This is a genomic window from Agrobacterium deltaense RV3 (assembly GCF_900013505.1).
Classification (GTDB): Bacteria; Pseudomonadota; Alphaproteobacteria; order Rhizobiales; family Rhizobiaceae; genus Agrobacterium; species Agrobacterium leguminum.
Genome location: NZ_LT009745.1, coordinates 718227 through 774222 on the forward strand (window position 1 = coordinate 718227; position 55996 = coordinate 774222).

Below are 55996 nucleotides of genomic sequence, written 5' to 3' on the forward strand. Positions count from 1 at the left end.
CTACGGTAGAGATATTCGGAGAGCTAGCCCCTCATCCGACCCTTCGGGCCACCTTCTCCCCGGCGGGGAGAAGAAACAAGCAGCAAAGCCGAGCGACAGATGACTGCCTTGGTTTAGAAGCACGCTTCCAACAGGCTCGCTGTGGTCCTCGGGCTTTGGGCAACTTCGCGGGAGGTCGTCATGTCTGAACCATCAAACGGCAATTTCGCGCCGGTCGATCCCATCAAGGTGGGCTTGAAAGGCTGCTGCCCGCGTTGCGGCAACGGACGGCTGTTCGACGGCTTTCTGACCATAAAACCCGCCTGCAGCGCCTGCGGACTGGATTACGGTTTTGCCGATGCGGGCGATGGCCCGGCGGTTTTCGTCATGCTGATCGTCGGTTTTCTGGTCGTCGGGCTGGCGCTCTGGTTCGATCAGCGTTTTGCGCCGCCGGTCTGGGTGCATGTCATGCTGTGGTTGCCGTTTACGGTGATTGTCTCCCTCGTGCTGCTGCGCAAGCTGAAAGGGATCATGATTGCGCTGCAATACCGCAACAATGCAAGCGAAGGCAGGCTTGATCGTGAATGACGTTTCCCACATGAAGGCGGCGGAAAGGCGGGTCTGGTTCGCCGCGCCGCTGGTGCTGCTGGCGCTTGCCATTCTTCTCGGGCTCGGCACCTGGCAGGTGAAGCGTCTCTACTGGAAAGAAGCGCTGATTGCCGATATCGAGGAGCGGCGGAGCGCGAGCCCGGTGCCCCTCTCCGATATAGAGGCGATCGCGAAAAGCGGCGGCGATATCGAATACCGCACGGTCAGCCTTTCCGGCACCTTCGATCATGCCCGCGAGCGGCATTTCTTCGCCACCCATCAGGGGCAAACGGGCTATTACATCTATACGCCGCTGACACTCGCCGATGGCCGCATTCTCTTCGTCAATCGCGGCTTCGTGCCTTTCGAGATGAAGGAACCGGCCAAACGGCCTAACGGGCAGGTTGCCGGGGAGGTGACGATCACCGGGCTTTCGCGCGCGCCGCTGGTTGCAAAACCGTCCTCGCTGCTGCCTGATAACGATATCGCCAAGAACATCTTCTACTGGAAGGATCTGGCGGCCATGGCCTCCAGCGCCGATATCCCGCCCGACCGGCTGGTCCACCTCTTCGTGGATGCTGACAACGCGCCTAATCCGGGCGGCTGGCCGCAGGGTGGCGTGACGCTGATAGATTTGCCCAACAATCACCTGCAATATGCGATAACGTGGTATGGGTTGGCGGCGGCCCTTGTCATCGTCGCCGGTTTTGCCTATTTCCGGAACGGTAAGGCGCAGGGTGAATAAAGCGCAGCCCGTCCGGTAAGGCAGCTTGTCGGGCAAGGCCATGAAGCACGGCCCAAGGAGCAGGCCAAGGAGCTGGAATGAACATCGCCGTTTCCAAACCCCCTTTGACGATAAGGCTGTGCGGACCGCGCGGCTTTTGCGCGGGCGTGGACCGGGCGATCCAGATCGTCGTGCTGGCGCTGAAGGCCTATGGCGCACCCGTCTATGTCCGCCACGAAATCGTGCACAACCGTTATGTGGTGGAAGGGCTGGAAGCCAAGGGCGCGGTTTTCGTCGAGGAACTGCATGAAATTCCGGCCGAGCACCGCGAGCAGCCGGTGGTTTTCTCGGCCCACGGCGTGCCGAAATCCGTGCCGGAGGATGCGCAGGCGCGTAATCTGTTTTATCTCGATGCCACTTGCCCGCTGGTCTCCAAGGTCCACAAGCAGGCCATGCGCCACCAGCGCCTTGGCCGCCATGTGGTGCTGATTGGCCATGCCGGCCACCCCGAGGTCATCGGCACCATGGGCCAGCTTCCGGAAGGAACGGTTTCGCTGATCGAGACGGTGGAAGATGCCGGCCGTTACGAACCGGCGGACCGCGAAAATCTCGGCTTCGTCACCCAGACGACACTTTCGGTCGATGACACGGCCGGCGTCATCGCCAGGCTGCAGGAACGTTTCCCGGCCATTCAGGCGCCCGCCGCCGACAGCATCTGTTACGCAACCACCAACCGTCAGGATGCGGTGAAGCAGGCGGCCCCCGGTTGCGACCTCTTCATCGTCGTTGGCGCCCCCAATTCCTCCAATTCCAAGCGGCTTGTGGAAGTGGCGCTGCGGGCCGGTGCACAGCGCTCCGTGCTGGTGCAGCGGGCCTCGGAAATCGACTGGAATGAAATCGGCGATATTCGCACCGTCGGCCTTTCGGCCGGCGCATCCGCGCCGGAGGTCATCGTCGATGAGATCATCGAGGCCTTCAAGGCGCGTTTCGATACGACGCTCGATCTCGCCGTGACGGTCGAGGAAACGGAACATTTCCTCGTCAATCGCGAGCTACGCAGCATCGAGCTGACGACGGACGACATGGCTTTCGTGAACGGCAATGCCAATGATGCGCTGCCGCCGAAAACCGCCGCCGGCATCTGAAGCGGGATGGCGCTGAATGCGGGCGGTTTCCGTCCCACCTGCGTCATCTCCACCCGAGATTTCCACTCCATCCTTCATCAAGAGATTTGAAATTGGCAGTTTATACGGACATCACCGAAGATGATCTGAGGAATTTCCTCACGCAATATGACGTCGGCAGCCTCACCTCCTACAAGGGCATTGCCGAAGGCGTCGAAAACTCCAATTTCCTGCTGCATACCACCAAGGACCCGCTGATTCTCACGCTTTATGAAAAGCGCGTGGAGAAATCCGATCTGCCCTTCTTCCTCGGCCTCATGCAGCATCTGGCCGCCAAGGGCCTGTCCTGCCCCCTGCCGCTGCCGCGCAAGGATGGCGAGTTGCTGGGAGAGCTATCGGGCCGGCCGGCGGCGCTCATTTCCTTTCTCGAGGGCATGTGGCTGAGAAAGCCGGAAGCGAAACATTGCCGCGAAGTCGGCAAGGCGCTGGCCGCCATGCATCTGGCGGGTGAAGGCTTCGAAATTAAGCGGCCGAATGCGCTCTCCGTCGAAGGCTGGAAGGTGCTTTGGGACAAGTCCGAAGACCGCGCCGACGAGGTGGAGAAGGGCCTGAAAGACGAGATTCGCCCGGAAATCGATTATCTCGCCGCCCATTGGCCGAAAGATCTGCCGGCCGGCGTCATCCATGCGGATCTGTTCCAGGACAATGTGTTCTTCCTTGGCGATGAACTGTCCGGCCTGATCGATTTTTATTTCGCCTGCAACGACCTGCTGGCTTATGACGTGTCGATCTGCCTCAATGCCTGGTGCTTCGAAAAGGATGGCGCTTACAACGTCACCAAGGGCAAGGCGCTACTGGAGGGTTACCAGTCGGTGCGCCCGCTGAGCGAAGCGGAGCTGGAGGCGCTGCCGCTTCTGGCGCGCGGTTCCGCGTTGCGTTTCTTCCTCACCCGCCTTTATGACTGGCTGACGACGCCGGAAGGCGCGCTAGTGGTCAAGAAGGACCCGCTGGAATATCTGCGCAAGCTGCGGTTCCACCGTTCCATCGCCACTGTCGCCGAATATGGGCTGGCGGGCGAATGAAACATGTAGATATTTTCACCGATGGCGCCTGCTCCGGCAATCCCGGTCCCGGCGGCTGGGGCGCCGTGCTGCGTTACGGTGAGGTGGAGAAGGAACTCTTGGGCGGCGAGGCCGAGACCACCAATAACCGCATGGAATTGATGGCGGCGATTTCGGCGCTCAATGCGCTGAAAAGCCCCTGCGAGGTCGATCTTTATACCGACAGCGCCTATGTGAAGGACGGCATCACCAAGTGGATTTTCGGCTGGAAAAAGAAGGGCTGGAAAACCGCCGATAACAAGCCGGTCAAGAATGTTGAACTATGGCAGGCGCTGGAAGCGGCGCAACAACGCCATAAGGTTACCTTGCACTGGGTCAAGGGCCATGCCGGCCACCCGGAAAACGAACGCGCCGACGAATTGGCGCGAAAGGGCATGGAGCCCTTCAAACGGCGGTAATGGAAGCCTGCTCTATTTCGGGCCGGGCAAATCCGAGCCGGCGACCCCGTTATCGGGGGTTGTGAAAACCGAAACCCGACCTATCTTGTCGTCAAGGGGCGCTCCGGTAGCGCTCAACGGAGGAGAGAAATCCGGATGATCCTGCATTGTGTATTTCTACGCTTCAAGGCTGCAACGGCCGCTTCTGAAAAACACGCAATATTCGAGGCGATTGCCGCCCTGAAGGATGTGATACCCGGCATCATCGATGTGAAATACGGCCAGAATGTCTCACCCGAGGGGCTGAATGGCGGTTTTGTCGACGGTTTCATCGTGACGCTGGAGAGCCCCGAGGCCCGCGACGACTATCTCGCCCATCCCAAGCACATGGAAGTGGGGGAACGTCTCGTGTCGCTCACCGATGGGGGTCTCGCCGGGCTTCTGGTGTTCGATATGAATGTTTGAGTGGAGGGCGGCGGGGCCGCCCTTTATTCTGCAATGTGAATGCCTATAGCAGAATCGTATCACGAAAGGCGCCGTCACCCCGGACTTGATCCGGGGTCCAGTGCGATCAAGTCTTTGATCGCGAAAGACTCTTCCTACGGCGCAGACGCGCCGTGGCTGGATGCCGGATCAAGTCCGGCATGACGGGAAGCAGGAGCCTTTACATGCAACGAGGGACCAGGCTCGCCCTCAAAGCTGCTCGATCATCGCCGCAGCGGCCGAAACCGTCGCCTGGCCGGGGTTCTCTTCCACGTTAAGCAACTTCACCACGCCGTCTTCCACCAGCATCGAATAACGCTTGGAGCGCACGCCGAGGCCGCCGGCGGAAAGATCGGCATCGAGGCCGAGCGCCTTGGTGAAAGCCGCGTCCCAGTCGGCGAGGAAGCGGATTTTGCCCTGACCGCCGGAGGATTGCGCCCATGCGCCCATCACGTGCCAGTCATTGACGGCGACGACGGCGATATCGTCAACGCCCTTGGAAAGAATGGCGTCGCGGTTTTCGAGATAACCCGGCAGATGGTTCAGTGAGCAGGTGGGGGTGAAAGCGCCGGGGACGGCGAAGAGAACCACCTTCTTGCCGCCGAAAAGCGCGTCCGTGGTGGTTTCCACCGGGCCGTCGGCCGTCTTTTCCTTGAAAGTTGCGGAAGGCAGTTTTTCGCCGATCTTGATGGTCATGTCCGTGCTCCTATAGCCGTTCGGTTCGCGCGACTATAGAGTTTGGCAGGGAAAAGTGGAACCCGGTTTTCCCGGGCAGACAAGCGAAAACGAGGCGTCCGGATCCCGTCAGATTCAGGATGAAGCTGACAGGATCCTGAGCACGGTAATGAAATCTGCCATGTGGTTTTCGAGCTGGTTTCCAGCGCTGAAACGCTGCTCAGGGCTTCGGGAAATTCAGCATGGTTTCCATGGCCCGATCGCCGGATTTGACCAGGATAGGCCAGCTATTGCCCTGCACCTGATAGGTTTTCGGCAGGCCCTTGATGTTCATGTAGAAGGAGAGCTTGCGCTTGTCGCGCACCAGGTTCTGCGGCTCGTAATAGGCAAAGCCCGAGGGACCGGCGATGAAGATTTCGGTCTCCTTCGGCGCGTTTTCCGGAAGCTGCAATTGCACGCCGAGCATGGTCTTGTCGGGCGTGATGTGGAAATCGATCACCTTGAAATCGTCGGAGGCCGCCTCGGGCAGCGTTTCGCGCGCCTCCTCCAGCAATCGCCGCTCCTCGTGGTCGTCATCACCGGCATTGCCGCGCTCGATTGAAAACTTCGCCTCGAAGGGAATGCAGATATTCTGACACACGCCGATGAAGGCGGTGAGATCGATCTTCCCGCCTGCCGCCGGGTCCGTGGCTTTCAGCTGAAACGGAAGGCTGACGGCGTGGTCGTAGCCGATATCGGTGATGTCGCCGTTTTCGATCAGCTTCGGAACCGGATAGGCCATGGTGGTGAGCGTTACGCCGCTTGCCGGATCGGGCGTGATCTGCGGCGGTATGCCCGCTTCGCCCGGTTCGCGCCAATAGGTGATCCAGCCGTCCTTCGGCTCGATCTGCAGCACGCCGCGCACCACGCCGTCGGCATCCATGGCAAGGCTCGCCACGCGCATCTGGCCGCCTTCGCTTCTCGCCCAGTCGGTAATCTCGGCCTGGGCGGCTTCAGCGCCGCCAAGTAGGGCAGCAAATGCCGCTGCAAAACGAAAATGTGAAAATCGAAAGAATATTCTGGCGCTCATGCTTTCCGTCTAACCCAACATCGCCCGGCGGACCAGTTACGAATTCGTGCGGTTCATCATTTTCGGTTGATTGATCGGGCGCGATGCCGCATCCTGTCCTTTGTCGAAGTGCGAACGCCGTTTTCGTTAAATGACGGAATGCGGTCTGCTGGAGGCGCCGGTGAGCTTTTCAACCCTGATGGACAAACGCGAACGTGGCTTTCTCGATGGTCAGTTCCTCATCGCGATGCCGGGGCTGGACGACGGCAATTTTGCCCGTTCGGTGATCTATATCTGCGCCCATTCGGATGCCGGCGCCATGGGGTTCATCATCAACCGGCCGCAGCAGATCACCTTTACCGATATTCTGCTGCACCTGAAACTGGTGGACAGCAACGACGCCATCATGCTGCCCAACCGCACCCGCGAATTTCCGATCCAGTGCGGCGGCCCGGTGGAATCCGGCCGGGGTTTCGTGCTGCATTCGGATGATTATTTAAGCGAATCCAGCATTCCGGTCAGCGATGATATTTCGTTGACGGCAACGCTCGATATCGTCCGCGCCATTTCCAACGGCCGCGGTCCGCAAAGGGCGACCATGATGCTCGGTTATGCCGGCTGGGGTCCGGGCCAGCTGGAAAACGAGATCGCCAATAATGGCTGGCTGAATTGCCCCGCTGCGGAAGAGCTGATCTTCGACCGTGGGCTGGACAATAAATACGAGCGGGCGCTGGCGCTCATGGGCGTCGATGCGCGCATGCTTTCCACGGATGCCGGGCACGCCTGAGCCCCTGAATGTTCCGCCGGTTTTGGCTGGAACCAAATCCCGACCCTTGACGTTACTCACCCGGAAAGCCGGACAGAAAGTACGGCTCAACAAGGGAGTAGTATTATGGGTAGCACATCTGACAAGATCGCCGGTAAAGCCAATGAAGTTGCTGGCAAGGTGAAGAAGAACGTCGGCGAAGCGACGGGCAATAATGAATTGCGCGCCAAGGGTGCTGCCCAGGAAGCCAAGGGCAAGGTACAGACCAGCGTTGGCAAGGCGAAAGACGCCGTCAAGGGCGCCGTCGACCGCATGTAATGCCGTCTGACTGCCTCGCGCCTCTTTCGATGCGGCGCTTCGGAGCGCATGTGTTGACCGCACATGCGCTCTTGTCGTCTGGGATGTTCCGAAGGCGGTCGCCTGTTACGCCTTTCATATGCGCTCCGGGCTTACCCCCCTCTGTCCTGCCGGACATCTCCCCCTCAAGGGGGGAGATCGACCTGAGGCGAGGTCTCGCCCATCTCAATACTTGAGAATGGAGTGGTGGAAGAGCGTCTTGCCGATCTCCCCCCTTGAGGGGGAGATGTCCGGCAGGACAGAGGGGGTAAGCCCGGAGCGCAGGAGCGTCAATGATTTTCAGCTGTCGTCTACGGTGCATGTTGGCATCGTATGTTTCCTCCACCCACCCGATCCATCGCAAGGGTTTCATCGATGAAGCTTTTTTCCTGCGCATCCTGCGGCCAGCCGGTTCATTTCGACAATCGTTTTTGCGTTTCCTGCGGTCATCGTCTGGCCTTCGTGCCGGAGCGGCTTTCAATGGAGGCACTTTCGCCCGTGGGTGAGCCGAACTGGCAGATCGTCGCGGACCCGCAAAAACAGGTGCGGTTTTGTGCTAATGAGGTGAACGATATCTGCAATTGGTCAGTGCCAGCGCAAAGCGACAGCGCCTTCTGCCCGGCCTGCAGCCACAACCGTCTGGTGCCGGATATCGCAACCGAACAGGGCATCGCACAATGGCGCCGCATCAGCCAGGCGCAGCGGCATCTGTTCTATTCGATCCTGCGGCTTGGCTTGCCGCATCCCAACCGCGATGCCGACCCTGCCGGTGGCCTCGTCTTCGACTTTCTGGTGGATGCGGTGGCGCCCGATGGTTCCGTCATTCCCGCCATGACCGGTCACGATGAGGGCCTGATCGCCATCCGCGCCGCGGAAGCGGACGATGTCACCCGCGAGCAGGTCCGCGCCAATATGAACGAGCCCTACCGCACCATGCTTGGCCATTTCCGCCATGAGGTAGGGCACTTCATCTGGAACAAGCTGGTGCGGGATGAAAACCGCCTGCAGGCCTGCCGCGCCGTCTTCGGCGACGACAGCGAGGATTATGGCGCCGCTCTGCAACGCAATTACGAAGAGGGGCCGCGTACCGACTGGCAGGAAAGCTTCATCAGTTCCTATGCGTCCGTCCACCCCTGGGAGGATTTCGCCGAGTGTTTCGCCCATTATCTGCATATCGTCGATACGCTGGAGACCGCCCGCGCCTTCGGCGTCGCAATCGATCCTGATGGGCATGAGGAAATGGCGGCCGAGGTGACGTTTGATCCTTACAAAGCCCGCAGCGCCGCGCAGCTGGTCAAGGCGTGGATTCCGCTCAGTGTCGCCATCAATTCCATCCAGCGCAGCATGGGGGAGGCTGACCTCTATCCCTTCGTGCTGACACCGCCGGTGGTGGTGAAGATGGAATTCATTCATGACCTGCTGCATGGGAGGGTGGCGGCGGATGAGTCGCCGATGGCCGTGCAGAATGCGGTAGTGCAGTAAATGTGCGGCAGGCGGAGTGTCCTGACCAGGAGAAGCGCGGTTTTCTTCTCCCGTCATACCGGCCTTGAGCCGGTATCCAGCCAGCCCAAGTCCTTGGGCTGAAAGGAGTCTTTCCGCCGGGCAGACGCCCGTTGGCTGGATTCCGGCTCAAGGCCGGAATGACGGAGGTATCCTACCTCGCGTTCCAATACTCCGCTTACGAAGCCCGCTTCGTCGGCTGGAAACGCTCTCTCAGCAACTTCAGCGCCGCATCGCCCGAAACCGGAGTACCGAACAGGAAGCTCTGGCCGAAATGGCAGTTCATGCGCGCCAGTTCTGCTGCATCCTCGGGCGTCTCGATGCCTTCCGCCACGACCTGCATGTCGAGCGCCCGCGCCATGGCGATGACGGAGCGCAGGAGTACGTTGCGCTTGTCGCTGGTATTGGCAACCAGCGCCTTGTCGAGCTTGATCGTGTCGAAGGGGAAGCGGGTGAGATAGGCGAGCGACGAATAGCCGGTGCCGAAATCGTCCATGGCAAGGCTTAAGCCCGTTTCCTTGAGCTTTGAAAGCACCAGCCGCGCCTGCTCCGGGTTCTCCATGACGACGGATTCCGTCAGTTCCAGCTTCAGCTGCTGCGGATTGCAACGCGTGCGGGTCAGCATGCCGCGCACGTCATTGTACAATTCGTTGTTCAGCAGCTGCGCGCTGGAAATATTGACGGAAATGAAGATCGGCATCTTCTCGATGGCGTGCTGCCAGTCCATCAGATCGGTCGCCGCCCGTTCCAGCGCGAACATGCCAAGCGGCTCGATCAGGCCGGAGGCCTCCGCAATCGGAATGAACTCGCTCGGCGGAATATTGCCGCGCTTGGGGTGCTCCCACCGCATCAGCGCTTCGAACCCGGCCAGCTCGCCATCGTCGAGCTTGACGATCGGCTGGTAGGCCAGCGACAGCTCCTTGCGCTCGATGGCGCGGCGAAGGTCACTTTCCATCTGCAGCCGGTCTGTGCCCGACGTGCGGAAGGCAGGGCGGAAGGGCTCGACGCGGTTTCCGCCAGCGCGCTTGGCGCGATACATGGCGAGTTCCGCATCGCTCAAGAGTCCTGCCGCACTTTCCTGCTGGTCGATCCACGAAACGAGGCCGATGGAGGCGGTGAGGATGATTTCGCGATTGGCGAAATTGATCGGCACCATGATCGCCTTGTTCACCGCATCGGCGAAATCGGCCACACGCTGCGGATCGCGCTCCGAGGTCAGGATCAGGCCGAACTCATCGCCGCCAAGACGCGCCAGCGTATCCTGCGGTTTCAAAAGACGGCGCAGACGACGGGTCAGCGCAATGAGGATATTGTCACCGGCGGCAATGCCGAGCGTATCGTTGACCAGCTTGTAGCGGTCGATATCGATGGCCATCACGGTCGGGCGCACGCCGTCGCTGTCGGAAGACAGGTTGAGGATCGATTGCAGGCGGTCGAGGAAAACCTGCCGGTTCGGAAGCCCGGTCAGATTGTCGTTCATCGCATCCTGCAACAGCCGCTCGACAGAATTTTTCTGCTCGGTGATGTCGGTGATCGTGCCGACGCAGCGGATGATTTCGCCGTTGGAGCCGAGAACCGGGCGCGCGCGGATTTGCAGCCAGTGGAAATGACCGTCTTCGGCGCGAATACGGAATTCGTGGTTGAGGCGGCCCTTGCGATGGTCGAGCAGCACGTCGAGCGTCGCCTTGAACCGGTCGCGGTCATCAGGGTGCAGGCGCGGCAACCAGTTGCGTGCCGCACCGTGCATGGCGCCGGGTTCCAGCCCCAGCCGGTTGGAAATGTCGGGCGTGGTGACAATGCGGTCGCGCGTCACATCCCAGTCCCACACCGTATCGCCGCTGCCTGTCAAGGCCAGCGACTGGCGTTCGAGGTCGGAGAAGAGACCCTGCTGATAGGCGCTGCCGGCAAAGGCGTGCTGAATGACGGTAAAGCCGATCAGCAGCACGATCAGCACCAGCCCGCCGCCGAGCGCCGGCTGCACGATGTCGTTGTCCAGTTGCCCGGTGACCGTCAGCCAGCTGCCGAACAGCCAGACGAGAATCAGCGCCCAGGAAGGCACTAGCAAAATCGCCCGGTCATACTTGTTGAAACCGAGATAGACGATAAGCGCGATGCCCGCCGTTGCGGTGAGCGCGAAGGACACGCGCGCAATGCCGGAGGCGACCGAGGGATCGTAGATGGCGACCCCGAACAGCAGCGCCAGACCCACCACCCAGGCAAAGGTCGCATAACCCAGATGCGCATGCCATCGATTGAGATTGAGATAGGTGAACAGGAAGACCACGAAACTGGAGGCGAGCGCCACTTCCGCGCCCGCCCTCCATATTCGCTGATCGCTTGAGGTGACGGTGATGAGCTTCTCGAGGAAGCCGAAATCGACGCAGATATAGGCGAGCACCGCCCATGCGAGCGCGGCCGAGGCCGGCAGAACGGAGGTTCCCTTGACCACGAAAAGGATGGTCAGAAGCACGGCGAGCAGGCCGGCAATGCCGAGCACGATGCCGCGATAGAGCGTAAACGCGTTGATCGTGTCCTTGTAGGCCTCCGGCTCCCACAGATAAAGCTGCGGCAGCTGGGGCGTGGAAAGCTCGGCGACGAAGGTGATGACGGAGCCGGGATTGAGGGTGATGCGGAACACGTCGGCATCCGGGCTCGGCTGCCGATCGAGCGCAAAGCCTTCACTCGGCGTGATCGCCATGATGCGCTGCGAGCCGAGATCGGGCCAGAACAGCTTGGAATTCACGAGGCGGAAATGCGGGGCGACGATGACGCGCTCCAGCTGCTCTTCGGAGACGTTGGCGAGTGCGAAAACCGCCCAGTCGCCCTGATGGTCGGTGGAACTGGCGCGCACCTCGATACGGCGGCGAATGCCGTCGGGGCCGGGCGCGGTCGAGACCTGAAAGGCTTCGCCCTGGTTGGCATAGATATCGGTGGTGGCCGTCAGGTCGAGCGCCGTGTCGTCACGGGAAATCTTCACCGGCTCGAAGGCGTAGGAATAGGAAGAGAAAAGCAGGAAAAGCAGGAAAAACGGCGCAGCCAGCGCGATTGCCGTCAGACGTTTCGCAAGGCAAGGCGCAGTGTGATTGTAGGTCATGTATCGTACTTCGTTCCGCCGGAGCTTTGCTTGTCGGCAAGAAGGGAAAACATCATATGATCCCGCCATTGGCCATTGATTTTCAGATATTCCCGCAGGAGGCCTTCCCGCTGGAACCCGGCATTTTCGAGAAGCCGGATGCTTTTGAAGTTTTCCGGAATACAGGCTGCCTCGATACGGTGCAACTGAAGTCCGTTAAAGATGTATGGTATTACCAATTTTAATGCGGCAGACATATGGCCTTGGGCGGCGTGCCGCTCGCCGATCCAGTATCCGATCATGCAGCTTTGCGCCGCACCCCGGCGGATGTAACCGATGGTGATGCCGCCGACCAGCAGCGTTTCTTTCTCGAACAGCAGGAAGGAAACGGCGGTGCCGGAGGAAAATTCCTGGCCGTTGCGCACCACGCGCATGCGGAAGGCGCCTTCCGTCAGCTCGTCCGGCCGCCAGGTCGGCTCCCAGGGCTGGAGAAACTGCCGGCTTTCGGAGCGCAGCACATGCCATTGCTTGAAATCGCCGTAGCGCGGCAGTCTGAGAAGGTGATTGGCGCTGCGCAGTTCGGGCGTGTCGCTATGTCGGGAAAGAAAACGCAGCATTCACGATCCCTGTGCGGCAGACATCGCCATCCGCGAGCGGGACGGCGAAAAAGATGAGCGGTCTTCGCCTTTAAATCCCGCTCTCATATCGGTTTATCCGTTCGCCTTTATCCTTGCGGGCTGCTGCGCGGAAAGCGCCGCAGTGATGTCGGAAAGAGGCGGCAGATGTTCGAGCGGGCCAATTGCGGACAATGTCGGAACTGTATCGAAAAACAGCCGTCCCGCAAGATCGGTCAGGCGCGCGCGGGTGATGTCGCCAAGCCGCTCCATCATCTCCTCATTGGGGATGGGCCGGCCGTAAAGCATCATCTGGCGGGCCATCTGGCCGGCGCGGGCGGCCGGGCTTTCCTGGCCCATCAGCAGCTGCGCGCGGATTTGCGCCCGGGCGCGGTCGATTTCTTCCTGATGGATGGTCTGCGAGGACTTGCGAAGTTCCTCCAGAATGACGGGCACCAGTTCCGGCAGGTCGTTGCCGCCGGTGGCCGCATGCACGCCGAAGATGCCGGTGTCGGAAAAGCCCCAGTGGAATGCATAGACGGAATAGCAGAGGCCGCGATATTCGCGCACCTCCTGGAACAGGCGGGAGGACATGCCGCCGCCCAGGATATTGGCGAGAATCTGCGAGCAATAGAAATCGCGGGCGTGATAGGCCTTGCCCTCGAAGCCGAGGAGCACCTGCGCATCCATCAGGTCGCGGGTTTCGCGGATTTCGCCACCGGTATAGATTGCTTTTTCCATAACCGGTGTGGCAATGGGCAGCTGCGGCAGCGAGGCGAAACGCTCTTCCACCTGCTTCACGAAGCTTTCGTGATCGACAGCACCGGCCGCGACGACGAAAATGCGGTCCGTCGTGTAGTTGCGGGCGAGATAATGCCTGATCTGGCCTGTCGTGAAGGACTGCACGGTTTCCGGCGTGCCGAGGATCGGGCGGCCGATGGTCTGGTCGCGATAGGCGACACCGGAGAAATTGTCGAAGATCACGTCGTCGGGCGTATCGGTCGCCGCGCCGATTTCCTGCAGGATGACGTTTTTCTCCCGCTCCAGCTCGTCTTCGTCGAACAGCGATTCCGTCAGGATGTCGGCAAGGATATCGACGGCGAGGGGAACGTGGTCTTTCAGGACGCGGGCGTAGTAGGAGGTCGTTTCCGTCGATGTCGCGGCGTTAACTTCGCCGCCGACATTTTCGATTTCTTCGGCGATCTGCCGGGCAGTGCGGCGCGCCGTGCCCTTGAAAGCCATATGTTCGAGAAGATGGGCGATGCCGTGTTCGGCAGTGGTCTCGTTGCGGGAACCGGATTTGATCCACACCCCAAGAGCGACGCTTTCGAGATGCGGCATTTTTTCCGTCACAACGGTCAACCCGGACGAAAGCCGGGTCACATTTACTCTCATACTCAACGTCTTTCCGCGTCTCTATTTGCCGGCGCGTGCGTGTTTGCCGATGAAGGTTTCCACGGCTTTGAGCTCCGCATCCAGAATGTCGAAACGCTCCTCCCGGTTCATAATGTCAGCTAACCATACTGGAAGCGCAGGCTCGATTGCGCAAGCGGATTTTACAGCGGCCGGGAATTTAGCCGGGTGAGCGGTCGACAGAACCACCATCGGGCTTGACGCCTTTTCATGCTTTTCCGCCACGAAAACGCCGGTCGCCGTATGCGGGTCGATCAGGTAGCCGGTTTTCTCAAGCGTGTCGCGGATCGTTGCCGCCACGTGCTTTTCGGTGGCGCGGCCGGCGCGGAAATCGCGTTTGATGAATTTCAGCGCGTGCGGCGGAATTTCAAAGGATCCGGATTGCTTGAGGCCGTCCATCGATGCCTTTACCGCAGCGGAATCACGGCCATAGGCTTCGAACAGCAGCCGCTCGAAGTTGGATGAAATCTGGATGTCCATGGAGGGCGAGGTGGTGGGCTTGACGCCGCGCATCTCGTAACGGCCGGTCTTCAGCGTGCGCGCCAGAATGTCGTTGTCATTGGTGGCGATGACGAGCTTGTCGATCGGCAGGCCCATCTTCTTGGCGACGTAACCCGCAAAGATATCGCCGAAATTGCCGGTCGGAACGGTGAAGGAAATCTTCCGGTCGGGGCCGCCGAGCGAAAGCGACGCGGTGAAATAATAGACCACCTGCGCCATGATGCGCGCCCAGTTGATGGAGTTGACGCCGGAAAGCTTCACGCCATCGCGGAACTTCACGTCGTTGAACATCTCCTTCACCAGCGTCTGGCAATCGTCGAAATTGCCGTTGATTGCCAGCGCATGCACGTTGGAAGCGGTCGAGGTCGTCATCTGGCGCTGCTGCACCGGAGAGACCTTGCCGTTCGGGAAAAGGATGAAGATATCGGTACGCTCGCGGCCTGCAAAGGCGTCGATGGCCGCGCCGCCGGTATCGCCCGAGGTGGCGCCGACAATGGTGGCGCGTTCGCCGCGTTCGGAAAGCGTATAGTCCATCAAGCGGGCGAGAAGCTGCATCGCCACATCCTTGAAGGCGAGCGTGGTGCCGTGGAAAAGCTCGAGAACGAAGGTGTTCGGGCCGGTCTGCGTCAGCGGCACGACGGCAGGATGGCGGAAGGTCGCATAGGCGTCGTCAATCATCGCCTTGAACTTATCTGCCGGAATCTCGCCGCCGGTGAAACGGTAGAGAACCTCGAAGGCGACATCCTGATAGGACTTGCCGCGCAGGTTGCGGATTTCCTTCTTCGACATGGAAGGCCATTTGCGCGGAACGTAAAGCCCGCCGTCACGGCCAAGGCCCGCCAGAAGCGCGTCGCAAAAACCAAGCGAAGGGGCCGCACCCCTGGTCGATACATATTCCACGAGATAGTCCCTTATCCGTTACCGATGCGATCGGCGTCTTTGTCCGCAGTGTCTCACCGGAATGAGGCGATTGGCGAGCTAATGAAGGGCTTTTCTGAAAATTCAAGCAAAACCGAACATGCCAATCGATTTTTTCCGGCGTCGCTGCTATAGACCATCGCCAACCTGGGTGAAAGGTCAATAAACAGCGTCTCCGGTTCTGTTCCGGGACAATGGAGAGGGAATTAGAAGAGTGTCAGGGAATTTCTTGCGTTTGTCCGCCGCGATGTCGCTTCTCGTCGTTGTTGCAGGATGCAATTCCTCCAACCCGTCGGACTCGCTTGCCGTCAACCCGCCGGCGGCGCAGGCCGCACCGACGGCTGCCGTGGTTCAGGCCAATTGCCCGGCCGTGACGGTTCTCGATGCCAACGCCGTTCATCGCGTCTACGCCGGTGGCGCCAAGGACGATCCGCAGAAACTCGCCTATCAGGTCTCGCTGTCCGATACGACGCGTTCGTGCACCGCCAATGAATCGACGCTCACCGTAAACGTGCTGGCCCAGGGCCGCCTCGTTCCCGGCCCGATGGCCAAGCCCGGCCGCGTGACCGTGCCGATCCGCGTGACTGTGAAGGACGGCGACGGCGAGATCTACGGCGAAACCACCGCCTTTGCCGTCGATGTTCCGGCAGGCGGGGCCGGCACGCAATTCATCTTCAACAACGACCACGTCGCCATCCCCAACGGACCGGGCGGCGCACCGAAGTCGGTCAGCGTCTTCATCGGCTTCGCGGAGCAGGGCGCAAAGGCCAAGACCAAGCGCCGGTGATTTGACGGGCGAAATGTCAAAAAAACCGGAGGCTGCTCGGCAGGCTTCGGTTCTGATTGCGCGCAAAGGTCCGAATTCCGTCACCCCGGACTTGATCCGGGGTCCAGCGCGATCAAGTCATTGATCGCAAAAGACTCTTCTCACGGCGCAGACGCGCCGTGACTGGATGCCGGATCAAGTCCGGCATGACGGAGGAGAGGTCTACGACTTTCCATGCGTTTTAACCGGAGGGTTTTCCCACAGCCGTCGCCTTCTCCGCTGACGGGCGGCTACGGGAGTTTCGATACTCCTCCACAGCCTCAAAAAAAGCTGGCGGCAAAACGGCCCTCGCGGGACGCGCATTTGCCAGCTCTTCATCTGTCATTTCGGGAAAGTCGACAGCATCCCAATCCGCTTCGGTATAGCCTTGGCCGGGTACGAATTCCTTTTGCGTCTGGGATGCCACCACAGCTACCTCCTCAAAAAGCGCCTTCCCACTCCGCCATCGCCGCAATCACGGCCGGCAGGTCCTGCATGCGCGAGATCACCGTTTCGGCGCCCGCATCCGTCAGCCGGTCGGCGTGGCTCGGATAGGTGTGGGATGCGCCGGTGAAGCCGATGACGCGCATGCCGGCGGCTCTTGCGCCATGGATGCCGTGCACGGAATCCTCGACCACGACCACGCGGTCGGGGGAAACGCCGAATTGCGCCGCGCCATGCAGGAAGATGTCGGGCTTCGGCTTCACGCGGTCGGCTCCAAGGTCCTTGGCGGAATAGATATGCGGCGCGAAATAGGGCTTCAGGCCCACCTTCGTCAGCATCATGTCGAGGCGGTGGCTCGATGAGTTCGAGCAGATGCAACGCGGCGTGGTCAGGCGCGACAGGGCGAATTTCACGCCCTCGATGATTTTCACGTCGCGTTCCAGCCGCATGTCGAGCAGCTTTTCCGATTTGTCGAGCAGCGAGGCGGAGAGCGGAATGCTGGCTTCGCTTTCCACCTGCAGAAGAATGTTCTTCCAGGTCATGCCGGCGAAACGCTCGCCCATTTCCTCTACGGAGATCGGATATCCGGCTTCGGTCAAGAGGCGGGATTCCACCTGCGCCGCGATGATTTCGGAATCGACCAGAACGCCGTCACAGTCGAAAATAATGAGGTCGAAGCCGCTCATGGGCGCTCCCTGTATCGGATTTGGCTGGAAGAAAATGATGCCGGGCTTTTAGACCATGTCCGCGCCAAGCTCAACCGGCTCACCCGCAAAGGTCGGTCCCATCAGGCTCATAGCTCGGTCGGCCTGTGTAAGCGACTGTGCCGCCTCGAATATTTGGTTTGGCGTTCCTCTTTCGCGCAAAAACCGCTACACACGGTCGCGCCATATGCGTTATGGGATGTTATGCCCAAGACAGTGAAAAACACGCCCGAAGACACCATTGCCGCGCGCATCAGCCGCACGCTTGCCGACCGCATCGTTCGCGGTGAGCTGTCGCCGGGCGAAAGGTTGCGGCAGGATCACATCGCCGCCGAATTCGGCGCGTCGCATGTGCCGGTGCGCGAGGCATTCCGCCGGCTGGAAGCGCAGGGGCTTGCCGCCAGCATTCCGCGCCGGGGTGTCCGGGTGGCGGATTTCGGCCTTGACGATGTGCGCGAGGTGGCGGAAATGCGCGCCGCCCTTGAAGTTCTGGCGCTGCGCCACGCCATTCCCAACATGACGCCCGCCATTCTCGACCAGGCGGAGGCGGCAACGCTCGAGGGCGACAGCGCCGTCGATGTGCAGCATTGGGAGGAGGCCAACCGCCGCTTCCATCGTCTCATCACCGCGCCCTGCAACATGCCGCGCCTGATGGAGGCGATCGACGGGTTGCATGCGGCGAGCGCCCGCTTCCTCTTTTCCGCCTGGCGCGCCGGCTGGGAGCGCCGCACCGATACCGATCACCGCGCGATCATCGATGCGCTGCGCGGCGGCCGCGCCGAAGAGGCGGTGCGTATCCTCGACGGACATGTGCAATGGATTGGCCGCAAGGCGATCCGCACCTCGTCCGGCTCGGTGCGCGACGCCTTCGCCATCGTTGGATAGGGCGGGCCCGTGACCGTCCGCCTGCGGCCCCACCATCTTCTCTGTATGCTCACCTATGTGGGCAAGGGATATACGTCCGGCTTCGTCGAGAATTACGACCGTGTCGCCGCCCGCCTGAATGCCGGCGAGGAGGATATCGAGCTGGTGGATGGTCCGGACGATATTTGCGAAGGCCTGTTGTGTGAAAGCCATGCCCACTGTTTCAACGAAGGCGTGGTGCAGCGGGACGAGACGGCCCGCCTTTCGGTGTCAGCGCTTTTGGGCGAGACACTGACCGCCGGCAAGAAGCTGCGGGCGGCGCCTGACTTTCTCGCGAAGATGCGTCTGGCTTTCGCCGCAGGCGAGATCAGGCCGGCCTGTCGAGGCTGTCAGTGGATAAGGCTGTGCGACCGTATCGCGGCATCAGGTTTCGCAGGCGTGAAAATCGGAGAACGTCCGGAGCCTCCGGCCGGGCGACGGCCGAGGCCTACTCCGGCACATCCGTCTCTGTTCTCTCGGCGGCCTTGACCGTCGCCTTGATCTCCTTCGGCTCGAGGCCGGATTTCTTGTCGTAGCTCACCTTCACCGAATATTCGCCGGGATGCAGGGTTTCCTGATGCTGCGTGCCGTAACGGCCGGAAATCTCCTTCTGCGTGCCCTGAAGATCCCTGGTGGTTTCAACGATATCGATCCGTTCTGCACCGGGCGCCTTGATGGCGAGAACGCCCGCATCGAGATCGAGGGTGATTTCGGTTCGTTTTCCGGCAGTCACGGTAAATGGTTGTTCCACCGTCACCTTGCCCAGACGCGCGCGCATGACGAAGTCACCAGCGGGCATTTCCATGATCTTGCCGGTGCCGTAAATGCCGTTGATGGTCTCACGCGTGCCGTCCAGCGTTTCCCTGGCCGACATCGCTTCGAAGCGGATATCGTCCGTTTCCACCGCCCTGCCGCCTTCCGCATAAACGGCCTTGGCGATCACCACGCCGCTTGGAATGACCAGCTCGTGGCTGATCTTCTCGCCCGCCTTGATGGCAAGCGTCTCCTCAGCCCGCGCCGGGCCGATGCTGCCGGTGAGGACGACGTCTCCGGCCGGCACGAAGACGGTATTCTGGCCATAGACGCTGTCCTTGAAATCGTCCTTGGTGATTTCCGTCTTCGCCTGCGTTTCCACATCGCCGCCGGCGCTGCGTTTCGGCACGACGGTCAATTCCGCCGCATCAAAATTCACCTTCGGCCTCGCGACGCTTCCGTCCTTCACCTCGAACGCCACTTCGCGGGTCACATTGCCCAGCGCCGCCACCCCGACATATTTGCCCGCCGGCAGTTTCGCCTCGAAGGTGGCGTCATAGGAGCCGCCGGCATTGTCGTCCGTACGCCCGCCGGAACGGTCCGCCTTGTAGAAATCCCACCGCACCCTGTCGCTATTGCCGAGCGAAGGGCCGCCATCGAACAGGACCGCATCGGTGACGACGTTATATTGCGGGGCCGGTTGCTGCGCCTGCGACAGCGCTGGCAGCGCCGTTGCGAAAAGTGCGGCGCAGACGACATTCATGGAAAAAGAAGCCATTTTCATCACGGACCCCATTGCGGATTACCCCCTGCCATCATGGCTCTTCCTGCCGCGCCGATATGCGGGGACAGAAGAACCCGTTGTGCACAACGTTTTCGCCCGACTTCGGGTTCCCCCGCCGGCCGCCGCAAATCGCGCCTGCGGGCCGCGGCAGCCATTTATTTCGCATTTTCCGTGACTTGTTCAGGCTTTGATAACCATCTTCGGTAACCATAAGCATCAGTAGAGAGTAAGCGTATGGAGCGAGTACCAATGGCAGCAGTTTTTCCGCTGGCCGATTTTCGGCGTGCCGGTTTTGATCGTGCGGGCGAGAGCGACGCCTGGAAAGACAGCATCATCAAAGGCGATTGTGTCGCTGCCTTGGATGCCCTCCCGAGCCAGTCGGTGGATGCGATTTTCGCCGATCCACCCTATAACCTTCAGCTTGGCGGAACCCTGCACCGTCCCGATCAGTCGCTGGTCGATGCCGTCGATGACGAGTGGGACCAGTTCGCCTCCTTCGAGGCCTATGACGCCTTCACCCGCGCCTGGCTGCTCGCCTGCCGCCGTGTGCTGAAACCGAACGGCACCATCTGGGTCATCGGCTCCTACCACAATATCTTCCGCGTCGGCTCGATGCTCCAGAACCTCGATTTCTGGATCCTGAACGACATCGTCTGGCGCAAGACCAACCCCATGCCGAACTTCAAGGGCCGCCGGTTTCAGAACGCCCATGAGACGATGATCTGGGCGAGCCGCGATCCGAAAGCCAAGAACTACACCTTCAACTACGATGCGCTGAAGGCCTCCAACGACGATGTGCAGATGCGCTCCGACTGGCTGTTCCCGATCTGCAGCGGCAACGAGCGTCTAAAGGGTGACGACGGCAAGAAGGTGCATCCGACCCAGAAGCCGGAAGCGCTGCTGGCGCGCATCATCATGGCCTCCACCAAGCCGGGCGATATCGTGCTCGACCCGTTCTTCGGCTCCGGCACCACGGGTGCCGTTGCAAAACGTCTCGGCCGCCACTTCGTCGGCATCGAGCGCGAACAGGATTACATCGATGCGGCATCGGCCCGCATCGCCGCCGTCGAGCCGCTCGGCAAGGCGGAACTGACCGTGATGACCGGCAAGAAGGCCGAACCGCGCGTTGCCTTCAACACGCTGGTGGAAAGCGGCCTCGTCCGTCCTGGCCAGGTGCTGACGGATGCACGACGCCGTTATAGCGCCATTATTCGTGCCGATGGTACTCTGGCATCCGCCGGGACCGCCGGCTCCATTCACCGCCTTGGCGCGAAGGTGCAGGGTCTCGACGCATGCAACGGATGGACGTTCTGGCATTTCGAAGACGGCGACACGCTGAAGCCGATCGACGATCTGAGAGCGATCATCCGCAGTGAACTGGCAAAGGCCGAATAGTCAAAGCCCAAAAGGCTTGGACGAAACGATCCACCGCCCGCCCTTGTCAGCCTATGTCTCCGTCCGGTTTAGTACCTTCAGTCCCGGATGGAGAACGACCAACGCCCGGCACTTCGGTGTCGGGCGTTGGTGTTTTCGAGTATACTATTTTAGCAAGACAAGTTTCGCGCAAGAGATCGGCAATACTGTCTCAAATCAGAGCAATGGTTGTGAAATCCGGTTCGGAAAAATCACAAAAACATTGCGTCCGATGCCGCTTGCGGCAGGACTGGCGCAGGCCGGAGACCGCCATTTCCGCCTGCGCCAATTTCTTTTCCCGATCTGGGAATTTATCGGACTTCCACCCCGAAGTCCCGCAGATCCTGCTTTAGCTTCTCAGCACCGGTAAAATGCACCGCCAGCCAGCCCGCCGCTTTCGCGCCTTCCACATTGGCGAGCGTATCGTCGATGAAGAGGCTGTTGGCTGGATTGAGGTCGAATTCCTTCGCGTGCAGATCATAGATCGCCACGTCAGGCTTCAACAGCTTGACATCGCCGGAAACGGTGACGCCGCGCGGCAAAGTGAGGAAGGGGAACATTTTCTGCGCCTCGCGGAAGGTGTCGGAGGCGAAGTTGGTCAGCATTGTCACGTCGTAGCCGCTGTCGATCAGGGCGACCATGATCGCGACGCTGTCGTCATAGGAATGCGAGACCATCTCGTGCCAGAACTTGCGGAAGGAGCGGATGTGCTCTTCCCGATCCGGGAACTGCTCCACCAGCAGCGCTTCGGCATCCTCCCAGCGGCGGCCGCGATCCTGCTCGAGGTTCCAGTCATGGGTGCAGACATTCTCGAAGAACCATTTGCGCTCGTCGGCATCGGGGATGAGGCGGCTATAGGGAATATGCGGATCGTAGTGGATCAGCACCTTGCCGATGTCGAATACGATATGCTCAATCTTGGTCATCGAAATTTCCTGCTTTCATCGAATGCGGATGGAATAGCCTGCGTGATGACTTTTTTCATCACCGTTGGCAGCGCCTGCGCGTCAAGATTTGTAACCGGCTCCCACCATCCGTCATCCGGGCCGGTTTTAAGGCCGTCCGACACCTGCGCGCGATAGACGGTGAGCCGCAGTTCGAAATGGGTGAAGACATGCACGATGACGCCCGCCGCCTGCCAGCCGGCGGCAAAGGGCGCATGGCTCGCCTCCGTGCCGCCGTCCATGCGTGCGGTCCATGCCGTTGTCGGCACCTCGGTCATGCCGCCGAGAAGCCCGCTTTCGATGCGCCGACGGAGCAGGATTTCACCGCTCGCATTCACCGCCACGAAGGCAGCCCCGAGCCGCACCGGCTTTGCCTTCTTCGCGGCCTTGACCGGAAAACGCTCCGGCTCGTCATGGGCAAGCGCAAGACAGTGGCCGTTGAACGGACAGAGCGCGCAGGCCGGCCGTTTCGGCGTGCAGATCGTTGCGCCGAGATCCATCATCGCCTGGGCGAAATCGCCGGGCCGGTCGGAAGGGGTAAGTTCGGCCACCTTCGCTTTCATGGCGGGCTTTGAGCCGGGCAGGGGAGCGTCTATCGAAAAGACGCGGGAGATGACGCGCTCCACATTGCCGTCCATCACTGCCGCCTGCCGGTTGAATGCGATGGCCGCCACGGCGGCGGCGGTATAATCGCCGATGCCAGGCAGCTGCTTCAGACCCTCTTCGCTGTCCGGAAAAATGCCGTCATGGTCGCGCGCCACGGCTTCGGCGCATTTTTTAAGGTTGCGGGCGCGGGCGTAATAACCGAGCCCTGCCCAGGCCGCCATGACATCCTCGACCGGCGCCGCGGCCAGATCGCTGACGCTTGGCCATGCCGCGAGAAACTTCAGGAAATAGGGTTTAACCGCCTGCACCGTCGTCTGCTGCAGCATGACCTCCGACAGCCAGACGTGATAGGGATCGGCGCGTTTTCCCCGTGCCGCCATGGCGGGGGACGTGCGCCATGGCAGTTCGCGATGGTGCCGGTCGTACCATGCGAGAAGTTGTTCCGCCGTCGGATGTGATATGTGTTGCCGCGTATGTGTGTTCATCGCCGCTGAACATAGACACGGCACGGCAATCTGCAACAGCAGCCTGCGGCGGCGGCGTGGAAAACCGCATCCGGTGACGAATGCCCGACATCGAAACCCATGATCCGATTTTGGAGGAAGAGCCCCATGCTGAATGCGCTGCTGGATAATATACCCCAACCGCTGCTTTATGTTATCGGGGTTCTGTTGGCCCTGTGCCTGATTGGAAGCCTGTTGAACCATATTGGCCGTCTGTGTTTCGGGCGGCAGAACAGTGTGGCCTTTGTGGTCTCCCGCCTGATCGGCGAAGTCCGTGAACTGGAGAAGATGAGAGGCAAGCCCTCGCGCCGCTTTCGAATTATCGAATCCGGTTTCTGGGCGATTTTCTGCCATGGCCTGTGGATATACCTTTCCATCGTGCTCACCTGCATGTTGGTGATTGCCGTTATGTCGGATAAGCCGGGAATATCGCATCTGAAGTTTTTGGCTGGGGCCTATTTCCTCTTTGGATGTTTGGTGGTGGGAATGATACGCTTGGGCGCCTGCCGGGACTGGCGACGATTCCGCGCATTGTTGCGCGGCGAAGAAGATGACGATGGCGCGACCGCTTGAGGCCGCTTGGCCTTTGTCGAGGAGAGCATGAAGAAACCCGCAGATTCATTCCGCAAAGGCGTCGTGCAGATCGCCGAAGTCGCCAATGGCATCATGGACCCCGTGCTGTCCAAACGGGCGGGCATCAACACGGCGCTGCTCGGCTCCTGGGATGAGATCGCCGGTGATGACTTCGCCGATTGCACCCGCCCGGAAAAGATCACCTGGCCGCGCCGCGACGAGGGGCCGGATCGTGGCGGTTATCAGCCGGGCGTGCTGACGATTGCCTGCGAAGGCGCGCGCGCCCTGTTTCTCACCCATGCGCAGGGCGAACTGATTGCCCGCATCAACGGCTTTTTCGGCTTTCCGGCGGTGCGCCAGATCAGGATCGTGCAGAAACCGGTGTCCCAAACCGTCAACCGCCGGCGCAAACCGCAACCCCTGCGCGGCGATGCGGCAAAACGTCTCGATGACATGATGGACGGCATCGAGAGCGAGGCGCTGCGCAAGGCGGTGGAGAGGCTGGGCACGGCGGTATTGCAGAAAAAGCCGCGCGGCAGGACGATTTGATGTGCATGGGCTGTCCTTGACTGGTCACAATTCTTTGACAAGAAGAGTTCAAAACCCCGCTTGTGATGAACAGGCCGTCGCTATATCGGAATCAACGGACAATAGAGTCTATTACCAACAGGTGCTTTCATGCATTTTCCCGAACTGACCATTTCCCGTCGCAGCCTCCTCGGCGGCGTTGCTCTTGCCGCCGTTGCCACGGCCCTGCCGTTTGCCTTCACGCCCGGTATCGCCGAGGCGCAGGAATTGCCTGAATCCACCGGCGATGTGGATATGGCTGCGGTGATGAAGCCCGGCCCGCTGCCGGAAGCCGCGCTCGGCGATGCCAACGCACCCGTCAAGATCGTCGAATACATGTCGATGACCTGCCCGCACTGCGCCAACTTCCACAACAAGACCTTCGAAGAGATCAAGAAGAAATACATCGATACCGGCAAGGTCTATTTCGTGCTGCGCGAATTCCCGTTCGATCCGCGCGCCGCTGCCGCTTTCATGCTGGCGCGCTGCGCACCGGAAGGTCAATATTTCCCCTTCGTTTCCATGCTGTTCAAGCAGCAGCAGAGCTGGGCCGTTGCGCAGGATGCGCGCGCCGCCCTGCTGCAAATGTCGAAAATGGCCGGTTTCTCACAGGAGTCTTTCGAGGCCTGCTTGACGAACCAGAAACTTCTGGATGATGTGAACGCAACGATGCAACGCGGTGCGACGGAATTCGGCGTCAACTCCACGCCGACTTTCATCATCAACGGCAAGAAATACGCAGGAGACATGTCGGTTGAAACCATGTCGGCTGTCATCGACAAGCTGCTCTGATCGCCGGACCCTGAAAGAAACGGGCGGCGGATATTTCCGCACGCCCGTTTTTTATTGCCCGTCTTCTTGCCGGGGCGTGACGGCATGAAGTTCAACAAGCTCCGCCTCGTCGGTTTCAAATCCTTCGTCGAACCTTCCGAATTCATCATCGAGCCGGGGTTGACCGGTGTCGTCGGGCCGAATGGCTGCGGCAAGTCCAATCTGGTGGAAGCGCTGCGCTGGGTGATGGGCGAGAATTCCTACAAGAACATGCGCGCATCCGGCATGGATGACGTCATCTTCTCCGGCTCCGGCAATCGCCCGGCCCGCAATACCGCCGAAGTCGGTCTCTATCTCGACAATTCCGACCGCACCGCACCCGCCGCCTTCAACGACGCCGATGAAATTCAGGTGACGCGCCGCATCGAGCGCGAAAACGGCTCCGTCTACCGCATCAACGGCAAGGAAGCCCGCGCCAAGGATGTGCAGCTTCTGTTCGCGGATGCCTCCACCGGCGCGCGCTCTCCCTCCATGGTTGGGCAGGGGCGCATCGGCGAACTCATCAACGCCAAGCCGCAGGCCCGCCGTCAGCTGCTGGAAGAGGCGGCCGGCATTTCCGGCCTGCATTCCCGCCGCCACGAAGCCGAGCTTCGCCTGCGCGCCGCCGAAACCAATCTGGAGCGGTTGGAAGATGTGACCGCCCAGCTGGAAAGCCAGATCGAAAGCCTGAAACGCCAGGCCCGCCAGGCCAACCGTTTCAAGATGCTGTCAGCCGACATCCGCGCCCGTGAAGCGACCCTTTTGCACATCCGCTGGGTCGAGGCGAAGGAAGCCGAAGGCGAGGCGGAAAGCGCGCTCAATCAGGCCACCAACATCGTCGCCGAAAAAGCGCAGGCGCAGATGGAGGCGGCCAAGCAGCAAGGCATTGCCAGCCTGAAGCTGCCGGAGCTGCGCGAGGACGAGGCGAAAGTCGCCGCCGCCCTGCAACGCCTGCAGATCGCTCGCACCCAGCTGGATGACGAGGCCAACCGCTTGCTGCGCCGCCGCGATGAGTTGGCCCGCCGCCTGTCGCAGCTTGGCGAGGATATTATCCGCGAGGAACGGCTGGTCTCCGATAATACCCAGATACTCGCGCGGCTCGATGAGGAAGAGGCCGAACTCCTGGAAATCCTCTCCGATTCCGGCCGCCATGCGGAAGAGATGCGCGAAGCCTTTGAAGCCGCCGCTGTCAAACTGGCGGAAAGCGAAGCCATCTTCACCGCGATTACCGCCGAACGGGCCGAAGCCGCCGCCGCGCGCCAGCAACTGGAGCGGGCGATCCGTGATCTTTCGGACCGCAAGCTGAGGCTGGAACGGCAATCGCAGGAGGCATCCGCCGAGATCGATGCCATCGACGAAAAGCTCTCCGGTCTTCCCGATCCTTCCGAACGGCGAGAAGCGGTCGAGGCGGCGGAGATCGCGGTCGAGGATGCCCTGATCGTGGTGGAGGAAGCCGAAGCCGCCGTCGCGGAGGCGCGTTCCGCCGAAGCGCTGGCGCGCGCGCCGCTGGAAACGGCGCGGAACCGGCTGAACGCGCTGGACACGGAAGCGCGCACCATTACCAAAATCCTTGCCTCCAGTGCCGCCGCCAATGGCAGCTTTACGCCGGTGGCGGAAGAAATGACGGTGGAGCGCGGTTTCGAGGCGGCATTGGGTGCCGCCCTCGGCGACGATCTCGAAAGCCCGCTCGATCCCGCCGCACCCGCCTATTGGGCCGGAAATGGCGATGGCGCGGGTGATCCCGCCTTGCCGCAGGGCGCGAAGCCGCTTCTGGATTATGTGCAGGCGCCGGAAGCCCTACGCCGCGCTTTGGCGCAGATCGGCGTCGCCGCCAGCACGGCGGAAGCCCTGCGCCTGCTGCCGCACTTGAAGGCCGGCCAGCGGCTGGTGACGCGCGAAGGCGCGCTGCTGCGCTGGGACGGTCACATTGCCAGTGCCGATGCGCCGGGTGCCGCAGCACTTCGCCTGTCGCAGAAGAACCGCCTCGCTGAAATCGAGACAGAACTGGATGAGGCCCGCTCCATTCTGGACGAGGCCGAAGACCAGCTTGCCGCGAAAACCGAAGATATCCGCAGCAGCGAATTGCGGCTCTCGGAAGTGCGCGACAGAAGCCGTCTTGCGACCCGCCATCTTGCCGAGGCGCGCGAGGCGCTGACTGCGGCCGAACGGGCCTCTGGCGATCTGCTGCGTCGTCGCGATATCGTGTCCGAAGCACTGAACCAGATCGGCGCGCAGATCGATGAGATCGCCGTTCAGGAAGAAAACGCCCGCATTGAAATGGAAGACGCGCCCGATCTTTCCGTGCTGGATCTGCGACTGCGCGAAAGCCAGCTTGAAGTCGCGACCGACCGCGGCCTTCTGGCGGAGGCCCGCGCCCGCCATGAAGGCGTGAGCCGCGAGGCGGAAAGCCGCCAGCGCAGAATTCAGGCAATCGGGCAGGAGCGTTCCACTTGGGCATCGCGGGCGGCAAGTGCGGCCGATCACATCGCCACCCTGCGCGAACGCGAGGAAGAGGCGCGCGAGGAAATCGCCGAGCTGGACATAGCGCCGGAAGAATTCGACGAGAAACGCCGCAACCTCCTCAATGAGTTGCAGAAGACCGAAGATGCCCGCCGCGAGGCCGCCGACCGGCTGGCCGAGGCGGAAAACCTGCAGCGCGCCGCTGACCGGCTGGCCGCAACGGCGCTTTCTGAACTGGCCGAAGCCCGCGAAAAGCGCGGCCGCGCCGAAGAACGGCTGGTCTCCGCCCGCGAAAAGCGGCAGGAAACCGAACACCGCATCCGCGAAACGCTGAATACCGAGCCGCATATGGCGTTGCGCCTGACCGGCCTCGGTCCCGACCAGCCGAAGCCCGATATTCGCGATGTCGAGCGCGATCTCGACCGGCTGAAGATCGAACGCGAAAGGCTGGGCGCGGTCAATCTGCGCGCCGAGGAAGAGCAGGCCGAGCTTTCCGCCAAGCTCGAGGCGCTGATCAAGGAGCGCGACGACATCATCGATGCCGTGCGCAAGCTGCGTGCCGGCATCCAGAACCTCAACCGCGAAGGCCGCGAACGGCTGATCGCCGCGTTCGATGTGGTCAATTCGCAGTTCCAGCGGCTGTTCACCCATCTCTTTGGGGGCGGCACGGCGGAATTGCAGCTGATTGAATCCGACGATCCGCTGGAAGCGGGCCTGGAAATCCTCGCCCGCCCGCCGGGCAAGAAACCGCAGACCATGACGCTGCTTTCCGGCGGCGAACAGGCGCTGACGGCCATGGCGCTGATCTTCGCGGTCTTCCTCACCAATCCCGCGCCCATCTGCGTGCTGGACGAAGTGGATGCGCCGCTCGACGACCACAATGTCGAACGTTACTGCAACCTGATGGATGAGATGGTGGCCTCCACCGAAACCCGCTTCGTCATCATCACCCACAATCCCATCACCATGGCGCGCATGAACCGCCTCTTCGGCGTTACCATGGCCGAACAGGGCGTGTCGCAACTGGTGTCTGTCGATTTGCAGACCGCCGAACAGCTGCGCGAAGCCGTCTGAAACTGCCAGGCCGCATTTCGATCCTGACTTTTGCTCAACATGAATTTATCTCGTCGTCTCACCCATTCGGGTGAGCGCAAACCCGCGGCATTTTGCTATGTCTTGCCACGAGCCTCAGTGTGCTTTCCCAACCCCGCCATCCGGTTTCCTGTACCGGGTGGACTGCCTTGCGAGGCCGCTGCAACGGCCTCGCAAGGTCTTTTTGCCGGCTGACGAATACGACTGACTTGATGAGGAAGGGGGCGGTGAGGCTCTGTCGTGTTCGGACGACGTTGTGTAAGCATTTTTTGTGGCGCCCGCTTCGCATCGAGCGTATGGACCACTCACCCTGGCACCAGCCGCAGCCGCGTGCCCCAGGGGTCTATCGCTTCCACGACGTTATTCTCCATCTCCACCAGCACATAACCGGCGGCCCGCAGCCGCGTTTTCTGCGCCTCCAGATCGGCGGGGTTGCGAATGGTGAGGGAAAACCAGTCGAGGCCGGTTTCCATGGCGTTGCGTTCCTTCGCGCCACGGCTGTTCCATGTATTCACCGCCAGATGATGATGATATCCGCCGGAAGAGAGAAACGAGGCATCGGAGCGCGCATCCTGCGTCGGTTGCAGGCCGATGGCCGTTTCATAAAAGGCGCGGGCGCGGGCGATTTCGCCGACCCGCAGGTGAACATGCCCGATGCGCATTCCCGGCGGGGCAGCCTCGTAATCGCTTCTTTTAGTATCGGTCAGCTTCACCAGATCGTCGACATCGAGCGGTTCGGTGCCCATTTTCACCACGCGGCCGCTCCACACCCATGTATCCTTCGGCCGGTCGCTGTAAACCTCGATGCCGTTGCCTTCGGGATCGTTGAGATAAATCGCCTCGCTGACATTGTGGTCGGCAAAACCGGAAAGCGGCACCTGCTTCAGCGCCGCATGCACCAGCCAGCGCGCCAGATCCTTGCGGGAGGGCATCAGGTAGGCGATGTGGAACAGGCCGGCGGAGGTGGGGCTTTCGAAATCCGCGGCCGGCTTGTGCACCAGATCGAGCAGCGGCACGGTGCCGACGCCAAGCGTCACGCCTCTGGCCGTGCGCTCCACCTCGTTCATGCCCAGCACTGAACGGTAATACTCGATCATTGGGTCGAGATCGCGCACGCGCAGCGCGGCCTGGCCGATATGCATCGGCGTCGTCAGCGCGAAGGGACGGGCGGAGGCGGCGCCTGCGACGGGCACTGCGCCCTCGGCTCTGAGCGCCCCGGCAAACGCACTGGCGGCACAGGAAATTCCGGCAAATTTAAGCGTATGGCGGCGGGTAAATTGCATGAATAATCTCTTTGTCGGCGATTTGAATGGCTTAGGCAACACTCCAGTTCAGCGCATTACACGAATGCGTCAATCATGCCGTTATTCGGCCTTTGCGGCAATTCTTGCGCGCAATTTGCCGCAATTATGCTGCACTGCGATGTAAACTGCACGTTGCGGCGTTTCCAACGTGCCGCCAATGCTGTAGATGATAGAAAAATGACAACGCTTCTGGGTGGAGAGCGTGGAATGAAAAAGTGGGTTTATACCTTCGGCAACGGTGCTGCCGAAGGCAGGGCAGGCGACGTTGCGATATTGGGCGGCAAGGGCGCGAACCTTGCTGAAATGGCAAGTCTCGGCCTTCCCGTTCCCCCCGGCCTCACCATCATAACCGATGCCTGCGCGCTTTATCACAAGAATGGCCGCGATCTTCCCGAAGAGCTGAAGCTGCAGGTCATGGCTGGCCTGCACGGCATGGAAACCGTGACCGGCAAGACCTTCGGCGGCAGCCACTCGCCGCTGCTCATCTCCGTCCGTTCCGGCGCGCGCGCCTCCATGCCCGGCATGATGGATACCGTGCTGAACTTGGGTCTCAACGACCGCACCGTCGAGGCGCTGGGCCACGATGCGGGCGACGCCCGTTTTGCCTGGGACAGCTACCGCCGCTTTATCCAGATGTATGCCGATGTGGTCATGGGCCTCGACCACGAATTGTTCGAGGAAATTCTCGAGGACGAGAAAGGCCGCCTCGGCCACGAATACGACACCGACATGTCGGCGGTCGAATGGCAGCATGTCGTTTCGCTTTATAAAAAGCTGATCGAGGATGAGCTGGACGAAGCCTTCCCGCAGGACTGTCATGTTCAGCTCTGGGGCGCAATCGGCGCCGTCTTCGCCAGCTGGACCAACCACCGCGCCGTGACCTACCGCCATTTGCACAATATTCCGGGGGACTGGGGCACGGCGGTCAACGTTCAGGCCATGGTCTTCGGTAATCTCGGCTCGTCCTCGGCAACCGGCGTCGCCTTCACCCGCAATCCTTCGACGGGGGAGGCGGAGCTTTACGGCGAATTCCTCGTCAACGCTCAAGGGGAAGATGTGGTGGCGGGCATCCGCACGCCGCAATCCATCACCGAGGCCGCGCGTCTGGCCTCCGGCTCCGACAAGCCCTCGATGGAAAAGCTGATGCCGGAGGCGTTCAGCGAATTTCTGGCGATCTGCAAGCGGCTGGAAAACCACTATCGCGACATGCAGGATCTGGAATTCACCATCGAGCGCGGCAAGCTCTGGATGCTGCAGACCCGCTCCGGCAAGCGCACCACCCGCGCGGCCATGAAGATCGCCGTCGATATGGTGGAGGAAGGGCTGATCTCGCAGGAGGAGGCCGTCTGCCGCATCGAGCCCTCGTCGCTCGACCAGCTGCTGCACCCCACCATCGATCCCGGCACATCGCGCCCCATCATCGGCTCCGGCCTGCCGGCTTCGCCGGGGGCGGCGACGGGCGAAATCGTCTTCACTGCGGAAGAGGCGGTTGCGGCGGAAGCCGAAGGCCGCCGTGTTATTCTGGTGCGCATCGAAACCAGCCCGGAAGATATTCATGGCATGCACGCCGCCGAAGGCATTCTGACGACGCGCGGCGGCATGACCAGCCACGCCGCCGTGGTGGCGCGCGGCATGGGCATTCCCTGCGTCACCGGCGCCGGCTCCATGCGCGTCGACATGCGCAACAAGGTGCTGATCGGCGTCGGCTGTATGCTCAAGCGCGGCGATGTCATTACCATCGACGGTTCTTCCGGCCGGGTGCTGAAGGGTGAGGTGCCGATGACGCAGCCGGAACTCTCGGGCGATTTCGGCAAGCTGATGGAGTGGGCCGACAGCCTGCGCCGCATGACTGTGCGCACCAATGCCGACACACCCGCCGACGCCCGCGCTGCGCGCACATTTGGCGCGGAAGGCATCGGTCTCTGCCGTACCGAACATATGTTCTTCGAGGGCGACCGCATCCACGTCATGCGTGAGATGATCCTCGCCGAAAGCGAAAAGGGCAGGCGGGCGGCGCTGGATGAGCTTCTGCCGATGCAGCGCTCGGATTTCACCGAGCTTTTCCAGATCATGCACGGCCTGCCGGTGACGATCCGCCTGCTCGACCCGCCACTGCACGAATTCCTGCCGAAGACCGATGGCGAAATCGTCGAGGTGGCGGCCGCCATGGGCATGCCGCAGACGGTGTTCCGCCAGCGGCTGGATGCCCTGCACGAGTTCAACCCCATGCTCGGCCATCGCGGCTGCCGCCTTGCCATTTCCTATCCGGAAATCGCCGAAATGCAGGCCCGCGCCATTTTCGAAGCGGCGGTTGCCGCAGCACGTATCACCGGCGCGCCGGTCGTGCCCGAGATCATGGTGCCGCTTGTTGGTCTCCGCTCGGAACTGGATTACGTTACCGAGGTCATCGATGGCGTCGCCGCAGCGGTGGCGCAGGAAACCGGCATGGAGATCGAATATCTCACCGGCACCATGATAGAGCTGCCGCGCGCGGCCCTGCGCGCCCATGTGATTGCGGAAGCGGCGGAATTTTTCTCCTTCGGCACCAACGACCTGACGCAGACCACCTTCGGCATTTCCCGCGACGATGCGGCGCGTTTCATCAATACCTATCAGCGCAAGGGTATCATCGAGCGCGACCCGTTCATATCGCTCGATTTCGACGGCGTGGGGGAACTGATCCGCATCGCCGCCGAACGCGGCCGCCAGACGCGGCCGGAACTGAAACTCGGCATCTGCGGCGAACATGGCGGCGACCCGGCCTCGATCCATTTCTGTGAGGATGCCGATCTCGACTACGTGTCCTGCTCGCCCTTCCGCGTGCCCATCGCCCGGCTTGCCGCCGCGCAGGCAACGCTGGCGGCAAAGAGGGATGAGGGCAGGGTGGCGAGCAATGTCGCCTTCATTCCCGTCAGGGGTTCTGTTGGACGATGATGCGCCGCTCCACCACCACGGGGCGGTAGAACATGTCGCGGTTCATCTGCGCCTGCCAGGCGCGGTTGTCGGCGCGGCGGTCCATTTCCAGATCGAGAAGGCAACCGGCCATCGGGTCCGTGCCGGGGCGGAAACCATAACCCCGGCAAGTCGCCTCATCCCGCGCCCGACGCTCTTCCGGCGTCAGCGTCTGGCAGGCGGTGAGCGCCAGCATGGCGGCAAGCGCACCGAAGACGATGGAAACACGCATTTTGTTTCTCCCTTAACATGACAGCCGTACGGCACTTTTATTGCCGCGATTGATACGCCTGTTTTGGTACGGGGAAAAGCCGCGTTGGGGCGGAAAGTTGCGTTTGGTAAGCGAACCTCTTCGCGTCATGCGAGCCTTGAACCGGCATCCACTTGCCTGAGCCTCGGCATCATGACTGTCTGGAACGCGCCATTTCAGCGCGCATCCAGCTTGAGTCTCCCCATGTCGAGAGCCAGATCATCAGATCGGTGAGAAAGCCGATAATCGGCAGCAGAAGCATATGGCCCAAACCGCGCGTCGTCTGGTTTTTCTCTGCCTCGTGCAGATGAGCCAATTCCTGTTCCTGAATCGAAGCGATAAGCTTATGCAGCTCGGGATCTCTTGTTTGCAGGAAGGCCAATTGATCTTCCAGATGGCGGTGAACGGTGCTTTCAACGGCCTCGGTGCAAATCCAGACCATGTTGCGTCCGCCGAGCGCCGTCATAAAACCGAGCAGGAGACCTCCAAGGCTCCAAAACGCCATGACGCGACAAGGCCTTGCGTTTCTGGATGGCATGGCGTCCCGAAACCGGCGGCAATGATCGATCTCGTCTTCACGCATTTCCTGAAGAGCGGGTACTATGTCCGGAAACAGCCGGCGAGCCATCCATATCTGCGCGCCGTAGATACGAATAGCGCCAAACTCACCGGCGTGATTGACCTTGAGGATACGCCGAACGGTAAGCGCCGGATCGTATTTGCCGGGACTGCCGGACGTTCGAAACATTACCAAGGCGCGTTCCATTCCAGCTAAATGCAGCAGACGTTACCGGCACTATGAGAGACGGTTGTGACCACGATTGATAAGCCTGTTTCGATGCTAGGAGAACCCCATTCGGCGCGGAAAGTCACAACCGCCGGAGCGGAGATGCAGATATCGCAGCCTCCGTCCGTTTCGAAACCAAACATCCTGATTCCGCTCAGGAATCACGCAGGAAAGACGGCGGGAACAAACCCTGTTGAATGAGCCAGTCGCCGAGCAGAACCGTGAGGATGGCGATGAGGACGATGCCGCCGATAAAGGCGAAGAGGCCGAGCGTGGCTCGGGTCCACCGGCGGGTTTGATAAAGGTAAATCGCAAGCCCGATGGGTGCGAGCAGAACGGTGGTGATTTTGGCAGCGGAGCTGCGCCGGATGTCCCGCTTTTCGGCATCCTCTATCTGCCACCAGGCAAATAGCGTGATGATGCCGATCATCTGCACCAGATCGTTTGCGGTAAAGGACGCTGGAGGCCCGGCAGGCCAGACGGCCGCATCGATCAGAAGCCCGAGGGAGATGAAAGCGAGCAAGCCGACATAGATCCAGTTGCGTTTCGCCATGCACAGTTTCCGCTCTAAATTGCGCTATTGCCCGTGCCGTTATCGCTATCGATCAAATTGGCACCGTCAACCCCAAACTATCAGGGAAGAAAGAGAGTGGTCGGCATGGGGCGTCTCCCTGTTCCGGAAACGCCCCATGATTGTCGCCGTCAGGCCGGCGCTGCTTCCCGGTCGTCGAGTGCGTCGATATCCTTGGCGTTGTTATAGACGGCCTCATTGAGAATGCCCTCGCGCTTGGCGACGAGGGTGGGCACCAGCGCCTGGCCGGCGACGTTAACCGCCGTGCGGCCCATGTCGAGGATCGGGTCGATGGCGAGCAGCAGCCCCACACCTTCCAGCGGCAGGCCGAGCGTGGAGAGCGTCAGCGTCAGCATCACCACCGCGCCCGTGAGGCCGGCGGTTGCGGCGGAACCGAGCACGGAGACGAAGACGATCAGCACATATTCCTGGATGCCAAGCGGCACCTGGAAGAACTGCGCGATGAAGATCGCCGAAATCGCCGGATAGATGGCGGCGCAGCCGTCCATCTTGGTGGTGGCGCCGAGCGGTACGGAGAAGGCGGCATATTCGCGCGGCACGCCGAGGCTCTTTTCCGTCACGGTTTCGGTGACCGGAAGCGTGCCGATGGAGGAACGCGACACGAAGGCGAGCTGGATGGCCGGCCATGCGCCCGCAAAGAAGCGCGACGGCTTCAGGCCATGGGCGATCAGCAGCGCCGGATAGACCACGAAAAGCACCAGTGCCAGACCGATATAAACGGCCGCCGCGTACCAGCCGAGCTGCGACAGCGTCGTCCAACCATATTGATCGACCGCGCGGCCGAGCAGGCCGATGGTGCCGATGGGGGTGAGGCGGATGACCCACCACAGGATTTTGCGCACGATGGCGAGCAGCGACTGGTTGAAGGCGAGGAACGGTTCCGCCGCCTTGCCCGCTTTCAGCGCCGCGACGCCAAAGGCGATCGACACCACGAGCAGCTGCAGCACGTTGAAGTTCAACGAGGTGCTGGCCGCGCCATTATTGAGCTTGGTAGACGCTTCGAGGCCGAAGACGTTGGCCGGGATCAGCCCCTTCAGGAAATCCAGCCAGGACCCGGTGGAAGAGGGGGCCGCCGCTGCCGTATTGGCAATCGCCGTGTTGACGCCGGGCTGAATGACAAGGCCGAGCACGATGCCGATGACGACGGCGATCAGTGCCGTGATGGCGAACCAGAGGAGTGTCTGCCACACAAGCTTCGCCGCATTGGAGAGGTTCTTGAGATTGGCGATGGAGGCGACGATGGCCGTGAAGATCAGCGGCGGAACCAGCGCGCGCAAAAGCTGCACGAAAATGCTGCCGATGGTTTGCAGTGTCACCGAAAGCCAGTTGGGGCTGCCGGCGGCGTCGGGACCGATATTGCGCGCAACGAGGCCGAGCAGCAGGCCGATGACCATTGCGATCAGAACCTGAAAGCCGAAATTGCGATAAAAAGGTTTAGGCCCGGAGGGGGCGGCGGACGTCGTTGCCTGTGACATGACATGTCTCTTTATTGTGCAAGAAAACGAGAATGTTGCACTTTTTACACGCATTCTCGAGGGAGGTCGCCGAGAATACGCCGATTTCCTCAGCAATTAAGGGATGAACGTGCGTATTTGTTGCGTTGTCGGGGAATAATTCTCTTAAGTAGCGACAATGCGGAAAAATATTCCCGCTTCTTGTTGCCTTCGACGTCAGAGTCCTAAAACCTATAGATATTCCGTCACCCCAGACCTGATCCGGGGTCCAGCGCGATCAAGTCCTTGATCGCAAAAGACTCATCCTCACGGCGCAGCATGGCTGGATGCCGGATCATCCTCGGGCTTGCTCCGGGGACCGGCATGACGGAGAAGTTCGCGCGCTTTAGCGTAGGGATCGCCTCCTCCTTTGTTTTCCTCGCCGCAAATCCGGTCTATGACATCATATGCAGGTGATTCCCTGCCAGAATTCGGGTGCAACGCTTTTTAGCCAATGCGATCTAACGGATATCCGCTTTCATGACTGTGCGTTTCGTCCGGCCTTTTTCGGTTGCAGCCTATCTTTCCCGCTATCTGGGTCTTGCGGCGCTTGTGCTGTTTCTCATCGCCGCCGGCATTCATCGTTTCGGGCCGCTGACGACGCCAGATTTTGTCGGTCTCCTCATTATCGCCGCTGGCATCGCTCTCGCGGCCGTACTTCTGGCGTTGATCGGGCTTGAGCGGCTGTGGACAAAGGGCGCACGCGGCGGCCTTTCGGCGCTGGCGGCGCTGCTTCTCTCGGCCCTGCCGCTCGGCGTGGTCGGTTACGGCGCTTTTCTTTATTGGCAGCAGCCGAAGATTTACGACATCTCCACCGATCTCACCGACGTGCCGGAATGGCTGGTGACGCCCGCCGCCAACCAGCAATGGCTGGTTCGGCCCGCGACTATCACCAAGGAAGACCGCGACGCGCAAACCGAAGCCTATGCCAGCCTCGCCGGCCGCCGTTATGAAGGCGCAATCGACCGCATCTACGCCGCCGCCAAAAAAATGGCCGCCGCCCAGAATATCCGCATCGCCCACACGAAGGGCGTGATCGGGGCGGAAGATGCGCCCTCCGTCGGCGTTCCGGAGCAGGACAGGACGCAGCCTTCGGAAGAAGGGCCGGTCGAGGATCTGCCCTCCATCGTGCCGGTGCCCATGGCCCGCCCGACGGACGCGCCTTTGCCCACCTTCTTTAACGGTAGCGGCGTGGTGCTGATGCAGGGCGAAACCCGCACGCGCATCTGGGGCCTGCGTTTCGATATCCTCATCCGCCTCAAGGAAGAGGCCGAAACCACCATCGTCGATGTCCGCGTCGCCTCCCGCTACGGCCCGCACGATCTCGGCATGGGCGCTGCGATTGCCGAAGCCTATCTCGATGCGCTGGATGCGGAGATGCAGGGGTTGAACGACAATTGATGTGTAGCTGACGCTACGCTTTCATTTCGATGAGAAACGAGAGTGTGCCGCCTGTTTCTTCTCCCCGAGGGGGAGACGGTGGCCCGAAGGGCCGGATGGAGGGGGAGCCCTCTCCGAACACATCTACCCTTGCCCCCTCATCCCGCTGCCGCGGACTTCTCCCCCTCGGGGAGAAGAAACAAGTGGCATCCGCTCGGTCTCCATCCAACGGGGCGGCGAACGACGAAAGCATCTCGATAATTAGCGCCTCAAAACCTGTCAGGCCGGAAAATACTCACCCAGCAGCGAAGGCGCACCATCCGTCTGCACTTCGCCCTTTTCGATCAGGTCTTCAATATGCGCCAGCACGGAAAGTGCGGCCGCGCCATGCAGGCGCTTGTCGGTGCTGGCGTAGATCACCTTCACCATGTCGGCGATCAGCCGGTCGCCTTCGCGGATACGCTTCAGAACCGCCTTTTCCCGCATGCGGCGGTGGGCGCGCAAGCCCCGCATGAAGGCGGCGGGGTCGGTGACCGGGCCGCCATGGCCGGGCAGGAACAGCCGGTCGTCGCGGGTAAGCAGCCGTTCCAGCGAGGCCATGTAATCGCTCATCGCCCCATCCGGCGGCGCAACGATGGTGGTGGCCCAGGCCATCACATGATCGGCGGAAAAGACGATACCGCTGCCATCAAGCGCGAAGGCGGCGTGATTGGCGGTGTGTCCCGGCGTATGCAGCGCAGTAAGCTGCCAGCCGTCGCCTGAAAGGCTCTGCCCGTCGCCAAGCGCGATATCGGGCACAAAAGCCGTATCGGAACTTTCGGCAAAGGGGTTTGTCTCGCCCACGTGCAGTGGGCGCGCGGCACGGTGTGGACCTTCGGCCACCGTTATCGCCCCGGTCGCCTCCTTCAGCTGGCGGGCAAGCGGCGAGTGATCGCGATGGGTATGGCTGACGAATATATGGGTGACCTCGCGGCCCGTCAGCGCCGCCATCAGCGCCTGAAAATGCGCCTCATCCTCCGGGCCCGGATCGATGACGGCGACGGAACGGTCGCCGACAATATAGGAGTTGGTGCCATGGAAGGTGAAGGCGGAGGGATTGTTGACGGTGATGCGCTGGATCAGCGGGGCGACAGGAACCGCCTCGCCATAGGCCGGCTTGAAATCGAGATCGAATGCCGGGTCCGCCATCGAGACCTCCTGAAAAATGCCATGCCAGCTTGAGCCGCAGCCTCAACCGCGCCATCGCCAAGCCCTAACATGCGAACTTCGCCACGGCATCCAAAAAGCTTTAATTTTGTGAAAAAATAAGTCGCCGGGTCATTGCCGGGCCGGGCAGGCTTTGCTAATCAGGCGCGGTTCAGGCAGCGGCGTTTCGCCATCGCTGCCCTGTTGGGGCGTCGCCAAGCGGTAAGGCACCGGTTTTTGGTACCGGCATTCCCAGGTTCGAATCCTGGCGCCCCAGCCAAAATTCTCATTCTATTTTATCGCATATAGTTTTCACGCTTTTTACGAGAATATGTAAATTGTAACAATTTTAGATTGTACTTTGTAGATTCCGCAACACTTTTATGATTGTCTGAATTCAGACATTAGGAGTGTATAGCAGTGACCCAGACGTTAGAACCCAGACCATCCCCCAACGAACTTCCAAAGAAGCCCGATTTCGAATGGATTTTCTGGGTGCTTCCCATCGTCGTGTTTGCTGTAATTGCATATCTCGGTGAGTTGAAATGGGCGTGTATCATCGGAGGGGGAATTGCTGCGATGCTCTTTGTCTATTTCAAGTTTATTAAGCGGAAATAGCCTTATAAGAAGTTAGGTGATCTAAGCACCGAGTTTTGCGTATAGATTTCATAAAAACGCCGCGCATCCAGAGACACGCGGCGTCCAATCCTAAATCGCAGCCAGGCCTTAAAGCGCGATATCCGGCACCTTCTTCACCGGCGCACCCGCAGGCGCCGCACCGGCGCCCTTCAGCGCCTCAAGGTCGATCTGCGGCGGGGTGGGCAGCTGCAGGTGCTCGGCGGTATAGGCCCATTCCTGCTGCACCTTTTCCGGGTCGTCATTGAGCTTCGTACCGTAGCTCGGCACGATCTGGCGGATCTTGGCCTGCCATTCCGGTGTTGCCACCTTGTCCTTGAAGACCTTTTCCAGAACGCTGAGCATGATCGGGGCGGCCGTGGAAGCGCCCGGCGAAGCGCCGAGCAGGCCGGCGATGCTGCCGTCCCTGGCGGCGACGACTTCGGTGCCGAGCCGCAGCACGCCGCCCTTTTCTTCGTCGCGCTTGATGATCTGCACGCGCTGGCCGGCCTGCCACAGGCGCCATTCGCCCTGCTTGGCATTCGGGAAATATTCCTTCAGCGCGGCAAAACGGTCGTCATCCGACATCATCAGCTGGCCGGCGAGATATTCCACCAGCGGATATTCATCGATGCCCACACGCACCATCGGCCAGGCATTGCTGGTGGTGACGGAGGAGACGAGATCGAAATAGGAGCCTTCCTTCAGGAACTTGGTGGAGAAGGTGGCGAAAGGTCCGAACAGGATGACACGCTTGCCGCCCAGCACGCGGGTATCGAGATGCGGCACCGACATGGGCGGCGAGCCGACCGAGGCCTTGCCATAGGCCTTGGCCAGATGCTGCATCGTTACGTCGGGGTTTTCGTTGATGAGGAACGAGCCGCCGACAGGGAAACCGGCATAATCATCCGCTTCCGGAATGCCGGACATCTGCAACAGATGCAACGCGCCGCCGCCAGCACCGATGAACACGAATTTCGCATCCACCACCTGTTCGGCGTCGGTCTTGGTGTTCGTATAGGTCACGCGCCAGCTGCCGTCGGCATTACGCTGGATATCGGAAACCTCGCTATTGACCTGCAGGTCGAAATTCTGGTCGCTTTGCAGGTGCGATACGAACTGGCGGGTGATTTCGCCGAATTCCATGTCGGTGCCGAGCGGCGACCACGTCGCGCCGATCTTCTGGGAAGGATCGCGGCCTTCCATCATCAGCGGCACCCACTTCTTGATCTGCTCGGGATCGGTGGAATATTCCATGCCGGCGAAAAGCGGGCTGGCTTTGAGCGCCTGATAGCGCTTTTCCAGATAGGCGACGTTCTCGTCACCCCAGACGAAGCTCATATGCGGAGTGTGGTTGATGAAGGAACGTGGGTTCTTCAAAACGCCGTTGCGCACCTGCCATGCCCAGAATTGCCGGGAAATCTGGAAGGATTCGTTGATGTTGACGGCCTGGGTGATCTTGATGTTGCCGTTGTCGTCTTCCGGCGTGTAGTTGAGTTCGGCAAGCGCCGAATGGCCGGTGCCGGCATTGTTCCAGCCGTTAGAGCTTTCAAGCGCAACGCCATCCAGCCGCTCCAGCATCTGCATGGACCAGGTGGGCTCGAGTTCACGCAGCCAAACACCGAGCGTCGCGCTCATGATGCCGCCGCCGATCAAAAGCACGTCGACCTTCTTGGCAGCCGTGTTGGCGAGAAGAGGTGTAACTGGCAGCGCCGCTGCGGCAATGCCGGCAAGCGCGCCGCCCAGAACCTGTCGGCGGTTCATGGGAAATGCGTTGGAAAGGGATGTTTCCTGGGAAAGATCAGTGAGCTGGGATTTGTCTTGATCGATGGGAGTCACGGCCATACCTGATTCTTGTTTTGTGTTAAAAACATTCCTCCCGTTCGCCCCGTTACAGCAAAGCGCAAACCGGCACAACCCGGACTCTTTCACTCCAGTTCAAGCAGTTTTGCAGGGATTTTGCAGGGACATATGGTCGCAACGGCCAATTTTGCGGTTTTGTCGATCGTCATTTTTATGACGGCGAAGATTTGCCGACGCTTTCAAACGGTTGAAAGGGTTCTGTGAGCGGGATATCGCACAAAGGCGGATATGACGCTGTTTTCGGCGCGTTCCGGGTCGCGGGGTGCGGCTATAGGCAAAATTTTTTTCAGAAAAATGACAATAATTCCGAAAAAGTGAAAAGGCCCGCCGGTTCGGGCGGGCCTTGCTGCGTCTGGTCTGTGGCCGAAGATCAGTCTGCGGCGAGGAATTCCGCGCAGTAGCTCGGGCCGTTGACGCCGGGGCGGTCGGAAACCGTGCGCACGGCGGTAATCTTGTAATCGCTGGAAACGACGAGCTGCACCGTGCAGGAGAGCGAGGCGGTGCGGGCGGGCGAGATCTGGCGACCCTTCTTGCCATCCTTGCCTTCTTCGAACCTGGCCGGAATGGTGGCCTTCCTGTAGCCGCCGCGCCAGTTATAGACGGTGGAGCTGCCGGTTTCCGTATCGCTCAGCGGCGGGCCGAATTTTGCGAAGAAAATGCCTGCGGACTGGCCGACCCAGCGGGTCTCAACGGGGCTCTTCTGGGTGAAAGAGGGAGTGGAGCCGCCCGTGGAAGTGGTGCAGGCCGAGAGCGCAATGGCAAACGCTGCAAGCGTTACGCTGCGAGATAGCATGGTGAAATGTCCTTTGTGCCGTGTCCGGCTTCCCGCCGGTCATTCCGTTCCCCTAGCAGATTTGGAGACGGCGGGCAGGGGAGGTGTGCGGCTCGATGAAAATTTCCTGCCACAATTGCTTTTTTGTAACGTTTTGAGGCCGTCCAGCCGGTGCCACAGGCCCCTGGCAGGGTTGTTTCAACAGATGGGAAAAACTTGTCACAAAAAATGCAATAAGCCGCTTGTCGAATGCCGGAGGCTGGTCTATAGAAGCGCCGCTGGTCACGGAGTGTAGCGCAGTCTGGTAGCGCACCACGTTCGGGACGTGGGGGTCGGAGGTTCGAATCCTCTCACTCCGACCAGCTTGAAGCCCAATAGATACAGCGGCTTGCAACTCATCCCGAAAATTCCAAGATCGAAATCTCGCACCGAAACCGGACCTGTGAAAACCTGTGACGGCTGGACTGCATTCGCCGCTCGCGTCTGAAAATCAGGGCGCTGGGGCGAATAACTGCGTTCAAATCGCCGTTCTTCAACCGGTATGCGTTTTGGGAGAGAGTGTTTCTTTCCGCATCCGCTCACGGATGCGAATCGTCGCCGTCAAACAGCAGATGGATCGCTTCGGCGGGCGTTTGTTGTCGCCACCCGGCACCCCAACAAAAGAGGCCCGTCGCTCCGCCAAGCGCCAGGCCTCAATGTCGCGGCCTGTTTCAGGGGACGCGCGACAGGAATCGTCTTAGAAGCCTCAATTCTTCTTCACAATCCAAGAAGTTATCCATCACCGTCATGGGCCCTTAATTTCAAGGGCATCCTCGCGATCAACTTATCGCGATCAAAAAGAGGCCCGCTGCTTTTTCAAACAACGAGCCTCTGTTGGGCCGCTTGGCGGAGCGACCGCATGCAAATTCGTCTTTCGTGCATGAACGTCGAATGAACAAACAGCTTTTTATGCCGCCGAGAAACAACCCGTAAAAATCAGGAGAGCGGCATGGATCGGAAAGCCGCCTCAGCCGTTATCTAACCATACAACAATGGAGGATAGCATGCTGAAGGGTATCGCATTGTGGGCTATGGGCGTTCCGATCTTCGTGATCATTCTGCTTTATATGTTCGTGTTTTAAGCCATCCGCAGTCTCTGACACGGAATGGGCCCTGCAACGAAAAAGGCGACCGCTTTGACGGTCGCCTTTTGTTTGTTTGAGGGGGCGTGTCAGCCCAGATCGCCGATCAGCCGCGCGGCCGTTGCGCCGTCCGTGCGGCGGATGTCGATCTCGTCGCGGTGCTTGGCGAGGAGTTCGCTGGCCAGCAGCTTTTCGGCAAGATCGGCGGGCAGCGAGAGAATGACCCGGTCGCCCTTTTCTTCCGTCGCACCGACGCTGCGCTTACCGGCGATCATGCCGCCCGCAACCGTGTTGTTGGTGTCGGGGTCGATCAGAATGAAGGACCCGGTCGAGCGGTTCTGTTCATAGGGATCGAAGATCGCCGTCTCGTCGAAGGAAAGCCGCACCTTGCCGATGGCGTTCATCGGCAGGGAGGTTTCATGCGCTTGCCATTCGCCCTCCTTCAGGTTCAGCTGGCTGACGGGCTGCACGCTGACGCGCTGGCGGCGGCTGCCGCTTTTCAGCCAGTAGCGCTTGCCGGCCTCGATGCCGCCGGGCTGCAAGGCCACGATCTGGGCGTCGAAGGCAAGGCCGGTCTGCGGCTGCGCCTCGATGGAGACGATCATGTCGCCGCGCGACACATCCACCTGACGGTCGAGGACGAGCGTGACCGCATCGCCCGCGACGGCGGCGTTGCGCACCAGATCGAAGGTGACGATCTGCTTGACGTTCGCGACCATGCCGGAAGGCAGGACGACAACGCTGTCACCCGGCTTTACCGAACCGCCGGCAACCGTGCCCTGATAGCCACGGAAGCTTTCACCGGGGCGCGAGACGCGCTGTACGGGCAGGCGGAAGCCGCCGGATTGCGCGGAGCGCACCGTGGCAAGCTCCAGCGTCTCCACCAGCGTCGGGCCTTCATACCAGGGCATGGAGGCCTTGCCGGAGAGAACGACGTTTTCACCCTTCAGCGCCGACATCGGAATGGCGGTGATCTGCTTGATGCCGAGATTGGACGCGAAATCGCGGAATTCATGGGCGATCAGCTCGAAACCGGCTTTGTCGTAATGCGTCAGGTCGATCTTGTTGACGGCCAGCACGAATTGCCGGATGCCCATCAGCGCCGCAATGGTGGCGTGACGGCGTGTCTGTTCCAGAATGCCGGTGCGCGCATCGACGAGCAGCACGGCGAGATCGGCGGTGGAAGCGCCAGTCGCCATGTTGCGGGTATACTGCTCATGGCCGGGCGTGTCGGCCACGATGAAGGCGCGCCGGTCGGTGGCGAAATAGCGATAGGCGACATCGATGGTGATGCCCTGTTCGCGCTCCGCCTGAAGACCGTCGAGCAGCAGCGCGAAATCGGGCAGGCCGAGATCGTTCTGCTTGCCGCTGTCGCGGTGGAGCGTCGCGGCCTGGTCTTCCTTGACGGCCTTGGTGTCCCAGAGAAGACGGCCGATCAGGGTCGACTTGCCGTCATCGACACTGCCGCAGGTGATGAGACGTAAGGGGCGCGTGTCGCGCGCTGCCTTTGAATGCTCGGCAAAGGGCAGAATGGTTGCGGAGGAGGAGGGGGTGTTGGCGGCGGCAGTGCTCATCAGAAATACCCCTCGCGCTTCTTCTTCTCCATCGAGCCGGACTGATCGCGGTCAATCGCGCGGCCCTGCCGTTCGGAAACGGTGGCGATTTCCAGCTCGGCGATAACTTCCTGAAGCGTTGTGGCTTCGGAACGGATCGCGCCGGTCAGCGGGAAGCAGCCGAGCGTGCGGAAGCGGATCGAGCCATGCTTGATCTCTTCGCCGGGCAGCAGTTCCAGCCGCTCGTCTTCGGCAAGGATCATCATACCGTCGCGTTCGACATAGGGGCGCTCGGCGGCGTAATAGAGCGGCACCAGCGGAATGTTTTCCGCCTCGATGTAACGCCAGATGTCCACTTCGGTCCAGTTGGAGAGCGGGAAGGCGCGCACGCTTTCGCCCTTGCGGACCATGCCGTTGTAGATGTTCCACAGTTCCGGGCGCTGGTTGCGCGGGTCCCATTTATGGTCGGGCGTGCGGAAGGAATAGATGCGTTCCTTGGCGCGGCTCGCCTCCTCATCGCGGCGCGCGCCGCCGAAGGCTGCATCGAACTGGCCGGCATCGAGCGCCTGGCGCAGCGCTTCGGTCTTCATGATGTCGGTGTAAAGCGCCGAACCGTGGGTGAAGGGCGTTACGTTTTCGCTCGCACCGCGCGGGTTGGTGTAGGAAATCAGGTCGAGATCGTATTCCTTGACGATATTGTCGCGGAATTCGATCATTTCCTTGAACTTCCAGCCGGTATTGACGTGCAGCAGCGGGAAGGGAATGCGGCCGGGGAAAAACGCCTTGCGCGCGAGATGCAGCAGCACGGATGAATCCTTGCCGATGGAATAGAGCATCACGGGCTTGTCGAATTCGGCGGCGACTTCGCGGAAAATATGAATAGCTTCGTTTTCAAGCGCCTTCAGATGGGGATCGAGCGGCGGCTTGGATGCGACAGTATTCTTGCTGTCCGTCTCGTGGACTGCGTTGGACATTGTGAACTCCGGGAATGTACTGAATGATTATCGTTGCGGGATGGCGGAAACGGCGGATGTCTGCTCCGCACCGGCGACGTGAAGACCGCATTCGCGCTTCTCGTCGTTTTCCCACCACCATCGTCCGGCGCGCTCAGGCTCGCCGGGCTTGATGGCGCGCGTACACGGCTCGCAGCCAATGGAGGGGTAACCGCGCTGATGCAACGGATTGACGGGAATGTTCTCCTTGGCGACATGCGCCCGGATGAGGTCGATGTCCCAGTCAGCCAGGGGATTGATCTTGATGAGATTGCGCTCCGCATCGAACTCGGCGAAAGGCGTCGTGGCGCGATTGCCCGACTGGCCGCGTCTGAGGCCGGTGATCCAGAAGGCGGCGCCTTCCAGCGCCTTGCCGAGCGGGATCAGCTTTCTGACATGACAGCAGGCGTGACGGGCTTCGACGCTTTCGTAAAAACCGTTCAGACCGTATTTTTCGGCATAGGCGTCGATATCGTCCTGCTCGGGACGAAAGCGGCGGATTTCGATGCCGAAACGCTCTTCGGTCTCATCGATGAGATCGACGGTTTCCTTGAACAGCCGGCCGGTTTCGAGCGTCACGACGTCGATCGGCAGGCGATGCGTACCGATTGCGGCCGTAATGACCTGATCCTCGATGCCGAGGCTGGTGGTGAAGACCGCCCGCCCGCCGAGGCCGGCGATAAACGAAAGCCGACCCGCCAGATCGAGCCCGGCAAGCGTGGCGTCGAGGGAAGCGGCATCGGCAGAGGCATTTGCTGAATTGATCGTCATTGTCACGTCCGGGATTTCCATGGCCGATTATTGTTGAAATCCGGCCTTTGGAACAGAAATGACAGTCTTTGTGCGCTGCACTTGAGAGCAAAAATGCCTCACGCGCGCAGGGTATGAGCAAAAGATACCCGTTCACCTTCTTCGCAGCTTGGATTTGAATTGTGACAACTTCTGCGCTAAGCCGGAATTGCCGGGTTTCCGGGCTTGTGGTCTACTGGTTTTACGATGATTTCGCAGAAGGCAAAATATGCGCTGAGGGCGCTCCTTTCGCTGGCCAAGGCCGACGGGGCCTGTCCTGTGCAGATTTCCGACATCGCCCGCGAACAGGCCATTCCGAAAAAGTTTCTGGAACAGATCCTTCTCGAAATGAAGAAGGAACGCCTTGTCGAAAGCCGGCGCGGCAAGCAGGGCGGTTATCTCTTGGCGCGCCCGGCCGCGGATATCACCTTCGGCGAGGTGCTGCGCCTCATCGACGGGCCGCTTGCCCCCTTGCCCTGCCTGTCGCAGACCGCCTATCGCCGCTGCGAGGATTGCGACGGCGAGAAGCAGTGCGAGATCCGCCACGTCTTTGCCCGCGTGGCCGATGCCACCCGCAACATCCTTTTCAACACCACCATCGCCGATGCCGTGGCGGGTGTCGAAGTGCCCGAGCTTTTGACGGCCTAGCCACTCGGCGCAATAGGTGTGCAGTACAGCCCCTCCAACCCTCATTCCTGTGCTTGTCACAGGAATCCAGCCGACGCGCGTCTGCGCGGCGAAAAGACTCCTCTCAGCCCAAGGACTTGGGCTGGCTGAATTCCTGTGACAAGCACAGGAATGAGGGCGGGAGAGCGCACGTCGCGACAACCGGGAGCTTGAGCCTGCCGAACCGACGGACTTGGGCGACGATGTATCCCCCCATCCCCTCGGACCGCTCAGACGAAAAAATCGTCTAAAACCCCATAATATTTTTCGCCGCCAGCGCAAAAAATCGTCAAAAATGTGAAACGGTTTTGCATTCAGTAAAGTTTTACACGACGCTTGTTGCGCCTTTCGCTTATGCTGCGCTGTATTTGTTGCCCGGGAAAACGCTCTCGGGAAACACTTTTTCGATCGTATTCGGCCTCATTGACCAACTCTACTCAACCGGTAGAGTTAAGCCATCGCAATCAGGAGGGAATACCGATGTCCAAGCTTCTGTCCGGTTTGAGCGTTGTTGCGCTTAGCCTCTCACTGGCACTTGGCGCAGCTGGCTCGGCCGCCGCGCAGACCAAGCTGCTCAACGTGTCCTACGATCCGACCCGTGAACTCTACAAGGACTTCAACGAAGCCTTCGCCAAGAAGTGGAAGGCCGATACCGGCGAGGACGTCACCATCCAGCAGTCGCATGGTGGCTCCGGCAAGCAGGCGCGTTCGGTCATCGACGGTCTGGAGGCGGACGTGGTGACGCTGGCGCTGCAGAGCGATATCGACGCCATCGTCCAGAATTCCGGCAAGATCAACAAGGACTGGCGCACCCGCCTGCCGCATAATTCCTCGCCTTACACCTCCACCATCGTTTTCCTGGTGCGCAAGGGTAACCCCAAGGGCATCCATAACTGGGGCGATCTGGTGAAGGGCGACGTGCAGATCGTGACGCCGAACCCCAAGACGTCGGGCGGTGCGCGCTGGAACTATCTGGCGGCCTGGGCCTGGGCCAATGAAGAATTCAAGGGCGACAAGGACAAGATCAAGGCCTATGTCGGCGAGCTCTACAAGCGCGCCCCGGTTCTCGACACCGGCGCCCGTGGTTCCACGGTAACCTTCGCCCAGCGCCAGATCGGCGATGTGCTGCTCGCCTGGGAAAACGAGGCCTATCTCGCCGGTCAGGAATTCGGCGCTGACGCCTTCGATATCGTCGTGCCGCCGATCTCGATCCTTGCCGAACCGCCGGTCGCCGTGGTTGACGCCAATGTCGACGCCAAGGGCACCCGCAAGGCGGCGGAAGCCTATCTGCAATATCTCTATTCCGACGAGGGCCAGAATATTGCGGCGAAGCACTTTTACCGCCCGTCCAACCCTGCCGTGGTCTCCAAGGATCTGCTCAAGCAGCTGCCCGACATCAAGCTCGTCACCATCGACGACCCGCAGTTTGGCGGTTGGGCAAAGGCGCAGCCCGAACATTTTGGTGACGGCGGCATCTTCGACCAGATTTACAAGCCCGCAAAGTAAGCGGATGATAGGCTGAAAAGCGATCGTCCGTCCGCTGGGACAAGCGAAACGAAAAACCGATCGACCGGACACAGTGCCGGTCGATACTTTATAATAAGTGCCGGGGAACACCGGCTCCCAGAGAGCATTTCCAGGAAAAGCGGACCCCGGTTTCCTGTCCGGAAATGCGCCAAACTAAAGATTATCCGGAGCCTTGATGAGCAATAATACATCCGGAAACAGGTGGAAATGGCGGCAGTCGAGCGTCATACCGGGCTTCGGCCTGACGCTTGGTTACACAGTCACCTATCTGTTTCTCATCATTCTTATTCCGCTGGGCGGCCTTGTCTGGTCCACGGCAAAACTGGGTTTTTCAGATTTCATTGCGATTGCCACGGATAGCCGCACGCTGAATGCGCTGCGTGTCAGTTTCGGAACGGCATTTCTTGCCGCGCTGGTCAACGCGGTCTTCGGTGTCATCGTCGCCTGGGTGCTGACGCGTTACCGTTTTCCCGGTCGCCGCTTCGTCGATGCCATCGTCGATCTGCCTTTCGCCCTGCCAACGGCGGTCGCCGGTATCGCGCTGACCACGCTTTACGCCAATCGCGGCTGGGTCGGTTCGCTGTTCGAACCCTTCGGCATCAAGATCGCCTTCACGCCGACCGGCATCGTCATCGCGCTGATCTTCATCGGCCTGCCCTTTGTTGTGCGCACCGTGCAGCCGGTCATGGAAGAAATCGACCGGCAGGTGGAGGAGGTGGCGGCAACACTCGGCGCCAACCGTTTCCAGACCATCACCCGCGTTCTGCTGCCGAGCCTCACACCCGCGATCCTCACCGGTTTTGCGCTCGCCTTCGCACGCGGTGTCGGGGAATATGGTTCGGTCATCTTCATCGCCGGCAATATTCCTTACGTCTCGGAAATCGCGCCGCTCCTCATCGTCATCCGTCTGGAAGAATTCAATTATGCGGCCGCGACCGGCATCGCCACCATCATGCTGATCATCTCGTTTGCCATGCTGTTCCTCATCAATCTCATTCAGGCCTGGAGCCGCAAGAGGTACGGTTATGTCTGAGACCGCTTCCCGCACGTCCCCCCGGCCGTTCCGCGACCCCGCCAGCGAGAGCTTTCCCGCCCGGCTGGCGTTGATCGCCATCGCCTTCGTCTTCCTCGCCGCTTTTCTGGTTCTGCCGCTGGTCTCGGTCTTCTTCGAAGCCTTCCGCAAGGGCACGGAAAGCTTCTGGGAGGCGATTGTCGAGCCGGATGCACTCTCTGCTATCCGCCTGACGCTGCTCGTCGCCGCCATTTCCGTGCCGCTGAACCTCATCTTCGGGGTGATGGCCGCCTGGGCGATTGCGAAGTTCGAGTTCAAGGGCAAGGCATTTCTGATCACGCTGATCGACCTGCCGTTCTCGATCTCGCCGGTCATATCGGGCCTCGTCTATGTCATCCTGTTCTCATCCCACAGCGTGTTGGGGCCATGGCTGAAGAGCTACGGCATCGAAATACTCTTCGCCGTGCCGGGCATCGTGCTCGCCACGATCTTCGTTACCTTTCCCTTCGTCGCGCGCGAACTGATCCCGCTGATGCAGGATCAGGGCAATGGCGACGAGGAGGCGGCGATTTCGCTCGGTGCTTCCGGCTGGCAGACCTTCTGGTACGTCACGCTGCCGAATATCAAATGGGGCCTGCTTTACGGGGTGCTGCTCTGCAACGCCCGCGCCATGGGTGAATTCGGCGCCGTCTCGGTGGTCTCGGGCCATATTCGCGGTGAGACCAACACCATGCCGCTGCATGTCGAGATACTCTATAATGAGTACAATATGGGCGCGGCCTTTGCGGTGGCGACGCTGCTCGCCGGTCTGGCGCTGGTGACGCTCATTCTCAAAACCATTCTCGAAATACGCTTTGGCGCGGGCAACGCAGCCGGCAAGCACTGAAAGGCATCTTCATGGAAGTGAAAGTTTCCGGCATCACCAAGCAGTTCGATCGGTTTCCGGCGCTGAACGACGTGTCGCTCGACATTCGTTCCGGCGAGCTGATCGCGCTGCTCGGTCCTTCCGGCTCCGGCAAGACGACGCTGCTGCGTCTCATCGCCGGCCTCGAGCAGCCGACGCAGGGGCAAATCTTCTTCGGCGACGAGGATGCGTCCCACCGCACGGTGCAGGAGCGCAATGTCGGTTTCGTGTTCCAGCATTACGCCCTGTTCCGCCATATGACGGTGGCCGACAATATCGCTTTCGGCCTCAAGGTGCGCCCCTCCGCCAACCGCCCGCCGAAAGCCGAGATCCGCAAACGCGTGTCCGAGCTGCTCGACATGGTGCATCTCTCCGGCCTCGAAAAGCGCTATCCGACCCAGCTCTCCGGTGGCCAGCGCCAGCGCGTCGCGCTCGCCCGCGCCGTCGCCATCGAGCCAAAGGTCCTGCTTCTCGATGAACCCTTCGGCGCGCTCGACGCCAAGGTGCGCAAGGAACTGCGCCGCTGGCTGCGCGAATTCCACGACCGCACCGGCCACACCACCGTCTTCGTCACCCACGATCAGGAAGAGGCGCTGGAACTGGCCGACCGTGTCGTCGTCATGAGCCAGGGCAAGATCGAACAGGTGGGCACGGCGGATGACGTCTACGACACGCCCAACTCCCCCTTCGTCTTCTCCTTCATCGGCGAATCCTCCAGCCTGCCGGTGACGAGCCGCGATGGCCATGTGCTGTTCCAGGGCGAAAGCATCGGCATCGATGAAAGCGGTTCTGGCGAGGGCGAGCTTTTCTTCCGCCCCGAAGATGTGGTGCTGACGCAAGAAAAGGATGCGCTTTACGGCAAGGTCACCACCTGTCGCCGCCTTGCGGGCACCCGCATCGCCGAAATCGACATCGCCAATAACGGCCATGAACCCTATCACCTCGAAATCGAGGTGCCGCTCAACGCCGCCGTGGCGGTGGGCGCGGAACTGCGCTTCCGGCCGACGCGGTGGAAGGTATTCGGGAAGAAATAAGGAATACGTGAACGCAAACGCTGGTCGATGATACGGCGCTCTCCCCAGTTCTCCGTCATACCGGCCTTGAGCCGGTATCCAGCCAGCCCAAGTCTTTGGGCTGAACGGAGTCCTTTCGTCGCGCAGACGCGCGCCGGCTGGATGCCGGGTCAAGCCCGGCATGACGGAAGAGGCGTGTCACGAGTACCTCGAGCATCGAGCTTGCCGCACCGGCACCCGAGGCGCAGATTTCCCCAATCGTCGAAGCAATAAGCAAAAACGGAAAAGGGCCGCCAAAGCGACCCTTCCATGAGTTTGGTCCTGTTTACAGACCCGGGACTGTTTCTCAACGTTCCGAAGGCAGAAGAGGTTTACAACGAGGGCTGCCCCGTCGAAAACACACCCTTTCCATTGCCTGCACCAGAGACCGAAATCTCACTAGACATTGGATCACCTCCTTCCGATACGTTGAACATAACTAGAAGGTAGTACGATTCGTCAGTAATGCAAGAGGGATTACTTCCAGGGGACGCCCGGCCCCTATGCCGCATCTGCGGCCTTTACGTCGAATTCGAAGTGGATGCTGTCATAGGGAAACTCGATGCCAGCCTCGTTCCGGTCGATAATGCCCGCATGGAGGAGCGACGTCACGTCGCGATGAACGGCCTGTACGTCCCGTCCAACCCGACGGGCAACCTCCCGGATAGAAAGCGGCCCATGTCCGGCCAAAGCCTTGACGATGGCAAGGCGAAGCGGCGCGAGAATACGATGCAGGTCCTCATAGCTTGAAAATTCGACGGATGATTTCGCCTCCACCGGCTTTCCGGACAAGGCCAGATTACCGGCGGCAACAAAGCGGCTCTTGATATCCTTGATCGTGCTGAGACGGACGGTGAGTGCGGTCATGACAAAATCCTTTCCATATCCGCCTGAAAAGCATCGAACAGGGCTTCGAGCGTGGTGAAGGCGATGGTGTCTTCACGCCCGTCCATATGACGATGATCGCCTTTGCCGCGTTCATTGTCATAACGCAGAACACATTCCCCTTTGATCACCAGCGCCAGCCGATATTTGAACGGGTGAAGACTTCCGGGAACAGGCTCAGGCAGATGCCACAGGACAACCTCAAAGAAGGCCGTCTCGTCGATCACTTTGCGCGTCTTTTCGAGCAGAATGGCCTTCATGTTGTTATTCTTGACAACACATTGCTGTGTTGTCAATGAAAACAACGATCTTGCTCAAAACGTCACGACACCCGCATCAAGATCTTGCCGATATGGCTGCTGCTTTCCATCAGCCGGTGCGCTTCCACGACCTCATCCAGCGTGAAGACCCGGTTGATGACAGGTGCCAGCTGACCGCTTTCAATGAGTGGCCAGACCTCTGCGACGAGGTCGTCGCGGATGGCGCGTTTTTCGTCGGCCGTGCGGGGGCGCATGGTGGAGCCCGTGACGGTGAGGCGTTTGACCATGATGGGGGTGAGATTGACCTTTTCGGCCACGGCGCCGCCCAGAAAGGCGATGATGGACAGGCAGCCGTCCTTGGCGAGTGCCGAAAGATTCTTTTCGAAATAGGCCGCACCGATCATGTCGAGAACGACATCGACGCCCTTGCCGCCGGTTTCGGCTTTAACAACTTCGGCGAAATCCTCCTCGCGGTAGTTGATCGCCCGTTTGGCGCCGAGCTTCACGCAGGCTTCGCATTTTTCCGCTGAGCCTGCCGTGGCATAGACCTCCGCGCCAAAGGCTTTGGCAAGCTGGATGGCCGTCGTGCCGATGCCGCTGGTGCCGCCATGGATGAGGACGCTCTCCCCTTCGGTGAGGCCCGCCATCTGGAAGAGGTTGGCCCAGACGGTGAAGAAGGTTTCCGGCAAAGCCGCGGCTTTGACGGCGTCGTAACCCTTGGGGAAGGGCAGGGCCTGCCCGGCCGGCACGGTGCAATATTGCGCATAACCGCCGCCATTGGCGAGCGCGCAGACCTTGTCGCCCAGCTTGAATTCGGTAACTTCTTCACCCAGCGCAACCACCTCGCCGGCGATTTCGAGGCCGAGGATCGGGCTTGCATCCTTCGGCGGCGGATAGGTCCCCTGTCGCTGCGCCACATCCGGCCGGTTGACGCCCGCCGCCTCGACCTTTACCAGAACCTCGCCTTTTGCGGGCTTCGGCAAAGGCGCTTGCGAAAGCCGCATCACCTCCGGGCCGCCATGGGAAGGGAGGTCGATGAGGCGCATTGTTTCGGGCAGGGTCTTGGTGTCGGGCATGGCCAGGGGCAACTCCTCACGTGTCGACGTCGCCTGAAGATGTAGGTCAGATGCGCCGCTTAGGGAAGGAGGCCGTTTGTCACGAGTGTCAATTTGTCTCGCCGAAGACCCGGACGACGAGACCGCCTTCGTTTTCCTTCGCAGCCGCCTTCACGCCAGCGATCTCGCTGCCGATCCGCTCGGGATTGGCGATGATCAGCCCTTTCGGCAAGGTCAGAACGCCGATAGAGCAGCGCAGCAGCGCGAAGTCCCGCTCATTGCCGTGGCGGTCCTGGCCCTTCATGCAGCCGGCGGCGCGGTCCTCGTCCGAATAGAGTTCGGCGACGTCGTCGTGAAAATCGCTGAGCAGCCGCTCGAGGATTTCCGTCAGCTCCTCCACCGTCCAGTCACGCACGCCGATGAAAAAATCGTCGCCGCCGATATGGCCGAGGAAACAATCGCCGGCAAAAAAGTAACGGCGCATCAGGGCCGAAAACAGCGTGATGGCGTGGTCGCCGGCGTTGAAGCCGTATTTGTCGTTGAAGGGTTTGAAATTATCGAAGTCGCAATAACAAAAGAAGCGCGCCTCGTCGCCATCGCTGCAACGGTCGGCAATGAAACCGCCAATCGCGCGGTTGCCGGGCAGCGCCGTCAGCGGGTTCTGATCCTGCGCCATCTTCAGCTGTTTTTCATTGATGACCTTGATGAGCGAAGCGGCGGAAACGATGCCGGCGTAACGCATGTTTTCGGTGAGGATGATGCAGGCGCTGCCGCCCATGCTGGCGAACATGTTCATCAATTGATCGGCATCCGCATCGAGACCGACAATCGGCGCGGGATCGACGAAATGGGAAATGGTGCGCTCGTAGATCTTGTTCTTGAGCAGGTCGCGGCCGAAGGGCCGGTAGATATATTCCTTGAGGTGATATTCGTTGATGACGCCGCGCGGTTCGCCATTGGCGTTGAGAACCGGGAAAAACGCCTGCTGCGGATTTCTGCGGAACAGTTCGAAGACGCTGTCGACGCTGTCATGCTCGAAGACGGTCGGAAGACGCTCGATTTCGCGGCGAATGAGAATCTCATCCAGCGTCTGGCTGCTGCGCCGCGCCACGCCCATGCGGTTGATATGGGGAAAGCTCTCCGGCAGCTCGCTGGTGAAGACCGTGGGCCTCGCGATCAGCCAGCCCTGCACCAGATCGACGCCGAATTCGCGGCAGGTCAGAAACTCCGCTTCGGTTTCGATGCCTTCCGCAATGACCCGCACACCAAGAACATGGGCGATGTTGACGATGTTGCGCACAAGGTGCTGCTTGCGCGGCAATTGGTCGACGCCGGTGATGAAATGCCGGTCGATCTTCAGGTAATCCAGCGGGAAATCACACAGCAGCTTCATCTCGCCATGACCGGCGCCGAAATCGTCGATGGCCAGCTTGAAGCCTTCCTTGCGCATGCGGGCAATCAGCGCCGTGAATTCCGGCACGCTGGTATTGTCGAAACGTTCGGAAAGCTCAAAGCAGATGGAGGATGCGGGAATGCCCGCCCGCGCCAGATGGCCGACGAGCTTGTCGAGAATGGCGTCGCCATGCGGGATCAGCCGCACATCCAGATTGAGGAACAGGGTGGCGGAGGAGAAATCGGGCAGGGTGGAGAATTTTGCGAGAGCGCGGCTCGCCAGCATCTGCTCGAAGGCCTTCAGCTCGCCATCGGCGGCAGCCTGGTCGAGAAGCGCCAGCGGATTGGAAAAACCGAGCCGGTCATGGCCGCGCATCAGCGATTCATAACCAAAAATCGTGCCTGTCGTCGCCTCTACAATCGGCTGAAACGCCGTCTCGAGCACCAGTTTCGCCATGGGAAACATGTGCCCGGAGGCAAAACGCCTTATGACATCGTTCTCCAGCGTGACGGCCTGCATATGTCTCTCCGCTCATGTTCTTACGCCCGGTTTTAAATCCTTGGGCGCCCATTATTTTTGGGCAAACAATTGCAGATCACAGGTCAACAAAAGCTTTCACCACTGTGAAGCTTTCGTGAACCTTTTATAACAACCCCTTGGATATTAAAGGTTGTTGCGCGGCGGTTCAGGCCCTTCGCGCATGTCCGGTGTGTGCGGCGTAAAGGTCCGCAACGTTGAGCCGCTCCCGGTCCGCATCCGCCGCTGGTCTTGAAGCCGATCCGGTGCCCTGCGCGGTGGAGGCCGCCCACAGGCGCAGGGCCTCACGAACGACCTCACTGCCGGAAGCATAGGCTCCGCAATTCACGGCCTCACGCATCCTTGCTGCCTGTTCCGGGGAAATCGATACTGTTACCATTGGCATGATATCACTCCCTTCTTTAAACGCTGCGATCGGTCCTTCGATGTCCGGTTTGCGGATCGGGCGCCGTCGTG

The 55996-nt window shown here is 60.6% G+C and carries 50 protein-coding genes, 2 tRNA genes and 1 pseudogene; 26 read left to right on the forward strand and 27 right to left on the reverse strand.

The features are described 5' to 3' along the window. The first annotated feature begins 180 nt into the window (after positions 1 to 180). The 6 genes from AGR7B_RS03595 (at position 181) to AGR7B_RS03620 (ending at position 4378) form a co-directional block, all read left to right on the forward strand. A complete protein-coding gene (locus tag AGR7B_RS03595; protein WP_003521108.1) occupies positions 181 to 567 on the forward strand; it encodes a DUF983 domain-containing protein in 387 nt (128 codons plus the stop codon). A gap of 10 nt (positions 568 to 577) precedes the next feature. Further along, the gene (locus AGR7B_RS03600; RefSeq protein WP_080856974.1) at positions 578 to 1312 is read left to right on the forward strand and encodes an SURF1 family protein; all 735 of its coding nucleotides are present in this window, start codon (positions 578 to 580) and stop codon (positions 1310 to 1312) included. Positions 1313 to 1389: 77 nt separating this feature from the next. Continuing rightward, positions 1390 to 2436, forward strand: a complete 1047-nt coding sequence (gene ispH, locus AGR7B_RS03605) for a 4-hydroxy-3-methylbut-2-enyl diphosphate reductase (RefSeq protein WP_003521111.1) — start codon at positions 1390 to 1392, stop codon at positions 2434 to 2436. A 92-nt stretch (positions 2437 to 2528) separates the two neighbouring features. Next, positions 2529 to 3497, forward strand: a complete 969-nt coding sequence (locus AGR7B_RS03610; RefSeq protein ID WP_065654309.1) for a homoserine kinase — start codon at positions 2529 to 2531, stop codon at positions 3495 to 3497. Then, positions 3494 to 3934, forward strand: coding sequence for a ribonuclease HI (gene rnhA / locus AGR7B_RS03615; RefSeq protein WP_065654308.1), 441 nt, complete (start codon positions 3494 to 3496; stop codon positions 3932 to 3934). Before AGR7B_RS03610 ends, rnhA begins: the two co-directional genes overlap by 4 nt. A 135-nt stretch (positions 3935 to 4069) precedes the next feature. Further along, positions 4070 to 4378: a Dabb family protein gene (locus AGR7B_RS03620; RefSeq protein ID WP_065654307.1), complete on the forward strand. Its 309-nt coding sequence runs from the start codon at positions 4070 to 4072 to the stop codon at positions 4376 to 4378. A 228-nt stretch (positions 4379 to 4606) separates the two neighbouring features. On the opposite strand, the gene AGR7B_RS03625 is transcribed toward AGR7B_RS03620, so the two are convergent. Both AGR7B_RS03625 and AGR7B_RS03630 read right to left on the reverse strand, forming a co-directional pair. After that, positions 4607 to 5092: a peroxiredoxin gene (locus AGR7B_RS03625; RefSeq protein ID WP_080856036.1), complete on the reverse strand. Its 486-nt coding sequence runs from the start codon at positions 5090 to 5092 to the stop codon at positions 4607 to 4609. A 199-nt stretch (positions 5093 to 5291) separates the two neighbouring features. Beyond that, positions 5292 to 6140 carry a protein-disulfide reductase DsbD domain-containing protein gene (locus AGR7B_RS03630; protein ID WP_065654306.1) on the reverse strand — a complete coding sequence of 283 codons (849 nt, stop codon included), beginning with the start codon at positions 6138 to 6140 and terminating at the stop codon, positions 5292 to 5294. A gap of 160 nt (positions 6141 to 6300) precedes the next feature. On the opposite strand from AGR7B_RS03630, the gene AGR7B_RS03635 reads away from it, so the two are divergent. The 3 genes from AGR7B_RS03635 (at position 6301) to AGR7B_RS03650 (ending at position 8703) form a co-directional block, all read left to right on the forward strand. Then, the gene (locus tag AGR7B_RS03635) at positions 6301 to 6906 is read left to right on the forward strand and encodes a YqgE/AlgH family protein (protein ID WP_003521117.1); all 606 of its coding nucleotides are present in this window, start codon (positions 6301 to 6303) and stop codon (positions 6904 to 6906) included. A gap of 105 nt (positions 6907 to 7011) precedes the next feature. After that, positions 7012 to 7203 carry a CsbD family protein gene (locus AGR7B_RS03640; protein WP_003521119.1) on the forward strand — a complete coding sequence of 64 codons (192 nt, stop codon included), beginning with the start codon at positions 7012 to 7014 and terminating at the stop codon, positions 7201 to 7203. A gap of 393 nt (positions 7204 to 7596) precedes the next feature. After that, positions 7597 to 8703, forward strand: a complete 1107-nt coding sequence (locus AGR7B_RS03650) for a zinc-binding metallopeptidase family protein (RefSeq protein WP_080856037.1) — start codon at positions 7597 to 7599, stop codon at positions 8701 to 8703. 196 nt (positions 8704 to 8899) lie between these two features. Here the strand turns inward: AGR7B_RS03650 and AGR7B_RS03655 are convergent, their stop codons facing one another. The 4 genes from AGR7B_RS03655 to thrC form a co-directional block, all read right to left on the reverse strand. Next, entirely contained in the window at positions 8900 to 11815 is a 2916-nt protein-coding gene (locus tag AGR7B_RS03655; RefSeq protein WP_065654304.1) for a sensor domain-containing phosphodiesterase, read from the reverse strand. Then, complete coding sequence (locus AGR7B_RS03660) at positions 11812 to 12411, reverse strand: GNAT family N-acetyltransferase (RefSeq protein ID WP_003509108.1); 600 nt, start codon at positions 12409 to 12411, stop codon at positions 11812 to 11814. Before AGR7B_RS03660 ends, AGR7B_RS03655 begins: the two co-directional genes overlap by 4 nt. A gap of 93 nt (positions 12412 to 12504) precedes the next feature. After that, positions 12505 to 13803, reverse strand: coding sequence for a M16 family metallopeptidase (locus tag AGR7B_RS03665; RefSeq protein WP_065654303.1), 1299 nt, complete (start codon positions 13801 to 13803; stop codon positions 12505 to 12507). Between the two features lie 21 nt (positions 13804 to 13824). Then, on the reverse strand, positions 13825 to 15222 hold the full coding sequence (thrC, locus tag AGR7B_RS03670; protein WP_080856038.1) for a threonine synthase: 1398 nt from the start codon (positions 15220 to 15222) through the stop codon (positions 13825 to 13827). 265 nt (positions 15223 to 15487) lie between these two features. Here thrC and AGR7B_RS03675 point away from each other — a divergent pair, with 265 nt between their 5' ends. Then, positions 15488 to 16027, forward strand: coding sequence for a hypothetical protein (locus AGR7B_RS03675; protein WP_035236805.1), 540 nt, complete (start codon positions 15488 to 15490; stop codon positions 16025 to 16027). A 253-nt stretch (positions 16028 to 16280) separates the two neighbouring features. Here AGR7B_RS03675 and AGR7B_RS26140 read toward each other — a convergent pair. Then, positions 16281 to 16472, reverse strand: a pseudogene (locus tag AGR7B_RS26140) (BrnA antitoxin family protein); the annotation flags it as partial. Between the two features lie 13 nt (positions 16473 to 16485). Further along, positions 16486 to 17175, reverse strand: coding sequence for an HAD family hydrolase (locus tag AGR7B_RS03685; protein WP_003520496.1), 690 nt, complete (start codon positions 17173 to 17175; stop codon positions 16486 to 16488). 222 nt (positions 17176 to 17397) lie between these two features. Here AGR7B_RS03685 and AGR7B_RS03690 point away from each other — a divergent pair, with 222 nt between their 5' ends. Next, a complete protein-coding gene (locus tag AGR7B_RS03690; RefSeq protein ID WP_065654301.1) occupies positions 17398 to 18078 on the forward strand; it encodes a GntR family transcriptional regulator in 681 nt (226 codons plus the stop codon). Between the two features lie 45 nt (positions 18079 to 18123). Next, positions 18124 to 18585 carry a DUF1284 domain-containing protein gene (locus AGR7B_RS03695; RefSeq protein ID WP_080856040.1) on the forward strand — a complete coding sequence of 154 codons (462 nt, stop codon included), beginning with the start codon at positions 18124 to 18126 and terminating at the stop codon, positions 18583 to 18585. Here the strand turns inward: AGR7B_RS03695 and AGR7B_RS03700 are convergent. Beyond that, positions 18545 to 19645, reverse strand: a complete 1101-nt coding sequence (locus tag AGR7B_RS03700) for a hypothetical protein (protein ID WP_080856041.1) — start codon at positions 19643 to 19645, stop codon at positions 18545 to 18547. The two genes, AGR7B_RS03695 and AGR7B_RS03700, sit on opposite strands and share 41 nt — an antisense overlap. 237 nt (positions 19646 to 19882) lie before the next feature. On the opposite strand from AGR7B_RS03700, the gene AGR7B_RS03710 reads away from it, so the two are divergent. Continuing rightward, positions 19883 to 21028, forward strand: coding sequence for a site-specific DNA-methyltransferase (locus AGR7B_RS03710; RefSeq protein WP_078051144.1), 1146 nt, complete (start codon positions 19883 to 19885; stop codon positions 21026 to 21028). Positions 21029 to 21357: 329 nt separating this feature from the next. On the opposite strand, the gene AGR7B_RS03715 is transcribed toward AGR7B_RS03710, so the two are convergent. Both AGR7B_RS03715 and mutY read right to left on the reverse strand, forming a co-directional pair. Then, positions 21358 to 21972, reverse strand: coding sequence for an HAD family hydrolase (locus AGR7B_RS03715; protein WP_080856042.1), 615 nt, complete (start codon positions 21970 to 21972; stop codon positions 21358 to 21360). Continuing rightward, positions 21969 to 23081 (reverse strand): A/G-specific adenine glycosylase, encoded by a 1113-nt coding sequence (gene mutY / locus AGR7B_RS03720; RefSeq protein WP_080856043.1) that lies wholly within the window; start codon positions 23079 to 23081, stop codon positions 21969 to 21971. The genes AGR7B_RS03715 and mutY overlap by 4 nt, the downstream gene beginning before the upstream one ends. Before the next feature lie 126 nt (positions 23082 to 23207). Between mutY and AGR7B_RS03725 the strand changes: the two genes are divergently transcribed. From AGR7B_RS03725 to AGR7B_RS03740, 4 genes are all read left to right on the forward strand, one after another. Continuing rightward, the gene (locus tag AGR7B_RS03725) at positions 23208 to 23672 is read left to right on the forward strand and encodes a hypothetical protein (RefSeq protein ID WP_080856044.1); all 465 of its coding nucleotides are present in this window, start codon (positions 23208 to 23210) and stop codon (positions 23670 to 23672) included. Between the two features lie 27 nt (positions 23673 to 23699). Continuing rightward, positions 23700 to 24221 (forward strand): DUF721 domain-containing protein, encoded by a 522-nt coding sequence (locus tag AGR7B_RS03730; RefSeq protein WP_065116149.1) that lies wholly within the window; start codon positions 23700 to 23702, stop codon positions 24219 to 24221. A 129-nt stretch (positions 24222 to 24350) separates the two neighbouring features. Further along, complete coding sequence (locus tag AGR7B_RS03735; RefSeq protein WP_072494057.1) at positions 24351 to 25031, forward strand: DsbA family protein; 681 nt, start codon at positions 24351 to 24353, stop codon at positions 25029 to 25031. Between the two features lie 84 nt (positions 25032 to 25115). Further along, entirely contained in the window at positions 25116 to 28583 is a 3468-nt protein-coding gene (locus tag AGR7B_RS03740; protein WP_080856045.1) for a chromosome segregation SMC family protein, read from the forward strand. Between the two features lie 323 nt (positions 28584 to 28906). Here AGR7B_RS03740 and AGR7B_RS03745 read toward each other — a convergent pair whose 3' ends face one another. Next, positions 28907 to 29884, reverse strand: coding sequence for a VOC family protein (locus AGR7B_RS03745; RefSeq protein ID WP_080856046.1), 978 nt, complete (start codon positions 29882 to 29884; stop codon positions 28907 to 28909). Between the two features lie 228 nt (positions 29885 to 30112). Here AGR7B_RS03745 and ppdK point away from each other — a divergent pair, with 228 nt between their 5' ends. Beyond that, a complete protein-coding gene (ppdK, locus tag AGR7B_RS03750; RefSeq protein ID WP_080856047.1) occupies positions 30113 to 32839 on the forward strand; it encodes a pyruvate, phosphate dikinase in 2727 nt (908 codons plus the stop codon). On the opposite strand, the gene AGR7B_RS03755 is transcribed toward ppdK, so the two are convergent. The 4 genes from AGR7B_RS03755 to AGR7B_RS03770 all read right to left on the reverse strand — a co-directional run bounded on the left by AGR7B_RS03755 (position 32817) and on the right by AGR7B_RS03770 (position 35961). After that, entirely contained in the window at positions 32817 to 33089 is a 273-nt protein-coding gene (locus AGR7B_RS03755; RefSeq protein ID WP_035260597.1) for a hypothetical protein, read from the reverse strand. The genes ppdK and AGR7B_RS03755 overlap by 23 nt on opposite strands. A gap of 169 nt (positions 33090 to 33258) precedes the next feature. Next, positions 33259 to 33855: a demethoxyubiquinone hydroxylase family protein gene (locus AGR7B_RS03760; protein ID WP_065654293.1), complete on the reverse strand. Its 597-nt coding sequence runs from the start codon at positions 33853 to 33855 to the stop codon at positions 33259 to 33261. Between the two features lie 193 nt (positions 33856 to 34048). Further along, positions 34049 to 34447, reverse strand: coding sequence for a hypothetical protein (locus tag AGR7B_RS03765; RefSeq protein ID WP_080856048.1), 399 nt, complete (start codon positions 34445 to 34447; stop codon positions 34049 to 34051). Positions 34448 to 34596: 149 nt separating this feature from the next. After that, positions 34597 to 35961 carry a dicarboxylate/amino acid:cation symporter gene (locus AGR7B_RS03770; protein ID WP_080856049.1) on the reverse strand — a complete coding sequence of 455 codons (1365 nt, stop codon included), beginning with the start codon at positions 35959 to 35961 and terminating at the stop codon, positions 34597 to 34599. A gap of 498 nt (positions 35962 to 36459) precedes the next feature. Between AGR7B_RS03770 and AGR7B_RS03775 the strand changes: the two genes are divergently transcribed. After that, on the forward strand, positions 36460 to 37380 hold the full coding sequence (locus tag AGR7B_RS03775; protein ID WP_080856050.1) for a DUF1499 domain-containing protein: 921 nt from the start codon (positions 36460 to 36462) through the stop codon (positions 37378 to 37380). 258 nt (positions 37381 to 37638) lie between these two features. Here the strand turns inward: AGR7B_RS03775 and AGR7B_RS03780 are convergent, their stop codons facing one another. Next, complete coding sequence (locus AGR7B_RS03780) at positions 37639 to 38547, reverse strand: MBL fold metallo-hydrolase (protein WP_080856051.1); 909 nt, start codon at positions 38545 to 38547, stop codon at positions 37639 to 37641. Positions 38548 to 38749: 202 nt separating this feature from the next. Here AGR7B_RS03780 and AGR7B_RS03785 point away from each other — a divergent pair. Next, positions 38750 to 38824: transfer RNA gene (locus AGR7B_RS03785), tRNA-Gln, on the forward strand. Between the two features lie 446 nt (positions 38825 to 39270). On the opposite strand, the gene mqo is transcribed toward AGR7B_RS03785, so the two are convergent. Together mqo and AGR7B_RS03800 are read right to left on the reverse strand one after the other, a co-directional pair. Further along, positions 39271 to 41004, reverse strand: a complete 1734-nt coding sequence (gene mqo, locus AGR7B_RS03795) for a malate dehydrogenase (quinone) (RefSeq protein ID WP_162934035.1) — start codon at positions 41002 to 41004, stop codon at positions 39271 to 39273. A gap of 388 nt (positions 41005 to 41392) precedes the next feature. Further along, the gene (locus tag AGR7B_RS03800; RefSeq protein ID WP_080856053.1) at positions 41393 to 41815 is read right to left on the reverse strand and encodes a hypothetical protein; all 423 of its coding nucleotides are present in this window, start codon (positions 41813 to 41815) and stop codon (positions 41393 to 41395) included. 264 nt (positions 41816 to 42079) lie between these two features. Between AGR7B_RS03800 and AGR7B_RS03805 the strand changes: the two genes are divergently transcribed. Next, positions 42080 to 42156: transfer RNA gene (locus AGR7B_RS03805), tRNA-Pro, on the forward strand. 848 nt (positions 42157 to 43004) lie between these two features. Here the strand turns inward: AGR7B_RS03805 and cysN are convergent. The 3 genes from cysN to AGR7B_RS03820 are packed head-to-tail and all read right to left on the reverse strand — an operon-like array spanning position 43005 to position 46252. Next, positions 43005 to 44489: a sulfate adenylyltransferase subunit CysN gene (cysN, locus tag AGR7B_RS03810; RefSeq protein WP_080856054.1), complete on the reverse strand. Its 1485-nt coding sequence runs from the start codon at positions 44487 to 44489 to the stop codon at positions 43005 to 43007. Beyond that, positions 44489 to 45442, reverse strand: coding sequence for a sulfate adenylyltransferase subunit CysD (gene cysD / locus AGR7B_RS03815; RefSeq protein ID WP_080856055.1), 954 nt, complete (start codon positions 45440 to 45442; stop codon positions 44489 to 44491). Before cysD ends, cysN begins: the two co-directional genes overlap by 1 nt. Before the next feature lie 27 nt (positions 45443 to 45469). Next, a complete protein-coding gene (locus AGR7B_RS03820) occupies positions 45470 to 46252 on the reverse strand; it encodes a phosphoadenylyl-sulfate reductase (protein WP_162934036.1) in 783 nt (260 codons plus the stop codon). Positions 46253 to 46456: 204 nt separating this feature from the next. On the opposite strand from AGR7B_RS03820, the gene AGR7B_RS03825 reads away from it, so the two are divergent. From AGR7B_RS03825 to AGR7B_RS03845, 5 genes are all read left to right on the forward strand, one after another. Next, positions 46457 to 46897 (forward strand): RrF2 family transcriptional regulator, encoded by a 441-nt coding sequence (locus AGR7B_RS03825; RefSeq protein WP_003520468.1) that lies wholly within the window; start codon positions 46457 to 46459, stop codon positions 46895 to 46897. A 498-nt stretch (positions 46898 to 47395) separates the two neighbouring features. Further along, positions 47396 to 48421 (forward strand): sulfate ABC transporter substrate-binding protein, encoded by a 1026-nt coding sequence (locus AGR7B_RS03830; protein WP_065654285.1) that lies wholly within the window; start codon positions 47396 to 47398, stop codon positions 48419 to 48421. A 196-nt stretch (positions 48422 to 48617) separates the two neighbouring features. After that, positions 48618 to 49475: a sulfate ABC transporter permease subunit CysT gene (gene cysT, locus AGR7B_RS03835; protein WP_003494311.1), complete on the forward strand. Its 858-nt coding sequence runs from the start codon at positions 48618 to 48620 to the stop codon at positions 49473 to 49475. Further along, on the forward strand, positions 49468 to 50340 hold the full coding sequence (gene cysW, locus AGR7B_RS03840; protein WP_080856056.1) for a sulfate ABC transporter permease subunit CysW: 873 nt from the start codon (positions 49468 to 49470) through the stop codon (positions 50338 to 50340). Before cysT ends, cysW begins: the two co-directional genes overlap by 8 nt. A gap of 11 nt (positions 50341 to 50351) precedes the next feature. Beyond that, a complete protein-coding gene (locus AGR7B_RS03845) occupies positions 50352 to 51392 on the forward strand; it encodes a sulfate/molybdate ABC transporter ATP-binding protein (protein ID WP_080856057.1) in 1041 nt (346 codons plus the stop codon). Positions 51393 to 51911: 519 nt separating this feature from the next. Here AGR7B_RS03845 and AGR7B_RS03855 read toward each other — a convergent pair. The 5 genes from AGR7B_RS03855 to AGR7B_RS03875 all read right to left on the reverse strand — a co-directional run bounded on the left by AGR7B_RS03855 (position 51912) and on the right by AGR7B_RS03875 (position 55925). Then, positions 51912 to 52277, reverse strand: coding sequence for an HVO_A0114 family putative DNA-binding protein (locus AGR7B_RS03855; RefSeq protein ID WP_080856058.1), 366 nt, complete (start codon positions 52275 to 52277; stop codon positions 51912 to 51914). After that, positions 52274 to 52555 (reverse strand): toxin-antitoxin system TumE family protein, encoded by a 282-nt coding sequence (locus tag AGR7B_RS03860; RefSeq protein WP_003520460.1) that lies wholly within the window; start codon positions 52553 to 52555, stop codon positions 52274 to 52276. The genes AGR7B_RS03855 and AGR7B_RS03860 overlap by 4 nt, the downstream gene beginning before the upstream one ends. A 62-nt stretch (positions 52556 to 52617) precedes the next feature. Further along, positions 52618 to 53631, reverse strand: coding sequence for an NAD(P)H-quinone oxidoreductase (locus AGR7B_RS03865; RefSeq protein WP_162934037.1), 1014 nt, complete (start codon positions 53629 to 53631; stop codon positions 52618 to 52620). Between the two features lie 88 nt (positions 53632 to 53719). Next, positions 53720 to 55522, reverse strand: coding sequence for a GGDEF domain-containing protein (locus AGR7B_RS03870; RefSeq protein ID WP_065654280.1), 1803 nt, complete (start codon positions 55520 to 55522; stop codon positions 53720 to 53722). Positions 55523 to 55688: 166 nt separating this feature from the next. Beyond that, positions 55689 to 55925, reverse strand: coding sequence for a ribbon-helix-helix domain-containing protein (locus AGR7B_RS03875; protein ID WP_080856059.1), 237 nt, complete (start codon positions 55923 to 55925; stop codon positions 55689 to 55691). Positions 55926 to 55996: the final 71 nt, after the last annotated feature.

What these genes read in the sequence shown, in the direction of transcription:
- AGR7B_RS03595 (WP_003521108.1), top strand. Translation starts at nt 181, where the DNA reads ATGTCTGAACCATCAAACGGCAATTTCGCGCCGGTCGATCCCATCAAG.
- AGR7B_RS03600 (WP_080856974.1), top strand. Translation starts at nt 578, where the DNA reads ATGAAGGCGGCGGAAAGGCGGGTCTGGTTCGCCGCGCCGCTGGTGCTG.
- ispH (WP_003521111.1), top strand. Translation starts at nt 1,390, where the DNA reads ATGAACATCGCCGTTTCCAAACCCCCTTTGACGATAAGGCTGTGCGGA.
- rnhA (WP_065654308.1), top strand. Translation starts at nt 3,494, where the DNA reads ATGAAACATGTAGATATTTTCACCGATGGCGCCTGCTCCGGCAATCCC.
- AGR7B_RS03620 (WP_065654307.1), top strand. Translation starts at nt 4,070, where the DNA reads ATGATCCTGCATTGTGTATTTCTACGCTTCAAGGCTGCAACGGCCGCT.
- AGR7B_RS03625 (WP_080856036.1), bottom strand. Translation starts at nt 5,092, where the DNA reads ATGACCATCAAGATCGGCGAAAAACTGCCTTCCGCAACTTTCAAGGAA.
- AGR7B_RS03630 (WP_065654306.1), bottom strand. Translation starts at nt 6,140, where the DNA reads ATGAGCGCCAGAATATTCTTTCGATTTTCACATTTTCGTTTTGCAGCG.
- AGR7B_RS03640 (WP_003521119.1), top strand. Translation starts at nt 7,012, where the DNA reads ATGGGTAGCACATCTGACAAGATCGCCGGTAAAGCCAATGAAGTTGCT.
- AGR7B_RS03650 (WP_080856037.1), top strand. Translation starts at nt 7,597, where the DNA reads ATGAAGCTTTTTTCCTGCGCATCCTGCGGCCAGCCGGTTCATTTCGAC.
- AGR7B_RS03655 (WP_065654304.1), bottom strand. Translation starts at nt 11,815, where the DNA reads ATGACCTACAATCACACTGCGCCTTGCCTTGCGAAACGTCTGACGGCA.
- AGR7B_RS03660 (WP_003509108.1), bottom strand. Translation starts at nt 12,411, where the DNA reads ATGCTGCGTTTTCTTTCCCGACATAGCGACACGCCCGAACTGCGCAGC.
- AGR7B_RS03665 (WP_065654303.1), bottom strand. Translation starts at nt 13,803, where the DNA reads ATGAGAGTAAATGTGACCCGGCTTTCGTCCGGGTTGACCGTTGTGACG.
- AGR7B_RS03675 (WP_035236805.1), top strand. Translation starts at nt 15,488, where the DNA reads ATGTCGCTTCTCGTCGTTGTTGCAGGATGCAATTCCTCCAACCCGTCG.
- AGR7B_RS03685 (WP_003520496.1), bottom strand. Translation starts at nt 17,175, where the DNA reads ATGAGCGGCTTCGACCTCATTATTTTCGACTGTGACGGCGTTCTGGTC.
- AGR7B_RS03690 (WP_065654301.1), top strand. Translation starts at nt 17,398, where the DNA reads ATGCCCAAGACAGTGAAAAACACGCCCGAAGACACCATTGCCGCGCGC.
- AGR7B_RS03695 (WP_080856040.1), top strand. Translation starts at nt 18,124, where the DNA reads ATGCTCACCTATGTGGGCAAGGGATATACGTCCGGCTTCGTCGAGAAT.
- AGR7B_RS03700 (WP_080856041.1), bottom strand. Translation starts at nt 19,645, where the DNA reads ATGGGGTCCGTGATGAAAATGGCTTCTTTTTCCATGAATGTCGTCTGC.
- AGR7B_RS03710 (WP_078051144.1), top strand. Translation starts at nt 19,883, where the DNA reads ATGGCAGCAGTTTTTCCGCTGGCCGATTTTCGGCGTGCCGGTTTTGAT.
- AGR7B_RS03715 (WP_080856042.1), bottom strand. Translation starts at nt 21,972, where the DNA reads ATGACCAAGATTGAGCATATCGTATTCGACATCGGCAAGGTGCTGATC.
- mutY (WP_080856043.1), bottom strand. Translation starts at nt 23,081, where the DNA reads ATGAACACACATACGCGGCAACACATATCACATCCGACGGCGGAACAA.
- AGR7B_RS03725 (WP_080856044.1), top strand. Translation starts at nt 23,208, where the DNA reads ATGCTGAATGCGCTGCTGGATAATATACCCCAACCGCTGCTTTATGTT.
- AGR7B_RS03730 (WP_065116149.1), top strand. Translation starts at nt 23,700, where the DNA reads ATGAAGAAACCCGCAGATTCATTCCGCAAAGGCGTCGTGCAGATCGCC.
- AGR7B_RS03735 (WP_072494057.1), top strand. Translation starts at nt 24,351, where the DNA reads ATGCATTTTCCCGAACTGACCATTTCCCGTCGCAGCCTCCTCGGCGGC.
- AGR7B_RS03740 (WP_080856045.1), top strand. Translation starts at nt 25,116, where the DNA reads ATGAAGTTCAACAAGCTCCGCCTCGTCGGTTTCAAATCCTTCGTCGAA.
- AGR7B_RS03745 (WP_080856046.1), bottom strand. Translation starts at nt 29,884, where the DNA reads ATGCAATTTACCCGCCGCCATACGCTTAAATTTGCCGGAATTTCCTGT.
- ppdK (WP_080856047.1), top strand. Translation starts at nt 30,113, where the DNA reads ATGAAAAAGTGGGTTTATACCTTCGGCAACGGTGCTGCCGAAGGCAGG.
- AGR7B_RS03755 (WP_035260597.1), bottom strand. Translation starts at nt 33,089, where the DNA reads ATGCGTGTTTCCATCGTCTTCGGTGCGCTTGCCGCCATGCTGGCGCTC.
- AGR7B_RS03760 (WP_065654293.1), bottom strand. Translation starts at nt 33,855, where the DNA reads ATGTTTCGAACGTCCGGCAGTCCCGGCAAATACGATCCGGCGCTTACC.
- AGR7B_RS03765 (WP_080856048.1), bottom strand. Translation starts at nt 34,447, where the DNA reads ATGGCGAAACGCAACTGGATCTATGTCGGCTTGCTCGCTTTCATCTCC.
- AGR7B_RS03770 (WP_080856049.1), bottom strand. Translation starts at nt 35,961, where the DNA reads ATGTCACAGGCAACGACGTCCGCCGCCCCCTCCGGGCCTAAACCTTTT.
- AGR7B_RS03775 (WP_080856050.1), top strand. Translation starts at nt 36,460, where the DNA reads ATGACTGTGCGTTTCGTCCGGCCTTTTTCGGTTGCAGCCTATCTTTCC.
- AGR7B_RS03780 (WP_080856051.1), bottom strand. Translation starts at nt 38,547, where the DNA reads ATGGCGGACCCGGCATTCGATCTCGATTTCAAGCCGGCCTATGGCGAG.
- mqo (WP_162934035.1), bottom strand. Translation starts at nt 41,004, where the DNA reads ATGGCCGTGACTCCCATCGATCAAGACAAATCCCAGCTCACTGATCTT.
- AGR7B_RS03800 (WP_080856053.1), bottom strand. Translation starts at nt 41,815, where the DNA reads ATGCTATCTCGCAGCGTAACGCTTGCAGCGTTTGCCATTGCGCTCTCG.
- cysN (WP_080856054.1), bottom strand. Translation starts at nt 44,489, where the DNA reads ATGAGCACTGCCGCCGCCAACACCCCCTCCTCCTCCGCAACCATTCTG.
- cysD (WP_080856055.1), bottom strand. Translation starts at nt 45,442, where the DNA reads ATGTCCAACGCAGTCCACGAGACGGACAGCAAGAATACTGTCGCATCC.
- AGR7B_RS03820 (WP_162934036.1), bottom strand. Translation starts at nt 46,252, where the DNA reads ATGGAAATCCCGGACGTGACAATGACGATCAATTCAGCAAATGCCTCT.
- AGR7B_RS03825 (WP_003520468.1), top strand. Translation starts at nt 46,457, where the DNA reads ATGATTTCGCAGAAGGCAAAATATGCGCTGAGGGCGCTCCTTTCGCTG.
- AGR7B_RS03830 (WP_065654285.1), top strand. Translation starts at nt 47,396, where the DNA reads ATGTCCAAGCTTCTGTCCGGTTTGAGCGTTGTTGCGCTTAGCCTCTCA.
- cysT (WP_003494311.1), top strand. Translation starts at nt 48,618, where the DNA reads ATGAGCAATAATACATCCGGAAACAGGTGGAAATGGCGGCAGTCGAGC.
- cysW (WP_080856056.1), top strand. Translation starts at nt 49,468, where the DNA reads ATGTCTGAGACCGCTTCCCGCACGTCCCCCCGGCCGTTCCGCGACCCC.
- AGR7B_RS03845 (WP_080856057.1), top strand. Translation starts at nt 50,352, where the DNA reads ATGGAAGTGAAAGTTTCCGGCATCACCAAGCAGTTCGATCGGTTTCCG.
- AGR7B_RS03855 (WP_080856058.1), bottom strand. Translation starts at nt 52,277, where the DNA reads ATGACCGCACTCACCGTCCGTCTCAGCACGATCAAGGATATCAAGAGC.
- AGR7B_RS03860 (WP_003520460.1), bottom strand. Translation starts at nt 52,555, where the DNA reads ATGAAGGCCATTCTGCTCGAAAAGACGCGCAAAGTGATCGACGAGACG.
- AGR7B_RS03865 (WP_162934037.1), bottom strand. Translation starts at nt 53,631, where the DNA reads ATGCCCGACACCAAGACCCTGCCCGAAACAATGCGCCTCATCGACCTC.
- AGR7B_RS03870 (WP_065654280.1), bottom strand. Translation starts at nt 55,522, where the DNA reads ATGCAGGCCGTCACGCTGGAGAACGATGTCATAAGGCGTTTTGCCTCC.
- AGR7B_RS03875 (WP_080856059.1), bottom strand. Translation starts at nt 55,925, where the DNA reads ATGCCAATGGTAACAGTATCGATTTCCCCGGAACAGGCAGCAAGGATG.